The sequence below is a fragment of the Thermaerobacillus caldiproteolyticus genome (assembly GCF_013761245.1).
Taxonomy (GTDB): domain Bacteria; phylum Bacillota; class Bacilli; order Bacillales; family Anoxybacillaceae; genus Thermaerobacillus; species Thermaerobacillus caldiproteolyticus.
The window spans coordinates 1-57671 of sequence record NZ_JACDUT010000015.1 but is presented as its reverse complement, the minus strand read 5'-3'; the positions used below and the strand labels follow the sequence as shown (position 1 = coordinate 57671).

At 41.6% G+C, this 57671-nt stretch carries 52 protein-coding genes, 2 pseudogenes and 1 riboswitch (1 of these 55 running past the window's edge); of the genes and pseudogenes, 33 read left to right on the top strand and 21 right to left on the bottom strand.

From position 1 onward, the window contains the following. A protein-coding gene (locus tag HNR31_RS16805) for a MerR family transcriptional regulator (protein WP_181557341.1) crosses the window boundary here: on the bottom strand, positions 1-55 show its start. 752 nt of this gene lie to the left of the window's left edge; the window shows 55 of its 807 coding nt (coding positions 1-55); the start codon lies at positions 53-55; its stop codon lies beyond the left edge, outside the window. Between the two features lie 645 nt (positions 56-700). Between HNR31_RS16805 and HNR31_RS16800 the strand changes: the two genes are divergently transcribed. The 6 genes from HNR31_RS16800 to HNR31_RS16775 all read left to right on the top strand — a co-directional run bounded on the left by HNR31_RS16800 (position 701) and on the right by HNR31_RS16775 (position 6570). Continuing rightward, a complete protein-coding gene (locus HNR31_RS16800) occupies positions 701-1177 on the top strand; it encodes a GNAT family N-acetyltransferase (RefSeq protein ID WP_181557340.1) in 477 nt (158 codons plus the stop codon). Between the two features lie 799 nt (positions 1178-1976). Beyond that, on the top strand, positions 1977-2489 hold the full coding sequence (locus tag HNR31_RS16795) for a PepSY-associated TM helix domain-containing protein (RefSeq protein WP_181557339.1): 513 nt from the start codon (positions 1977-1979) through the stop codon (positions 2487-2489). Between the two features lie 117 nt (positions 2490-2606). Then, on the top strand, positions 2607-3830 hold the full coding sequence (locus HNR31_RS16790; RefSeq protein WP_181557338.1) for a S1C family serine protease: 1224 nt from the start codon (positions 2607-2609) through the stop codon (positions 3828-3830). Between the two features lie 840 nt (positions 3831-4670). Further along, the gene (locus HNR31_RS16785; RefSeq protein WP_181557337.1) at positions 4671-5021 is read left to right on the top strand and encodes a DUF962 domain-containing protein; all 351 of its coding nucleotides are present in this window, start codon (positions 4671-4673) and stop codon (positions 5019-5021) included. Then, positions 4996-6042 carry a class I SAM-dependent methyltransferase gene (locus tag HNR31_RS16780; protein WP_181557336.1) on the top strand — a complete coding sequence of 349 codons (1047 nt, stop codon included), beginning with the start codon at positions 4996-4998 and terminating at the stop codon, positions 6040-6042. Before HNR31_RS16785 ends, HNR31_RS16780 begins: the two co-directional genes overlap by 26 nt. Before the next feature lie 123 nt (positions 6043-6165). Continuing rightward, positions 6166-6570: an RDD family protein gene (locus HNR31_RS16775; RefSeq protein ID WP_181557335.1), complete on the top strand. Its 405-nt coding sequence runs from the start codon at positions 6166-6168 to the stop codon at positions 6568-6570. A 324-nt stretch (positions 6571-6894) separates the two neighbouring features. Here HNR31_RS16775 and HNR31_RS16770 read toward each other — a convergent pair whose 3' ends face one another. After that, positions 6895-7122 carry a hypothetical protein gene (locus HNR31_RS16770; protein WP_181557334.1) on the bottom strand — a complete coding sequence of 76 codons (228 nt, stop codon included), beginning with the start codon at positions 7120-7122 and terminating at the stop codon, positions 6895-6897. A gap of 75 nt (positions 7123-7197) precedes the next feature. On the opposite strand from HNR31_RS16770, the gene HNR31_RS16765 reads away from it, so the two are divergent. The 3 genes from HNR31_RS16765 to HNR31_RS16755 all read left to right on the top strand — a co-directional run bounded on the left by HNR31_RS16765 (position 7198) and on the right by HNR31_RS16755 (position 11199). After that, positions 7198-8295 (top strand): nitric oxide synthase oxygenase, encoded by a 1098-nt coding sequence (locus tag HNR31_RS16765; RefSeq protein ID WP_181557333.1) that lies wholly within the window; start codon positions 7198-7200, stop codon positions 8293-8295. 277 nt (positions 8296-8572) lie between these two features. Beyond that, positions 8573-10699, top strand: coding sequence for a PAS domain-containing sensor histidine kinase (locus tag HNR31_RS16760; RefSeq protein WP_181557332.1), 2127 nt, complete (start codon positions 8573-8575; stop codon positions 10697-10699). A gap of 74 nt (positions 10700-10773) precedes the next feature. Next, positions 10774-11199 (top strand): DUF2935 domain-containing protein, encoded by a 426-nt coding sequence (locus tag HNR31_RS16755; protein ID WP_181557331.1) that lies wholly within the window; start codon positions 10774-10776, stop codon positions 11197-11199. Between the two features lie 32 nt (positions 11200-11231). On the opposite strand, the gene HNR31_RS16750 is transcribed toward HNR31_RS16755, so the two are convergent. Continuing rightward, positions 11232-12098, bottom strand: a complete 867-nt coding sequence (locus HNR31_RS16750) for an NAD(P)-dependent oxidoreductase (protein ID WP_181557330.1) — start codon at positions 12096-12098, stop codon at positions 11232-11234. Between the two features lie 198 nt (positions 12099-12296). Here HNR31_RS16750 and HNR31_RS16745 point away from each other — a divergent pair, with 198 nt between their 5' ends. Together HNR31_RS16745 and thiC are read left to right on the top strand one after the other, a co-directional pair. Then, positions 12297-13550: a methyl-accepting chemotaxis protein gene (locus tag HNR31_RS16745; RefSeq protein ID WP_181557329.1), complete on the top strand. Its 1254-nt coding sequence runs from the start codon at positions 12297-12299 to the stop codon at positions 13548-13550. Between the two features lie 207 nt (positions 13551-13757). Beyond that, positions 13758-13872, top strand: a riboswitch (TPP riboswitch). 145 nt (positions 13873-14017) lie between these two features. Further along, positions 14018-15739, top strand: coding sequence for a phosphomethylpyrimidine synthase ThiC (gene thiC / locus HNR31_RS16740; protein WP_181557328.1), 1722 nt, complete (start codon positions 14018-14020; stop codon positions 15737-15739). A 252-nt stretch (positions 15740-15991) separates the two neighbouring features. Here the strand turns inward: thiC and HNR31_RS16735 are convergent, their stop codons facing one another. Further along, the gene (locus HNR31_RS16735; RefSeq protein ID WP_181557327.1) at positions 15992-17155 is read right to left on the bottom strand and encodes an MFS transporter; all 1164 of its coding nucleotides are present in this window, start codon (positions 17153-17155) and stop codon (positions 15992-15994) included. 16 nt (positions 17156-17171) lie between these two features. After that, positions 17172-17591: a MerR family transcriptional regulator gene (locus HNR31_RS16730; RefSeq protein ID WP_181557326.1), complete on the bottom strand. Its 420-nt coding sequence runs from the start codon at positions 17589-17591 to the stop codon at positions 17172-17174. Between the two features lie 145 nt (positions 17592-17736). Here HNR31_RS16730 and HNR31_RS16725 point away from each other — a divergent pair, with 145 nt between their 5' ends. Together HNR31_RS16725 and HNR31_RS16720 are read left to right on the top strand one after the other, a co-directional pair. Continuing rightward, complete coding sequence (locus HNR31_RS16725) at positions 17737-18102, top strand: YhgE/Pip family protein (RefSeq protein ID WP_309505742.1); 366 nt, start codon at positions 17737-17739, stop codon at positions 18100-18102. 60 nt (positions 18103-18162) lie between these two features. Next, positions 18163-19659, top strand: a complete 1497-nt coding sequence (locus HNR31_RS16720; RefSeq protein WP_181557324.1) for a YhgE/Pip domain-containing protein — start codon at positions 18163-18165, stop codon at positions 19657-19659. 45 nt (positions 19660-19704) lie between these two features. Here the strand turns inward: HNR31_RS16720 and HNR31_RS16715 are convergent, their stop codons facing one another. From HNR31_RS16715 to HNR31_RS16690, 6 genes are all read right to left on the bottom strand, one after another. Further along, positions 19705-20181: a (2Fe-2S)-binding protein gene (locus HNR31_RS16715; RefSeq protein ID WP_181557323.1), complete on the bottom strand. Its 477-nt coding sequence runs from the start codon at positions 20179-20181 to the stop codon at positions 19705-19707. A gap of 4 nt (positions 20182-20185) precedes the next feature. After that, positions 20186-21016 carry an FAD binding domain-containing protein gene (locus HNR31_RS16710; protein WP_181557322.1) on the bottom strand — a complete coding sequence of 277 codons (831 nt, stop codon included), beginning with the start codon at positions 21014-21016 and terminating at the stop codon, positions 20186-20188. After that, positions 21003-23327 carry a xanthine dehydrogenase family protein molybdopterin-binding subunit gene (locus HNR31_RS16705; protein ID WP_181557321.1) on the bottom strand — a complete coding sequence of 775 codons (2325 nt, stop codon included), beginning with the start codon at positions 23325-23327 and terminating at the stop codon, positions 21003-21005. The genes HNR31_RS16710 and HNR31_RS16705 overlap by 14 nt, the downstream gene beginning before the upstream one ends. Then, positions 23324-23971: an NTP transferase domain-containing protein gene (locus tag HNR31_RS16700; protein ID WP_181557320.1), complete on the bottom strand. Its 648-nt coding sequence runs from the start codon at positions 23969-23971 to the stop codon at positions 23324-23326. Before HNR31_RS16700 ends, HNR31_RS16705 begins: the two co-directional genes overlap by 4 nt. Continuing rightward, positions 23968-25008: an XdhC family protein gene (locus HNR31_RS16695; RefSeq protein WP_181557319.1), complete on the bottom strand. Its 1041-nt coding sequence runs from the start codon at positions 25006-25008 to the stop codon at positions 23968-23970. Before HNR31_RS16695 ends, HNR31_RS16700 begins: the two co-directional genes overlap by 4 nt. A gap of 519 nt (positions 25009-25527) precedes the next feature. Next, positions 25528-26547 carry an NADPH:quinone oxidoreductase family protein gene (locus tag HNR31_RS16690; RefSeq protein ID WP_220129589.1) on the bottom strand — a complete coding sequence of 340 codons (1020 nt, stop codon included), beginning with the start codon at positions 26545-26547 and terminating at the stop codon, positions 25528-25530. A gap of 106 nt (positions 26548-26653) precedes the next feature. On the opposite strand from HNR31_RS16690, the gene HNR31_RS16685 reads away from it, so the two are divergent. After that, positions 26654-27247: a TetR/AcrR family transcriptional regulator gene (locus HNR31_RS16685; protein WP_181557317.1), complete on the top strand. Its 594-nt coding sequence runs from the start codon at positions 26654-26656 to the stop codon at positions 27245-27247. A 62-nt stretch (positions 27248-27309) separates the two neighbouring features. On the opposite strand, the gene HNR31_RS16680 is transcribed toward HNR31_RS16685, so the two are convergent. After that, positions 27310-27483, bottom strand: coding sequence for a type II toxin-antitoxin system antitoxin (locus HNR31_RS16680; RefSeq protein WP_181557316.1), 174 nt, complete (start codon positions 27481-27483; stop codon positions 27310-27312). Positions 27484-27498: 15 nt separating this feature from the next. After that, positions 27499-28341 (bottom strand): SPFH domain-containing protein, encoded by an 843-nt coding sequence (locus HNR31_RS16675; protein WP_181557315.1) that lies wholly within the window; start codon positions 28339-28341, stop codon positions 27499-27501. An 852-nt stretch (positions 28342-29193) separates the two neighbouring features. Between HNR31_RS16675 and hutP the strand changes: the two genes are divergently transcribed. From hutP to hutG, 5 genes are all read left to right on the top strand, one after another. After that, positions 29194-29643, top strand: coding sequence for a hut operon transcriptional regulator HutP (gene hutP, locus HNR31_RS16670; RefSeq protein ID WP_181557314.1), 450 nt, complete (start codon positions 29194-29196; stop codon positions 29641-29643). A 106-nt stretch (positions 29644-29749) separates the two neighbouring features. Beyond that, on the top strand, positions 29750-31273 hold the full coding sequence (gene hutH, locus HNR31_RS16665) for a histidine ammonia-lyase (RefSeq protein ID WP_181557313.1): 1524 nt from the start codon (positions 29750-29752) through the stop codon (positions 31271-31273). Between the two features lie 21 nt (positions 31274-31294). Further along, positions 31295-32968: a urocanate hydratase gene (gene hutU / locus HNR31_RS16660; protein ID WP_181557355.1), complete on the top strand. Its 1674-nt coding sequence runs from the start codon at positions 31295-31297 to the stop codon at positions 32966-32968. A gap of 47 nt (positions 32969-33015) precedes the next feature. Continuing rightward, on the top strand, positions 33016-34242 hold the full coding sequence (gene hutI, locus HNR31_RS16655; RefSeq protein ID WP_220129594.1) for an imidazolonepropionase: 1227 nt from the start codon (positions 33016-33018) through the stop codon (positions 34240-34242). After that, entirely contained in the window at positions 34220-35182 is a 963-nt protein-coding gene (gene hutG / locus HNR31_RS16650) for a formimidoylglutamase (protein WP_181557311.1), read from the top strand. Before hutI ends, hutG begins: the two co-directional genes overlap by 23 nt. A 122-nt stretch (positions 35183-35304) precedes the next feature. Here the strand turns inward: hutG and HNR31_RS16645 are convergent, their stop codons facing one another. Beyond that, positions 35305-35733, bottom strand: coding sequence for a DUF4395 domain-containing protein (locus tag HNR31_RS16645; protein ID WP_181557310.1), 429 nt, complete (start codon positions 35731-35733; stop codon positions 35305-35307). Between the two features lie 263 nt (positions 35734-35996). Here HNR31_RS16645 and HNR31_RS16640 point away from each other — a divergent pair. The 4 genes and pseudogenes from HNR31_RS16640 to HNR31_RS16625 form a co-directional block, all read left to right on the top strand. After that, a pseudogene (locus tag HNR31_RS16640) lies at positions 35997-36227 on the top strand (hypothetical protein); the annotation flags it as partial. A gap of 262 nt (positions 36228-36489) precedes the next feature. After that, positions 36490-36702, top strand: coding sequence for a hypothetical protein (locus HNR31_RS19405; RefSeq protein ID WP_181557308.1), 213 nt, complete (start codon positions 36490-36492; stop codon positions 36700-36702). Positions 36703-36873: 171 nt separating this feature from the next. Further along, on the top strand, positions 36874-37581 hold the full coding sequence (locus HNR31_RS16630) for a TerC family protein (RefSeq protein ID WP_181557307.1): 708 nt from the start codon (positions 36874-36876) through the stop codon (positions 37579-37581). Between the two features lie 65 nt (positions 37582-37646). Continuing rightward, positions 37647-38579, top strand: coding sequence for a D-2-hydroxyacid dehydrogenase (locus HNR31_RS16625; protein ID WP_181557306.1), 933 nt, complete (start codon positions 37647-37649; stop codon positions 38577-38579). Positions 38580-38631: 52 nt separating this feature from the next. Here HNR31_RS16625 and HNR31_RS16620 read toward each other — a convergent pair whose 3' ends face one another. The 4 genes from HNR31_RS16620 to HNR31_RS16605 all read right to left on the bottom strand — a co-directional run bounded on the left by HNR31_RS16620 (position 38632) and on the right by HNR31_RS16605 (position 42401). After that, on the bottom strand, positions 38632-39354 hold the full coding sequence (locus HNR31_RS16620) for a LutC/YkgG family protein (protein ID WP_181557305.1): 723 nt from the start codon (positions 39352-39354) through the stop codon (positions 38632-38634). After that, positions 39351-40781 carry a LutB/LldF family L-lactate oxidation iron-sulfur protein gene (locus HNR31_RS16615; RefSeq protein WP_181557304.1) on the bottom strand — a complete coding sequence of 477 codons (1431 nt, stop codon included), beginning with the start codon at positions 40779-40781 and terminating at the stop codon, positions 39351-39353. The genes HNR31_RS16620 and HNR31_RS16615 overlap by 4 nt, the downstream gene beginning before the upstream one ends. A 16-nt stretch (positions 40782-40797) precedes the next feature. Further along, positions 40798-41514, bottom strand: a complete 717-nt coding sequence (locus tag HNR31_RS16610) for a (Fe-S)-binding protein (protein WP_181557303.1) — start codon at positions 41512-41514, stop codon at positions 40798-40800. Positions 41515-41684: 170 nt separating this feature from the next. Further along, positions 41685-42401 carry a FadR/GntR family transcriptional regulator gene (locus tag HNR31_RS16605; RefSeq protein ID WP_181557302.1) on the bottom strand — a complete coding sequence of 239 codons (717 nt, stop codon included), beginning with the start codon at positions 42399-42401 and terminating at the stop codon, positions 41685-41687. 303 nt (positions 42402-42704) lie between these two features. Here HNR31_RS16605 and HNR31_RS16600 point away from each other — a divergent pair, with 303 nt between their 5' ends. Next, entirely contained in the window at positions 42705-44387 is a 1683-nt protein-coding gene (locus HNR31_RS16600; protein WP_181557301.1) for an L-lactate permease, read from the top strand. Positions 44388-44465: 78 nt separating this feature from the next. Next, positions 44466-44706, top strand: a pseudogene (locus HNR31_RS19015) (glycolate oxidase); the annotation flags it as partial. Between the two features lie 58 nt (positions 44707-44764). Here the strand turns inward: HNR31_RS19015 and mreBH are convergent. After that, positions 44765-45772, bottom strand: a complete 1008-nt coding sequence (gene mreBH / locus HNR31_RS16595; protein WP_181557354.1) for a rod-share determining protein MreBH — start codon at positions 45770-45772, stop codon at positions 44765-44767. Positions 45773-45863: 91 nt separating this feature from the next. On the opposite strand from mreBH, the gene HNR31_RS16590 reads away from it, so the two are divergent. Beyond that, positions 45864-46595 carry a YkgJ family cysteine cluster protein gene (locus HNR31_RS16590; RefSeq protein ID WP_258561117.1) on the top strand — a complete coding sequence of 244 codons (732 nt, stop codon included), beginning with the start codon at positions 45864-45866 and terminating at the stop codon, positions 46593-46595. Positions 46596-46800: 205 nt separating this feature from the next. On the opposite strand, the gene HNR31_RS16585 is transcribed toward HNR31_RS16590, so the two are convergent. After that, a complete protein-coding gene (locus HNR31_RS16585) occupies positions 46801-47247 on the bottom strand; it encodes a C40 family peptidase (protein WP_181557300.1) in 447 nt (148 codons plus the stop codon). A 369-nt stretch (positions 47248-47616) separates the two neighbouring features. On the opposite strand from HNR31_RS16585, the gene HNR31_RS16580 reads away from it, so the two are divergent. The 7 genes from HNR31_RS16580 to HNR31_RS16550 all read left to right on the top strand — a co-directional run bounded on the left by HNR31_RS16580 (position 47617) and on the right by HNR31_RS16550 (position 56268). Further along, positions 47617-50067, top strand: a complete 2451-nt coding sequence (locus HNR31_RS16580) for a putative bifunctional diguanylate cyclase/phosphodiesterase (RefSeq protein WP_181557299.1) — start codon at positions 47617-47619, stop codon at positions 50065-50067. A gap of 11 nt (positions 50068-50078) precedes the next feature. Further along, positions 50079-50450, top strand: a complete 372-nt coding sequence (locus HNR31_RS16575) for a DnaJ family domain-containing protein (RefSeq protein WP_181557298.1) — start codon at positions 50079-50081, stop codon at positions 50448-50450. A 1078-nt stretch (positions 50451-51528) separates the two neighbouring features. After that, positions 51529-52134, top strand: a complete 606-nt coding sequence (locus tag HNR31_RS16570; RefSeq protein WP_181557297.1) for a hypothetical protein — start codon at positions 51529-51531, stop codon at positions 52132-52134. Positions 52135-52341: 207 nt separating this feature from the next. Further along, positions 52342-53052: a response regulator transcription factor gene (locus HNR31_RS16565; protein WP_181557296.1), complete on the top strand. Its 711-nt coding sequence runs from the start codon at positions 52342-52344 to the stop codon at positions 53050-53052. A 346-nt stretch (positions 53053-53398) separates the two neighbouring features. After that, entirely contained in the window at positions 53399-54745 is a 1347-nt protein-coding gene (locus HNR31_RS16560; protein ID WP_181557295.1) for a HAMP domain-containing sensor histidine kinase, read from the top strand. A gap of 5 nt (positions 54746-54750) precedes the next feature. Then, complete coding sequence (locus HNR31_RS16555; RefSeq protein WP_181557294.1) at positions 54751-55368, top strand: NAD(P)-binding protein; 618 nt, start codon at positions 54751-54753, stop codon at positions 55366-55368. A 105-nt stretch (positions 55369-55473) separates the two neighbouring features. Further along, positions 55474-56268, top strand: a complete 795-nt coding sequence (locus HNR31_RS16550; RefSeq protein ID WP_181557293.1) for a PhzF family phenazine biosynthesis protein — start codon at positions 55474-55476, stop codon at positions 56266-56268. A gap of 179 nt (positions 56269-56447) precedes the next feature. Here the strand turns inward: HNR31_RS16550 and HNR31_RS16545 are convergent, their stop codons facing one another. Then, positions 56448-56789: a hypothetical protein gene (locus tag HNR31_RS16545; RefSeq protein WP_309505741.1), complete on the bottom strand. Its 342-nt coding sequence runs from the start codon at positions 56787-56789 to the stop codon at positions 56448-56450. Positions 56790-57671 lie beyond the last annotated feature (882 nt).

The window sequence follows — 57671 nt, the reverse complement described above, 5'->3', positions numbered from 1 at the left end:
CTGAAACAGAAGCCTTTCGAGCAAACTCGGTAATACGGTAAAAATTTCGATCCAAGCTGTTCCCTCCTTTCTATCTAAAGGATAAAGGGTGACGTAATGTCATGGTCAAATAGTTTTTATAAAAGTTCTTTCCTATTCAATCAACCTACCAGATAGTGTGACAAGAAACTAATACCTTTAACCATGTAAATACACTTTCTGCTATAAAATCTGAATGCTGTTTTTTATTATTTTTGTTATATTTCGCGAAAAAGCCAGAAATATTATTACATAGTCAGGGCAGGGGGAATTTTTGTGTTGTTAAAAACCCTGACAAGATTATTGTCAGAATATTGAAACATAATATACTCTAAAAATAGTTGCATGCACAAAAGTCCTCCATTCATAGCGTTAAAGGTGGCAAGGGTGGGAATTGATTTGAGTTCCATGTGGCATGAAGAGCTTGACTATCCTGATATGACTCTCATCTTCAGAAATGGACATCACGTCTTTGGGTACGTTTGAAAGCTTGAAGGCTGTTCTATCGCCCATCCATGGTGATTCGTAATTTGCAGAGCTTTTCTCACATTCATCCGCTCCTCGTCTTTTTGTTAGGCGCAGTATAGACAGAAGGCTTGCATCTTTACACATGTTGAGAAATCAAATTGGGCTTATATTAGAATGAAAAACTTTAAAGGAGAGTTTTAGGAGAGGAAGTTAGATGAATTTTGTCATTCGGCTGTCAAATCCGGAGGATGCTTACTTAGTTCATCAAGTTATGATATCAGCTTTTGAGGAATATAGAAACATTGATGTTCCTTCAAGTGCACTTAATGAAACGGTATACTCGATACAAGAGGCAATCAAAAACGGCTCCGAAAAAGCCTTACTTTGTTTTGTTGATGGTCTTGCACTCGGTTCTGTCAGATTTAAAACTGACGAAAATACGCTTTATTTTTCTCGTCTATCTGTTTGCCCCCAGGCAAGAGGGAAAGGGATCGCGAAAACGATGCTAAAATGGCTTGAGAACTACGCACAAAAGCATGGAAAATCAGAAGTGTGGTGCAGAGTTCGCATGTCCCTTCCGCAAAATATACAGTTGTATCAATCAGTTGGATACACGGTTTATAAAGAAGAAGAAGTGATAAATCTTAACGGTTTTCCAGTAAAAACAGTAATTATGAAAAAAGAAGTTTAAAAGAAAGGAAATTCCGCCATAAGTGTTCCGTATGGAACCGATGCTCTATGGCTCTTACATCAAATTGGTACAACATCGAACCATTATTCGTATTTTCAAACTAAATCAAAGCCTAGAATAAGCTTGTCCTTCACGATCATAAAGGACAATTAGAATTACAATGAAACCTCCTCCTGTCACAGTGATGACAGGAGGAGGTTTTTAAAAGCGCTAGTTTACTTCTGAGAATTTGATGTACGTTATTTTTGCAATAGCTTCTTGAAAAAGGGAATGTCACCGCCTGGATTATAGCCACAAGCATTTGATCTAATGTTAACTCATGCAAGCCTATCTTTTAATCGCTCCGCATTTAGAACAAGGTACACCAACGGAAAGATTAATCGATAGAGAGAAATCTGTCAACGAAATTATTCTCTGTATTGACAATAAACAAATTGGAGGAATTAAAGAAAAGAAGCGAAACGCTCGAAATGAGCCTCAGACTTACCGTTTCTAGGTCTATGATAAAGTACAAAAAGAAATTGCCGAAGTTCACGACATCGATGCCTGTCCTCATTGAAACTGGAGATGAAGCATCGGTTTTTTTCGGCCTATAGGCAAGACAACGTGTTCATGATTTCGAAAATCATATGGAATATTGTATAACCAAGAAACGTTTGAATATGTCAAAAGTCGATCGACAAGTACGGAGTTGAGCCAATACCTGTGATATAAGCCTTTTACGCTTTTTTTATTTTTCACCATATTTTCACTTTTTTTCTTTATAATCCTACCTGAGATCGGACAAGGAGGAACGAATATGAAAAAGATGAGACAAGCGCATTTATGGATTGGATTAATTACATCTATTTTGTTGTTGATACAAGCTGTTACCGGGTTACTGTTGACAGAGCCATGGCTGATCGGACAGCAGTCGAGGGAGAGGTCGGCGTTTATGCAAAATATGGAGCAAGGTCAACTTCCAGCAAGCAGTACTCAACAAGGGCACTCTTCGCCAAGCACCACTCAAGAAGGTTCAGCTTCAGCAGGTACTATGGCACAACAAAACGGTTCATCAGGCATTGGTTTAGAGCAAGGAAGACTCGGACCGAGAGAAGGATTTCATGGAGAAGAGGGAAGTAATTCATTAGCCGGCATCATCCGTGGGCTCCATGAAGGACGGTTAGGAACAATAGATATTACATGGGCGATTGATATTGCTGCTATTAGTATGATTTTCTTAACGCTATCGGGTATTTATTTATCTGTAAAGCTGTTGCTGGCACAAAGAAGAAGTCGAAAGAAACGGACTTTGAATGTAGCGGAAGGGTAATAACAAATTTATTTATGGAAAAAAAGTGTAAGAAAAGTCATCTTGCGCTTTTTATTTTTCACCGTTCTTGTTTAGAATGAGGGACAAATAAAACGAATGAGAAAGGGGATCTGTGAGATGGACATACAGCCATATGAAATGAATCATCAACCGAAAAAGCGGAGCTTTTTCCCATCGTTGTTTGCATCTGTTACAGGAGCTGTGTTAGGAAGTATTGCTACTCTTTATTTAGCTCCTATTCTAGGGATTCATGGAATCACTCCATCTACTCAAAGTGTTGAAAATAAGAAAACAGCAGTTGTCGAACAAAGTGCCACTTCTAACAACACGTTGCCGCTTCAACCAACTTCAAGCAGCTCAAACAGCATGATCAATGCGATTGAAAACGTAACGGAAGCGGTCGTGGGAGTGGTAAATATTCAGCAACAAACGAATTTTTATTCAAATTATTCTCAAGATCAAGAAGCAGGCACAGGTTCAGGGGTTATTTTTAAAAAATCCGGAAATGATGCTTATATTGTGACGAATAACCATGTCATTGAAGGGGCCAATAAGGTGGAAGTATCTCTTGCGAATGGGGAAAGAGTGACAGCAGATATCGTCGGTACTGATCCATTAACCGACTTAGCTGTATTAAAAATCAATGGTCAGCATGTAAAAAAGGTAGCAAGTTTTGGGGATTCATCGAAACTTCGGATTGGGGAGCAAGTAGCGGCGATTGGGAATCCACTAGGACTAGATTTATCAAGAACTGTGACGGAAGGAATTGTTAGCGGAAAGCGAACAATTTCTGTTTCCACTTCAGCGGGAGAATGGGACTTAAACGTGATCCAAACCGATGCCGCAATTAACCCGGGAAACAGCGGCGGAGCGCTCATTAATAGCGCTGGGCAAGTTGTCGGCATTAATAGTCTCAAAATTTCGGAAGAAGGTGTGGAAGGATTAGGATTTGCGATTCCAAGTCAAGACGTCAAGCCGATTGTTGAAGAGTTATTACAATACGGAAAAGTGAAGCGGCCATATCTTGGAGTAGGATTGCAAGATGTAAGCGATTTTCCGTCAACGATTCGACTCGAGCAGTTGAACTTGCCAAAAGATGTAACGGAAGGGGTCGTTATTACGGCTGTGGAGCCTTCTTCTCCTGCGGCAGAAGCCGGACTTCAAGCAAAAGATGTGATTATAGCGGTTGATGGTACAAAAATAGATAGCGTTAGTACATTGAGAAAGTACCTATATACGCAAACCAAAGTCGGAGAGCAAGTCAACATAGAACTTTTGCGTGATGGGAAAAAAATCAATGTGTCTCTTAAGCTAAGCGAACGAGGGGAGAGCCAGCAGTAGTTATGGACAGACGTCCTAGCTAAAAAACGTGCCTGTCATCGTTACAATGACAGGCACTAAAGGTAACTCTCTCTCATGAAAGGAACGCTATAGTCAAGATTACACGGGACCCCTCTTTCTTTGCTTTTTCATTTCGAAAGAAGGATAAAATCCCGAAAGAGATTGGGTTAAGAAGAGAATACTGTTACATATAAGCGGTTAAATGCGGCATCAGATCAAATCATTGCATTCGGAATCATGTCTATTTTTCTATTGGATATCGGTAATATTTTTTGACTCTGCTAACTTAGGAATCTGTTTGATGAAGATTGTGGTGCAATGCTGATATACTGTAGTTTTCTTATAATTCTCTGCCTGCCTTTTGGATCGATAAAACTCTAAGCCAAGCAGAGAATAAGGGAGTGTGGCTGTAAATTCATTAGTTATAAGTTATAATCAACAAGGAAAAAAGGGCTAGTTTCTTTAAATAGATATTTACACGTAACAAGCAATCGTAATTTTTGAATACCCCTATATTATTGGAAAGCAAGTATTGCTTCCGGGGAGGCTTAGGCATGGGTATTGTGGTGAACCATGCCCCTGACGAAAAGGACCGAGAGAAAATAACAAAATAGCATATAAATTTGGCAAACAGCGGCATAGCTTTTAGCACCGAATAGAAAGCCGCTGTTTTATTTTTCATTTCTGTTTTGAAATTAAGTAAAAACAGGCAGGAACACAATGATGTCTGTACTGTTAAAGAGAAAAGCAAAATATAATGGAAGGGGAAAGGAATTTAGATATGAATGATGGAACGATAAATGAAAGCGTTTTATTTTTTGGGGGTGGAGGGAGAGAGCGATGGAATTTAAAGATTACGAGGAGTTTTGGCCGTTTTATTTGTTGCAGCACAGTAAAAGAGCGACAAGAGTATGGCATTTCATAGGTACAAGCTTTGTGTTTGTCTTTGTTTTGCTTACAATTGTAACACTTCATGTCTGGTGGCTGCTTGCGGCTCCGTTCGCCGCCTACTCATTTGCTTGGTTTAGCCACTTTTTTATCGAAAGAAACAAACCTGCCACGTTTGGTCATCCGCTTTGGTCACTCCGCGCTGATTTTCGCATGTATCGGCTGATGCTGTTTGGGCAATTGCAAAAAGAATTGGAGATGGTAAGGGGGCAATATTATGGAAATTCTTCAGTCGAACACTGACCACTATTTTTATTCCGAGGACGATTTTGGAAGGACAGAATTAACTCCCAGTTACCGCGTTGATTTGCGTAATCCAATGAACGAGCATCTAGACAAGTTTATTAACGCCAACCTTGTGTCTGATTGGTCGCAGCTGACGTGGAAGGAAGTCGGAAAGCCATATGAGGTGAAAACAGTGGCGAAAGAAAAACGCGAATGGGAAAACGAAAACGGGCCAATGTCTGTGAAAAAGTCGTGGGAATTTTTTAACCGTTCGTTCCATGAATGGTTTGTAAAAGATGTGCCAAAAGAGATATCTAAAGCAAAACAGAAGGCATGGCGCTATTTATCTCGCTTTCAAATGAGCGAAGTGAAAAAGGCATTGGGAGAAACGTTGCGCCTTTCGCTATGGAATTATGCGCACCGGATCGAAGACGGAATTTGGGATCCGAGAGGAAAGCGGGCGCTTTTTGAAGGACTTGATGTGAATCGGCCCCGCATACTTTTTTTAGGAGCAGCAGAAGGATACGAAGCGATGCAGCTATATGCGATGTATCCCGGTGGAGAAGTGGTTCTTGTTGATTATGATGAATTTTGCCGTACCGACCGCTTTGGGACATTTCCGGAAAGCTATCCGTTTTTAGGGACGAATCCAGCGACAGGTCAGCCGAAAGTATGGTATAAGGATCAGATGAACATCCATTATATTGTTGACGATATTCGTAACTTACCATTTGGTAAAGAATTTGATATTGTCATTAGCGTCGGGTTGCTGGAGCATTTTCCTGATGAGCATAAACCCGAAGTGTTAGATTGGCACAGAAGGTTTCTAAAACCGGGCGGATATGTGATTATGACGACTCCTCGTTATCAATTAAAATCACTGCTTTTCTATAAAATTATGGCTGATGTCATGAACCATACGTACCGTGAGCTCATGGATATTCGGCAAATGGGATTGTATGTCTATGAAGGCGGCTTTGAAATTTTACGGCACGGTTTTATTAAAGTGCACAACGGAATCGTCGCCCGACCAAGATAAGTGGTTGTCAATATCGGAAGAAGCCGGTATGATAGGATTAAATGATCTTCCATGAATCAGGAATATTGGTAATGAATACATTGGTAGAAAGAGTTCAATGACTTCAGAGGGAGGCTATACATCATGGTGACAAAACCGGCTGGATTTTGGAAAAGGTTTCTTGCGTCTATTTTAGATGGCATCATTATTGGTATTCCTTTAGCATTGATTAGTTATTGGATTACAGGGGATTGGGAAGGAGACGCTTTTACATCCATTGTAAATGTCTTATATTTTTGGATTGTTCCTGTTGTCTGGTCCGGGTATACAGTTGGAAAGAAAATGATCGGTATTCGTATTGTGAAAGTGAATGGGGAGAAGCTAGGATTTGGCGCGATGTTTTTGCGTTCGATTGTTGCATCCATTATTTACGGAATTACTTTCGGTCTTGCCCTTATTGTAAGTGCGATTATGGTAGCGGCTCGTGAAGACAAACGTGCTATTCACGATTTCATCGCAGGGACATATGTGACCACAGAGCAGCCATAATCACAAACATCCATCGTTTTGTCTAGACAGATGTCGAGCAAGCGATGGATGTTTTTTATTTCTACAAAACTTATTCTAAATAAATTCTGGATAAGGATGGCTTAAAAACTCGTGATGTGAGATGTCCCATCCGTATGCACCCGCACACTGAAAAAGGATGACATCACCAACACGGAGATGGGAACAATGTATCCCGGGCTAAAACGTTGTTTGGAGTACACAGCTCGCCAGCGAATGTGACACATTCTTCTTGAATCGCAGAACGTTCAAATGGGTAGTCCCATGATCAATCGATATAATGGAACAAGGGTGATTCATTTTCCACTAGGCAGGCAAGCGTAAATGGTGAGTCCCGCCGCGGAGAATCACAAAATACCTTCCATGATTTTTCTCGATATCTAACACTTCGGTAGCATAATAGCCATCATGAGACACAATGTATCGCCCTAGTTCAAAGATGAAGGCCACGGAGAAAATCGATGTAGGAGCATAATGAAATAATAGATCTAAAGTCGATACGCCCATCAGCGTGTCGCTTTTTATTTTGTTCAAACACAGTGATTTTTCCGTAGTCAGCTCTATGGTAAGATAAAAAAGTACAAAAATACAGTGGGAATTGAGGGAGTCATGTTGAGAAATCAAGAATGGTTGTGGAACGAAGCGGAGCGATTTATTCATTTGTGCTATCAAGAGTTAGGTAAAAACGAAGCAGAAGTGGAATCGCGCTTGCAGGAAATTCAACAAGAAATCCGTCGTACCGGCACGTATACCCATACATATGAGGAACTCCAACATGGAGCGAGAATGGCATGGCGCAACAGCAACCGTTGCATTGGCCGCTTGTTTTGGCAAACGTTGCACGTATTTGACGCCAGACATTTAGAGAAAGAGGAAGATGTCGTCCAAAGTTTATTTCATCATATCGAGTTTGCCACGAACGGAGGGAAAATACGTCCAGCAATTACGGTGTTTAAACCAGCTGAAAAAGGCATGGAAAATGTGCGGATTTGGAATCATCAGCTGCTTCGTTACGCTGGTTATGAAACGGAAACCGGCGTTATTGGCGATTCTTCCTCGATTTCTTTTACAAAAGCATGTGAACGAATGGGATGGAAAGGAGAAAGAACCCATTTTGACATTCTGCCTTTGGTCATTCAAGTGAAGGGAAAGGAACCGAAATGGTTTCACATCCCGAAGGATATAATTTTAGAAGTTCCGATCGAACATCCTGAATTCCCTTGGTTTAAAGATTTACAGTTAAAGTGGTATGCCGTTCCCATTATTTCGGATATGAGTCTGGAAATCGGTGGCATTCGCTATACGGCAGCTCCATTTAACGGATGGTATATGGAAACAGAAATTGGTGCCCGAAATTTTGCTGATGATTACCGATACAATATGCTTCCGAAAATCGCTTCTTGCATGGGACTAGACATGAGCATGAACTCGACGCTCTGGAAAGATAAAGCGTTAATCGAGTTAAACATCGCTGTTTTATATTCTTATAAAAAAGCGGGCGTCAGCATTGTCGATCACCACACGGCAGCGCAGCAGTTTAAGTTATTCGAGCAAAAAGAACAACAAGATGGCCGCCATGTAACAGGAGACTGGACATGGTTGATACCGCCTGTCTCCCCGGCGACCACCCATATTTTCCATAAAAATTATGACAATACGACCGTGACGCCAAATTATTTTTACCAAAGTCGACCTTATGAACCGTGATATTCTCATGTTATAAATGTCTGTCACCGCTTGAGTTTGAAAAAATTTGCGAAGTAACAGTGGATTGAAAGAGTTGAATTGTGAAGTCGAAGTTAGGTATACTTTTGGATATAAAAGATTGTCATCTGAAAGATGTGATGGAAGTGATTTCGAAGTTAGGCATATTTTTAGATATAAGGTAGGGTGCCCCTTTCTCTTAGATTTTTTGTTAAATCAGAGAATGCCCTACCTTTTTTCTTTTCGTGTTCTATTTATGAATGAGTTAAGGAGTAGCAATATGAAATGGTTTAAATCACAGATTTTTTGGAAAATCTATATCATTAATCTAGCCATTATCTGTACACTTTTAGGCTTAATGTTTATTGTATCACGTATCATATTACCGGAAATTTCAAAGGAACAATATCGGCAAGTTACTGATAAAACGGTTTTGCGCATGAAAGATCAGATTTCTCTTATTGCCAAAGACCTTCAAAGTCTTGAGAATTACGTTCAGTCGAATGAAAATTTTAAGTCGAATGATTTTAATCAACTTTCTAGGGGGTTAGCGAATATCATTGATATTTCCCCTTATATTGATAGTGGTACGGTTCTGGATACAAATGGATATGTACGAGCTTTTTATCCGAATGACTTGAAACATTTGAAAAATTATAACCTAAGCAAACGGGAATATTTTCAGCAAGCACTCAAAACACAAAAAATTTATTTAAGCAATGTAGTTTCCGCGGATACAGGCCGATATTTGCTCGTTGTTTCAATTCCGGTCGTAAACGATCATAAAGAAGTCGAGCGAATAGTCAATTTATCGTTACGTATTGAAAATAATGAAATTTTTCAATCTATATTTCAAAGTTTTAAGATCGGGGAAAATGGGTATACGTTTATTGTTGATAGAAACGGAAAAATTATTTCTCATCCATCAAAAGAACGAATCGGGAAAGATGTAAGTCAAAATCCTATTGTAAAGAAGCTGTTAAAAAAGCAATCGGGGTATCAAGAAGTTACGAATACAAACGGGATTACTATGCTTGCTTCATTTGAGTATATCCCGATTTTAGATTGGGGAGTAGTAGCGCAAATACCGGCTGATGAAATTTATGAACCATATTTTGCATTTCAAAAATCATTATGGACGATTTCGCTTGTTGCCTTTATTGTTTTATCTATTCTTACTGCTTTATATGCACGGCAAATTATTCATCCAATCCGCAGATTATATCTTGCTGTAGATCAAGTGGCGAAAGGAGATTATAATCAACGGATAGAGAAAATTGACAATACAGAAATCGGAAAACTATCCAGTCGCTTCAATGAAATGATTCAGTATATTCGCCAGTCGAAAACGAATTTGCAGCTTAAAGAAGAACAACTGAAAGAACAGAAGGAATTTCTTCGTAAAATTATCGATATGAACCCAAGTTATATATATGCCATCGATAAGGAAGGGAATTTCACCCTTGTAAACGAATCGTTCGCTAAGCTTTTAGGAACAGAAACACAGCATCTTCTTGGCAAAAAGATCGATGATTTTCAGTTTAATATAGAATCTAATCCAGTTAGTGTGTGGGAAGAAATAGAGAAAATGAAGGAACGAATCGTTCTTGAAGAAGAGTTCAAAGATCAGGAAGGAAAGACTAGATGGGTAGAAACAGTGAGACTACCTATTTTCTCTCCAAATGAGGGAACCGATCAAATCTTATTTGTTTCTACTGATATCACAGAGCGCAAACAAGCGGAAGAATTATTGCGGAAATCAGAAAAGCTTGCGGTTGTGGGGGAGCTGGCTGCAGGAGTGGCCCATGAGATTCGAAATCCATTGACCTCTATCAATGGTTTTATGCATCTGCTAAAAGAAGAATGTGAAACACATAAACATTATTTTGAAATTATGGAATCGGAGTTGGAGAGAATTAACTTTATTGTTAACGAATTTTTGATGCTAGGGAAACCACAGGTGATGAATTTTCAGCGGAAGGATGTTTCTGTTCTTTTGAAAGATGTGATGACCTTGCTTGACGCACAGGCGATTTTAAATAATGTTAAAATGATTTCGGAATTTGAACCGAATCTTCCGCTACTTTATTGTGATGAAAATCAATTAAAACAGGTATTCATTAATATTATTAAAAATGCCATTGAGGCGATGACAAACGGTGGAGAGATTAAAGTTCAGGCGAAGGTGCAAGATAGTTGTCTTGTCATTCGCTTTATAGATCAAGGGTGCGGGATACCTAAAGACAGAATATCAAAGTTAGGAGAACCTTTTTACAGTACGAAGGAAAAGGGAACAGGTTTAGGATTAATGGTAAGTTATAAGATTATCGAAGCACATAACGGAAGTATTAAAATCGAAAGTGAAGTTGGTCAAGGAACTACTGTGGATATTATTTTTCCAATTTGAAAGTTATGGGAAATCATATCTTTTCCATCCTCCCCATATATTGAAATGAGAAGCGCAAGCGGGGAGATGGGATTATGCAGTTTTATTATGGTCAGCAAATGCCGCTTCGGATCTTGGATGAAGCTGAATTTTGGAAACATCAAGAAGAAGAACATACCGTTGTAATCCGCGAGCTTGTAGCAGGATTAGAAGAGCCGTATGTGGAAACACTTAAGAAATGGGAAGAAGTTCTTTCTGCGACACATCAACAAGTTGTGCGCTATATTGAATCGGTCACTCGTGCCGGATATTATTTGCCTGATCAGCTCTGTAATCAAGTGTTGCAATTAGTGTCTTATTGTTTGCAGCAAAGCTTAGAATTTATCAAACTATGCCAACAGTTAAAAAACGAGAGTGCTGCTGTGAGTAAAAATCCGACCGCGAAAGTTGTGCTTAATCACATTATTCGTGAATCGGAATATTTTGTCGGTATTGCTCAAGTGTTGCTATATAGTAAGTAAAAGTAAATGCCTATCCTTGTTACGATAGGCATTTACTGATGTTTATGCGATAAGAATTGATAAATGGCGGAGAAATCTTTCTGATGGAATCCGTACTGTTTTGCCAAACCGTAAAGTTCTTTTGCAGCATTGACAAGTGGCAAAGAAACGTTATTTTCATAGGCAGCTTGTGAGATTAGTTGCAAGTCTTTTTGCATATGTTCAAGCGGAAACTCTGTGGCGAAATCGTTGCGAATAATTTTTTCTTTTTTCCCTTGTAGAAATGGCGCGGCACTCGGATTGTTTAAAAGTGTATTCACGACCGTTTCCTTATTGAGATCGAGCGCTTCACCGAGCGTGACAGCTTCAGCAAAAGCAGCCATAGACTCAGCAAGCAAGAGGTTGACGACGAGTTTCATTGCTGTTCCAGTTCCATTTGCTCCAAGATGGTAAATGGCTTTTCCCATCGCATTCAAAAGCGGTCTCACTTCTTCTACATCTTCTTGTTTTCCTCCGACAAAAAAGATGAGCTCTCCTTTTTCAGCGGGAATTTTTGAGCCTGAGACAGGAGCATCAAGAAAGCGGATGCCTCGTTGTTCTGCTTCTTTTGCCATTGCTCTCGTAAAAGAAGGGGGGACGGTGCTGCAGTCGATCCAAATCGCTCCTTTTGAAAGGGGATGAAGAAATCCATCTTCCCCGAGTGCGATAACCTCTACAGCGTTCGGGTGAGTCAACATGGTGAATACTATTTTTGCCTGATGCGCGACATCTTTTGGTGAGCCGGCCCATGTAGCGCCTTTTTCTAGTAGGCGTGTTGCTTTTTCTTTCGTCCGATTATAAACAATCAGTTCATAGCCTTTATCTAATAAGTTTTCTGCCATCCTGCTTCCCATAATACCTAAACCGATAAACCCGATCATCTATATCCCTTCTTTCGTTTTCGTTTATTATAGTTGTAAAACAAAAGATCTCTTATTGTCAAATATTGTTCTTGGCTGTTGTTTTTTATATTTATTGGTTCTCTATGTATTTATGATAAAAAACGTCGTTCCCATCTAAAAAAAGGAAATGTTATAATTATATATAAATTTTCAATTCATTGAAAGGTGAGGGGAAATATGTCAGTACATAGCTATGTCATTCGTACACTGTTTGTTGTCATTCCGAGTACTGCTCTTGTTGGTTTAGGAATATGTATGGCAAACGGAATAGCCGGTTCAGCGTTTTGGTGGACGATGGTCGGCACAATACTGCTTGGCGCTATCATTGGTATTTTATCAGCTATCTTAAACTATCGGCGCTTTATTGCTCCAATTTCGGTGATTAATCACTACTTGGAAAAGATGACAGAGGGGGATTTATCAACGCGTGTTCCTGTTGACGAGGTGAGAGAATTAAAGCCGATTGCCGTTTGCATGAATGAGATGGTAGAAACATGGCAAGCGGTCATCTCCAACATCAAGCGTCATTCCGATGACATGTCGTTATTTTCTGACCAGTTGACTCATATTGCCGAGCAGACAACAAAAGCGACAGAGCAAATTGCATCAACGATGGAAACGATTGCTTTAAGCTCTGAACAACAAGTCAAAACGGCACAGGAAACATCGATTTCAATGAACGGTATTTCAGGAACACTTACCCAAGTGTCAGCCAATACGCAGCATGTATCGATGAATGCAAATAAAACGTTTGCGAAAGCCAAAGCAGGGAGACAATCCATTGAGCAAATGGAAGAGCAAATGCAGTTTATTTATGAGCATGTTCAATCACTTGGACAAGTTGTCAAAGGGCTTGGAGAACGTTCCAATGAAATCGGTCAAATTACGCAAGTGATTACAGGAATCGCTTCACAAACAAATTTGCTCGCATTGAATGCGGCCATTGAAGCAGCGAGAGCAGGAGAACAAGGAAAAGGATTTGCGGTAGTAGCCGATGAAGTGAGAAAACTAGCAGAGCAATCGGCTCAGTCAGCTCAACAAATCTCACAACTCATTAGTGATATTCAAGAAGAGACAGAAAAGGCCATCGATTCTATGGAGACGGTCGTTAACGAGGTTTCACAAGGGATTCATGCCGTTCAAACGGCAGGTCTTTCTTTTGAACAAATTCGGGAATCTATTAACGGTGTTAATGAACAAATTGAACAAGTGTCTGCAGCCATTCAGCAAATGACGGAGAGCGCTCAGCATGTTGCTGCTTCAATTCAGAGTATTACCGCAATTGTCGAACAGTCGTCCACAGGCTCAGCCAACATTTCCGCTGCTACAGAGGAGCAAATGGCGTCAATGGAGGAAATTGCCTCATCCGCCTCCTCTTTAAGCAAGATGGCAGAAGAAATGCAGTCTCTATTGCAGCAATTTAAAGTATAAGCGCTATTATTGATTTTAAGTGCTTTCAAATTCAAATAAAGCATGGTAACTTCCTACAGGGCAGGACTTTCCCTGAATGCGTCTCATCGTATCGGATGTGAGCTCAAAGTTGTTCAGGAGAATGAAACGAACAGAACCAAAGTATAAAAAGCATTTACACCCATAAAAATATGTGTTAATATTTAGAAAAATGAATATGATTCATTGCTTATCTACTAGGGGAGTCCAATAGCTTGGACTGAGAGAAGAACGCGCTTAAGTTCTTTGACCCTTTGAACCTGATCTGGGTTATGCCAGCGTAGGGAAGTAGATAGTGGGAGTATTGTTGTATACTTGCGCTATTTGTCATTCCGTCGGGTTCTCTTGTTGGAGAGAACCCGATTTTTATTTCTTCGTCTTCTCCCTCCTATCGTCCACACGTTTTGGTGTAACTTCAGGTCAAAAAACGAAAGAGGAGGAGAAGTTACATGCCAAACATTTTATCCCTCATGCAGTTTCCTGCAAGTAAAAAGGTGTATGTCGAAGGTTCTCGGCCGGATATTCGTGTTCCGATGAGAGAAATTGCATTAAGTTCTACGAAAACAGAGGAAGGAACGTTTGAAAACCAACCTGTCCGAGTATATGACACAAGCGGACCTTACACCGATCCCCATTTTCAGCCTGACATTCATAAAGGATTACCAGAATTGCGTAAACGTTGGATTTTGGAACGAGGAGATGTGGAAGAATACGAGGGGCGTCAAGTAAAACCGGAAGATAACGGACTTCGCAGTGGAAACCAATCAGACATCGTTCTTCCATTTCATCGAAGACCACTTCGTGCGAAAAAAGGACGAACGGTCACGCAAATGCATTATGCCAAACAAGGAATCATTACTCCAGAGATGGAGTTTATTGCAATTCGTGAAAATATGGACCCTGAACTCATTCGCCAGGAAGTCGCAGCAGGAAGAGCGATTCTCCCTTCTAATATTAATCATCCTGAAAGTGAGCCGATGATTATTGGACGTCAATTTCATGTGAAAATTAATGCAAACATCGGCAACTCCGCTGTAACATCATCCATTGAAGAGGAAGTCGAGAAAATGCTTTGGGCGATTCGCTGGGGAGCCGATACGATTATGGATTTGTCAACAGGAAAGCATATTCATGCGACAAGAGAGTTTATTATCCGCAACTCACCGGTTCCGGTTGGGACAGTTCCGATTTATCAAGCGCTTGAAAAAGTGAACGGCATTGTGGAGGAACTAACGTGGGAAATATACCGTGATACGTTAATCGAACAAGCTGAACAAGGAGTGGACTATTTTACGATCCATGCCGGGGTATTGCTTCGTTACATCCCAATGACGGTCAATCGTACAACAGGGATTGTATCTCGCGGTGGTTCGATTATGGCACAGTGGTGTTTAGCCCACCATCAAGAAAACTTTTTGTACACACATTTTGAAGAAATTTGCGAAATTTTAAAAGCATACGATATTGCTATTTCTCTTGGAGACGGATTACGACCTGGTTCGATTGCTGATGCGAATGACGAAGCGCAATTTGCCGAGCTGGAGACGCTTGGAGAATTGACGGAGATTGCGTGGAAGCATGATGTGCAAGTAATGATCGAAGGTCCGGGCCACGTGCCGATGCATAAAATTAAAGAAAATGTTGAGAAACAAATCGAAATTTGCAAAGGTGCTCCTTTTTACACATTGGGACCGCTCACAACAGATGTTGCTCCGGGATACGATCATATTACTTCCGCAATCGGTGCAGCGATGATTGGCTGGTACGGAACGGCAATGCTTTGTTATGTGACGCCGAAAGAACATTTAGGATTGCCGAATAAAGAAGATGTGCGCCAAGGGGTTATTGCCTATAAAATTGCAGCACATGCGGCTGATTTGGCGAAAGGTCATCCGGGAGCACAAATGCGCGATGATGCATTATCGAAAGCGCGCTTTGAGTTTCGATGGAACGACCAATTTAACCTTTCTCTCGATCCGGAACGGGCACGGGAATATCATGATGAAACATTGCCAGCTGAAGGAGCGAAAGTGGCTCACTTCTGTTCGATGTGCGGACCGAAGTTTTGCTCGATGAAAATTTCTCACGATTTGCAAAAAGTGGTCAAAGAAGAAGGAATGAAACAAAAAGCGAAGGAGTTTGTGGAAAATGGGGCAACCCTTTACCAATAATGAAGATGTAGCGGCGTTAAAGCAGGAAATCCTTCAGCTAAAAGAACGGATCACTCAATTAGAACAACAAATTTCCGACATTCAACAAAAGTGCCGACACGTTTTTTTCGAAACGCCCGTCATGCGAAAGTGTGTTAGGTGTCATTATGTAGAAAGCCTATATTATTAGAAAAACGGGGGTGACCCACAAGATGGGCCAGCCCCGTTTAGTTTACTTTACTTATATAGTGTTTGTTTAAGGAAAGAAAGCCATTAGCTTGTTTGTGAGAGAGGATGTTGTTGTTGTTTTTTTCCAAACAACAGAAATAAAAAGGCGATTAGTGCTAGTACCATCGCTACGATGAATGGCGCTTTGCTGGAAAAAGCGTGTCCGATCACCCCTGATAAGACTGGAGCAATCGCTGCTCCCATCCAGCGTACGAAATTGTATGTTCCGGAAGTAATGCCGCGTTCATATGGCGATACTTCCATAACATAACTTGTGAATAACGCATTATTTAATCCAGACGCTAATCCCGATAAGATAATGCAAATGACTAATACCCACATGTTATTTGCGACAAATAAAAGAAGCAAAAAGATGGCAAATATAAAGAGGCTATATGGCAAAAGTTGTTTTGGTGTATACGTTTTTTCTAAGCGATGTGATAAAATTGCAGAGCCGTAAGCAAGGCAAAGCCCCCAACCAAAAAAGACGAGACCGATTTGAATGGCCGATAGCTGCATAATTAATGGCGAATATGCTAACACGACAAAAAAGCCATAATAGTACAACATGGCGCCAATAGCCCCTTTAATAAATGGAGGGAATGATAAAAGTCGGCCCATTTCTTTGATGCTAGCAGTTTTTCTTGTTACTTTTTTGCTTGGATCATAGACGAAGAATGACACGAGTAAAAGCGCTGCAAAAATTAATATGCTTGTCGCAAGAAACGGATATCTCCATGAATGCTGGCCGAGAATGCCGCCAACAAGAGGCCCGCCCGCCATACCGAGACCAATGGCTGCTTCATAAAGACCGACCGCTGTTTGCACTTGGGGAGTAAGCGCAATTAATAACGTCATTGCTGTTGCGAAAAACATTGAATTTCCAAGCCCCCATCCGGCTCGGAAGACAGAAAGTTGCGGAATGCTGTTGGATAAACCGCATAATAATGAAAAAACGGTGACGATGGCTAGTCCTGTTACCATCATCTTTTTATCTCCAAGACGGCTCACGAACATTCCGGATGGAATCATCATAATTGCCATTGTAAAAATATAAGCGGTAAATAGCATTTCGACTTGCCAGTGGGTCGCACCGATGCTTTCAGCGATCATCGGTAAAATTGGATCGACAATCCCGATTCCCATAAACGCTAAAAATGCCGCAAATACCGTTATCCAGCGGGCGCGCGTTTGTTTCCCTTCGTCCATATTTTCTTCCTCTCCTTTATTGCTCTTCTAAAATGGCTTGAATTTTTTCGTGAAGCTGTTTAAGTTCTTTCTTCCACTCAAGCATTTTTTTCATTTTTTGTTCGAGCATGTCGATTTGCTCACGAACTCCTGCTGCGATTTCTTTTAGCTCTTGTTGTTTTTGCTCTTTATCGGTTGCGTTTCGATAATCGCGGTGGTGGGCTTCAATTGTTTCTTTTAATGTTAAAAATTGTTGTAGTTCCTGCAAGGAAAATCCTAATACTTCTCTAGCAGCAATCACCTTTTTTAAGCGTTCAATATCCTCTTCCGTATATAGCCTTGTGCCTTTTTCACTTCGTTCAGGCGGCTTAATGAGCCCAATTTCTTCATAATAGCGAATCGTCCGTTTCGTGAGGCCGGTTTCTTTCGCGACATCATCAATTTTAAATTGCTTCATCATTTTTCCTCTCACTTTATTTTATTAAAGAGCTTTTATAAATATAACATTAACGTTAATGTTACATTTTGTCAATGATACGTTGCATGTAACGATATGGAAGCGGATATTCTAACTGGGGAACAATTGATTTAATGGAAGGAAGATCGCGTTAGCATCATGGCTTATTGATGAATGGAAAAGCATTGTTCAACGTCCCAAACGACTTATTGTGTTGATTGGGATTTTATTTATCCCGATTTTATACAGCGGAACATATCTTTGGGCATTTTGGGATCCGTACGGCCATTTGGAACGATTGCCTGTGGCGGTTGTCAATGAGGACCGTCCTGCTACATATAAAGGAACAACGTATGCCATTGGAGATGAGTTAGTCGACGAATTAAAAAAGATCAAAGTTTTGAGTGGCATTTTGTTGACCGAAAGCAAGCAGAAAAAGGATTGCAAAATAATGAATTTTATTTTGAGGTACTCATTCCGAGCAACTTTTCCAAGCGTGCGACAATGTTAATGGCACAGAAGCCGACACCGTTAGAGTTGTATTACAAATCGAATGAAGGGTTTAACTATCTTGCTTCGCTCAATCGGACAAACGAGTGTCGAGAAAATTCGCCAACAATTAGCGTCGACATTAACAGAAAAATATACGGCGGCTATTTTTGCACAAATAAACGAATTAGGAAAAGAATTGGCTCAAGCAAGCGAAGGTTCTGAGAAAATTAGTGATGGATTGGCGAACATATCTTCTGGAACAGGGGAACTTATCGCAGGAATGAAGGAACAACAAGGGAGGATTGCACGATTTTCAAGCGGTGCTGCTGAGTTGGAAAGCGGGGCAGCAAAGCTATCTCAAGGGGCGATCCAGCTTCATAACGGAATGACGGCTGTCAATGAAGGGATACAAACTCTCAAAGAAAGAACTGTGCAGCTCTCTGCTCGTTCGAGTGAGTTCGTAAGCGGTATGAATCAGCTATCATTCGGCGCAGCTCGACTGCATGAAATGATGCAAGCTTATGGGCAGCAGCATCCGGAATTGCAACAAGACTCTGCGTTTATGCAAATGACAGAGATCAGCGATCAAATGAATAGAGGTATGCAAAAAGTCACCTCGGCTGCTGAAACGCTTAGGGACGGAATGAAACAGATCAGTGATAGCACGCAACAGTTGGCGGAAGGAACGAAGACGGTACATGCGAAACTTGGTGAGCTGGCTGCTGGGGAAAAAACGCTCCATGATTCGATGAGCGCGCTTGCAGATGGGGCTCGTAGTGTGACGAATGGGTGGGATAATGTGACAAATCATCTTGTAGCGTTAAAAAAAGGAGAAGATGAATTATTATCAGGGAGCTATGAGCTAACTAAAAAGTTGGCAGATGGGGCGAAACGAGTGCAGCATATTCACGCTGGACAGCCGATGTATCAGATGATGGCCAATCCTGTTCGCTTGAAGGAGCAGCCGGTCCATGCTGTACCGAACTATGGGACGGGAATGGCGCCTTATTTTCTCTCGATTAGCTTATATGTCGGAGCATTATTGCTTACGACGGTATATTCGCTTCGCGAAACGGAGCATGCTCCGCCTCATGCGCTTGCATGGTTTTTATCAAAATTTGTGATTTTAGTGCTTATTTCTTTGGGACAAAGCGTGATAATGGTTGTCTTGTTGACTCATATTGTTGGATTACAACCGCTTTATACTTGGCAGATGTACTTGTTTTCGCTTTTTGCTAGTTTAGCCTATATGGCGATTGTTCAGTGTCTTGTGACTGTAGCTGATAATGTGGGGCGCTTTATCGGGATTGTGTTGCTTGTTTTGCAATTAACAGCAAGCTCTGGCACGTATCCGGTAGAACTCGTGCCGCAGCTTTTACAAGACGTTCGTTCCTTGTTGCCGATGACATATACAGTAGAGGGATTTCGTGTCATTATTTCCACAGGAGATTTTGCTCTTTTACGAAACGACATCATTATTTTAGGTGGATTTATGATTATGGCGATCGTGTTCACGTATGGGTGGATGTGGCTGCAACAAAAGAGGAATGTTTCATCGTTGCCTGCGTTATCATGAAAACGTCTCCCGCTTACGAGCGGTCGTGCTCATAAGCGAAAGACGCTAATCATTTCGATGCTTTTTTAGTAAAACGGATTTGACAGCTTGCTCGATTTCCCGGTAACTCGTACAACGGCAAATATTTGATTCGAGCCATTCTTGAATGACGTCGTCGCTGGCATCAGGATATTTTTCGGTTAAGGCGTGGGCGTTCATAATAAACCCGGGGGTGCAATAGCCGCATTGAAACGCAAAATGCTCGACAAATGCTTGCTGAATCGGTGAATGTTTTAGCCCTTCAATGGTCGTAATTGTTTTTCCGACGGTTTCAATCGCGAGCATCATGCACGATTTAATTGGGCCGCCATCTATCAACACGGTACAAGCTCCGCAATCTCCGTTTAAGCAGCCGGGTTTGGCTCCTGTGAGACGAAGTTTGTTGCGGAGAACAAATAACAATGTGTCGGCTGGTCGCGCGATGACAGAGTGTGCTTCTCCATTTACCGTTAGAAGCATTTCGCATTGTTGTGTTGTTGCCATTCGTTTATTCTCCCTCCAGTTCAGTGATGATGTCAAAGAGCGTATGTTTTAGCACAAAGAGGCGATATTGTGCTGACCCTTCAATATCGTCTAAAATTGGACGGGGAAGGTGTTGAAGGGCTTCGTCAATTCGTGTATTGACCGGAAGTTGCTGATTTAAGCGCTCTTCGACCGCTTGGGAGCGGAACGGAAATGGGCAGACGCCGCTGAATGCCACCCGGAGTTGCCCATCTTTTTTTAATGCTGCCACCGTCACAAGCGGATACCCGACTTCTCCTTGTTTTCGCCTTTTTATGTGGGCATATGGAAGAGATAAGTATGTCTGTTCCGTTTTCACTTGAATGAGAAATTCGCCCGGTTGTAATTGCATGTGCTGTTGAAATACTTGATGGATCGAACGTTGTTGCACCCCGTCCTTTCCGGCAATGACGACTTCGCTGTCAGCGAGCAATAAAGGCAATACTGCCTCTCGATAAAAAATTTGTCCGCAAATATTTCCACCTAATGTAATTTGGTTGCGTGCCGTACGGTCAGCGACTTCGCTTGCGGTTTTCGTTAATAGAGGAAAGGGGTTGGCTTCTTCGATGGTCGTTAACGATACACCGGCACCAAGAACAAGCTGCTGTTGTTGAATGTCGAGAACTTGACATTCGGGGATTTGTTTGATGTCAATGACCGCATCAGTAAAGACGAGATGGAGTCGTGAGAGCGTAATGATTTCCGTTCCTCCCGCATAATACATCGGTTTTTTTCCCTGTTGTTGTAGTGTCTGAAACAATTGAATGGCTTCGTGAATCGATGACGGCTGGTGATACGTAAAATCAAATGGAACCATGATGTTCCCCCTTCTTTTTTCGCCAAATCAGTTCAGGAACAAGAGGGAGTTCATTCAGGGGCACTTCGGCAGCGACTGATAAGGCGTTCGCTAATGCAGACGGCATTCCAATGAGTCCGTGCTCACCGGCGCCGCGGGCTCCATACGGAGCATCAATTTGCGGTGTCTCGACAAACTCGACAATATACTCTGGATGCTCTCCGAAGCGAAGCAGTCGATATGTTCGTAGCTGCGGGTTCAACACTCTTTCATATCGGTCAAAGAGGAACGTTTCGCGGCTTGCCCAGCTAAGCCCCATGCTCATTGCCCCCATCACTTGCCCGATGGCTGCTTTTTCATTGAGCACTTTTCCAATATCAATGACGGAAACAGCTCTGATGATTTTATACGTGTAATCTCGTTTATCGAATTCGATTTCGACGGCTTGCGCTCCGACCGTCCATTCCGGTCCTGGTTTTCCTGCGCCAGTTTCTTTATCTAAATACGTTAAATGTCTTAAAATGTAATTGCCTCGTCCGATGATTTGCCCGCCGATGGCGTTTCCGTTCGGATATTTGTAACCGTAGGCGATGTCTTTTATATTGACATAAATGGCTGGGTCGTCCCGTAAAAAAACTTTTCCGTAGCCGACTTCTAAGTCTTCAACGGACGCGCGCAATACGATAGATGCAATTTCTTTTAGCTGACGAATCGCATCGTCTGCCGCTTTCAGTACGGCTCTTCCTGCCATAAATGTGCCGCGGCTCGCTACCGTTTTCCAATGTTCAGGGGTTGTTTGCGTATCGACTTCCATCTTCACATGAATGTCTTTTATATCCATTTTCATCTTTTCGGCAAGTATTTGTGCAAGAATCGTTTTTGTCCCAGTGCCAATCTCGACAACACCGGAGATAAGGTTAATGCTCCCATTTGGGTTAAATGTTAAAATAGCTCCGGAACTAGCGTCTGTATCAACAGTTGACGTTTTCCATATGCAACTAACTCCTTTGGCACGAACGGTCCGTGCATCGATTTCGATACGCTGCCAATCGTCCCAATGAATCAATTCGCGCAATCGTTCGATGCATTTTGGTAAATTGCCAACGTTGCTGTTGTTTAAAAGAACTTGTGTCGGTGTCGTGTGGCCGGGGCAGATGGCATTTTTCATCCGCAATTCTAGACGGTCCATTTGTAACTTTTCTGCTAATAAATCCATCGTTCGTTCGATCGCAAATGAGAGCTCTCCATGACCGAATCCTCGGAATGGGCATGCATACGGATGATTGGTATATACACACAATGAATCGCACCAGACGTTTTCAATATGATAAGGGCCTGTGCAATCAACAGCACCAGCGCGGCTGACATCAATCGCTTTATCAGAATAAGCGCCTCCATCAAATAAATAAAGAATTTCCGCTGCTTTTAAGTAACCGTCATTCGTACAGCCAAGTTTGACGGTAGCTTCCAAACCAATATGAACTGGCGAAGTAATAATGTCATCTTCTCTTGTATTCCAGACGCTCACTTTTCTCCCACCGACGGCTTTTGATGCTAAGTATGCTAGAAGTTCTAATTGAACAGGAGTTTTCCCGCCATAAGCGCCGCCGACGAGCGGAGTGTGGACAATCACTTTTCCGACATCTTCGCCAAAGTATGAGCTAATCAGCTTTTTTATCATAAAAGGTGATTGGGAAGAAGCATAAATGATAATGTATCCATCTGGGAGAATTTCAGCGGTAGCGCATCTTGTTTCCATCGCTGCATGGTCTGATGGGGAAAAGGAAAAGCTTGCCTCCACGACGACATCGCTTTCTGCCCAGCCTTTTTCCATATTGCCTTTGCGAATTTTCGTGCGGTGAGCAATATTTGTGTTGGGTTCAGGATAAATCCCGCGTCCTTTTTGATAACTTCCTAGTTGCTCATGGATTAGAGGTGCTCCTTCTTTTAACGCTTCACGAGGTGAGCCGACAACAGGAAGAGGTTCATAAGTAATTCGGACAAGATTTGCAGCTTTTTCCGCTTGAACAAGCGTATCCGCCACAACAACGGCAACAACCTCACCATGATAACGCACTTTTTCAAAGGCAATTGGGGGACGGTCAAGCAAGTCTTCTCCGGTAAGCGGCAGCCCTTCTCCTGTTACAATCGCCCGTACCCCTGGAACAGAGAGCGCTTTTTCGATGTCGATCGCCTGAATGTTCGCATGGGCATAAGGGCTTGTAACAAGTCTAGCGTGCAAGGTTCCTGGGGTAACATAGTCATTTGTATACTTCGCTGCGCCTGTTACTTTATCCCACGCTTCTTTGCGAATGACGCTTTTTCCAATCATATTGAGCTGGTACCTCGCTTTCTTTTCAACTCAGTGGTGGCCAAAAAGTAGTCTTGTTTTGTATCAATATCCAAAAAATAAAGGGGGTCTTCGTATTCAAGCCTCATTCCTTTTTCTTTCCACTGTTTACGAATGAGTTTTCGTGCTCCTTCATCTTCCTTTAGTTGCAGCAAAAGTGGAAATGTTTCAGCAGAAAATAAAGTGGGCGGCATCGGAATTCCGTTATGTGTGACGGTGATATAAGGAAGAGGACAAGATTCATAGTAAAAAATTAATTGGTTAATCATGTGTTCCGTTATGAACGGCTGATCAGCCAGCAGTATGATTACCGCTTCCGCGCGTAGTTGGTATGCTTGCTTTAAGCCGCACTTTAAAGAGTAAGATTGCCCGTAAGATGATCGCGGGCATGCAACGGAGCTCCACTTTTCAAGCAAAGGATGTGCAAATAATTCGGGAGCAATCCAATCCAGAGTGTCACCTTCTCGTGTAACGATTACGACGTGATAAAGATTGGAGTGCAGAGCCTTTTTTAATGCCATGCTCCCAAGCCTCTCTTCTTTCAACGGAAGCATAAGTTTATTTGTTCCCATTCGCGAGCTTTTTCCAGCAGCAAGATAAATACCGATAATTCGCCGTTTCGTCATAACAAGGCTGTCCTTTCCTTTGAACCGTTTCGTAGCGTATGAATGATCTCGGCTAACACACTAATTGCGATTTCTTCAGGTCCACGAGCGCTGATTGCCAATCCGATTGGTGAATGAAGGAACGGGGGAATTACTTGATTACCCAGTAAGCGTTCCGTACGTCTTCTTGGACCTAAAATTCCTAAATAATATAATTTTTTATTGATTAGTAATGAAAGAATTTCTTGGTCCCGCCGAAAATGGTGCGTCATAATAACAACAAAATCGTAAGGAGTCAGAGAGAGTTTCGGGACGATCTCTTCTGGAAAACCGATCATCAATTGGTCGGCGTCAGGGAAATGCTCCCTATTACATAAAGCAGGACGCCAATCCGTTACGATGATGAGAAACCCTAGTTGATGAGCAAAGGAGACGAGCGGTTTTGTGTCTGGATTAGCTCCGAAAATAATAAGCCGCGGTTTTGGCCAGTAATGGTGAATGTAAAAGGGCATGTCTGAAATGGTTTGAATCCCGCTTATTGCTTTAAAAGGGATCGATGAATGTAATAAATCTCTTAGCTTCTGCGGTATTTCTTCTTTCCAGCCGCCAAATGTCGAGCCGCTCTCTGTTAAAAATAAAAGATTTTTTTCATCAGACTGAGCGGTTAATTTTCTCGCGAGCAGCACGCGCTCTCTTCGATCTAAGCGGTCCTTTAATGTAAGCAAATATTCTCGAAACTTTTCGTTAATCGGTTCCAAGAGGACGTGGATGATTCCGTTACATCCTGTTCCTTGTCCCCATGAAAGGTCATCTTCATGTTTCATATCGAAAACAAACGTTTTCGCACATCCTTCCCGCAATACTTCCTGCGCTTTAATTGCCAAATCTTCCTCAAGACATCCGCCGCTTAGCAATCCAATTTGCGTTCCATCATCCTGAAACAACATGCAAGCCCCTTCTTTGCGATAGGCGGAGCCCTCAACGTGAATGATGGTGGCCAAAACGCTTTTCGTATTTGATTCGCTAATAACCTTGAGGACACGGTAAATATCATCCATTTTTTTCCCTCCTGCTTCGCTATTTCATTGTATTAAGCGGTTTGCGTGTATATGTACTGCGATTGATTTTTTTCTGTTCGTTTGTGAACTTTTATGGATTTATGCATGGCAAAATTCAAATGACAACGCTGGTGTCATGAGCTTCGGATGGTTTTCAAGACGGCAACACGTCTATAGTTAAAAAGAAGGAAAGTTGGTGCTGAACAGCCGCTTTGTGGCGGTAGAAGATGTGAAGCATTTTGTCAAAGTATTCGTAGTTTGTTTCAGAGGTGAAAGATTTTTTGTTCACGGAAAAAATGAAGGGGAAAAAGAAGTGGGAAAAATCGAATGAAAGATTTCCTTTTGTTGAAAGGGGAGACGATTGGTTATCGGAAAGGGGGGACAAAATTGCAGAGTAATTAGTAAAACATAATATCAATGCGCTATTGCGTTTAGGACGTTAAATAGCTTCTATTTCTAAATGAAAAGAGGGGGGCACGGATAATCAGCCCCCTGATTTTATAAATTTTTCCACTGTATTTATGATAGCTTTACAACCGTTCTGCCGCGTAGTTTGCCTTTTAGAATATTCGATAATGCATTAGGAAGTTGTTCAAGAGTGATTTCTTGTGCAATAGATTCTAGTAATTTATCAGGTTTTAAATCAGTGGCCATGCGTTCCCAAATTTGTTTTCGTAATTCCATTGGGCAATAGACTGAATCGATGCCAAGTAAGTTGACTCCGCGAAGGATAAATGGGAAGACGGTTGTTGGAACGTCTGTGCCCCCTGTTAGCCCGCTGACAGCTACGGAGCCGTTATATTGGATTCTACTAAGGATAGAGGCAAGGGTTCTTCCGCCAACAGGGTCAACGGCTGCTGCCCAATATTGCTTATCTAACGGACGGATCTGTTCTAGACAAACTTCTTCACGAGAGATGATTTCTTTTGCACCGAGCTCGCGTAAATATTCATGTTCTGTTTCTTTGCCTGTGCTTGCGACAACATGATAGTTTCGCTTTGCTAACATGGAAACAGCGATACTTCCGACCCCGCCAGTAGCTCCTGTAACGAGTACTTTTCCTTTTTCAGGAGATAAGCCGTTTTCTTCTAAGCGGTGGATAGACAATGCCGCTGTAAACCCTGCCGTTCCTAAAGCCATTGCTTCTTTGAGTGTCAGCCCTTTTGGAAGAGGGACAATCCAATCTCCGGGAATACGGGCATATTCGCTGTAGCCTCCGTAATGCGACACGCCGATTTCATAGCTCGTTGCAATGACTTCGTCTCCTTCTTTAAAGCGCGGGTCATTAGAAGAAGTGACAATGCCAGCTAGATCGATACCCGGGATAAACGGATATGATTTCACAATTTTTCCGTTCGGAATGCACGCTAGTCCATCTTTATAGTTGACACTAGAATAAACAACTTTAATGACGACATCTCCTTCTGGAAGATCATTCATGGAGACGGTTTGGACATTCACTGTAAAATCTGTCTCCGTTTTGTTCACCACTAACGCTTTGAATTGGTTCACTTGACATCCCCCTCTTCGATTTTTCATATTCTTGCCTATAACGATAACAAAATTATTCTGACCGGTCAAAATATTTTTGTCGTCACAAATTCATGTATAATAGCGTTATGATTGAAGTTCGAGGGGTGTCTTTATGAAGAAAAAAGCAGAAGAAAGGCGAGAACAAATTTTAAGGGCTGCTTTTCAGGCGGTTTCAGATAAAGGATACGAAACGGTTACATTACAGGATATTGCTGATTATGCAGGTGTAAGCAAAGGGGTTACGAATTATTATTTTGAAAATAAGGAAGATGTGTTTTTAAGCTTGTTAGAATGGGTGACGGATCGCATTTATCAGCATGAGTATAAGGAGGTTAGTCAGCAAACAGCAGCGGTAGAAAAATTACAGGCATACATCCATTCGGTTTTTATCGATCCGGAAAAGAATAAGAAGTTTTACAAAGTGTATCTTGACTTTATGGCTCAAGCTAGCCGAAATCCACAATATCGACAAATTAATCTCAAGTTTTATGAAAACTGTTGGAAAATAGGACGCGACATTGTTGCGCTTGGACAAAAAGAAGGAACATTTTCATCGGACATTGATGTGGATACAGCTGCAAAAATGATTCGATCAATCATCGATGGTTGTCTCATTCAGTGGTTAATGCGTGACGAGGACCAGCTTCATGAGTTTTATAAGAATACTTGCTATGATATGATTTTGAAATTTTTGCTACCTCGCTAACACTTCATATCCTCACACATAAAAACCCCCGCTCTTTACAACAGAGCAGGGGCCTTAACTTCTTATTCATCTGTTTTCTTTTTGTCTTTCTTCAAGCGTCCTTCACGCCGCGCGGCATCACGCAACAAAAATTCGATATGAGCGTTTACGCTGCGAAACTCTTCTTGTGCCCAACGTTCAATGATTTCGTATAGTTCAGGGTCAATTCGTAATGGGAAGCTTTTCTTTTTTGCCATATCACTCCACAACCATTAATATAAACTTCCGGTATTAATGACCGGTTGGGTAGCGCGTTCAGAAACGATCGCGACCAATAAGTTATTGACCATATTCGCTTTTCTTTCATCATCTAACTCCAAGATTCCTTCCTTGTCAAGCTGCTCAATCGCCATTTGTGCCATGAAAACGGCTCCTTCCACAATTTTTTTCCGTGCCGCCAAAATCGCTGCCGCTTGTTGTCGCTGTAGCATGGCACCTGCGATTTCAGGGGAATACGCAAGATGGCTGAGACGAGCTTCCACCACTTCCACACCGGCAACAGTCAGCCGTTCTTGTAATTCTTTCGCTAATACTTCAGAAATCACATCGGCATTTCCTCTTAATGTAATCTCATGATTTTCAAATGTATCATAAGGATATTTCGTAGCGACATGACGAATGGCTGTTTCACTTTGAATTTCGACAAACTTTTCATAATTTTCTACATCGAAAATGGCTTTTGCCGAGTCGATGACCTTGAATACGATGACCGCAGCGATTTCGATCGGATTTCCTTCGACATCATTGACTTTTAGCGTGCTGCTGTTAAAGTTGCGAACACGGAGAGAAACGGTTTGGCGAATTGTTAATGGAATTGTAAGAAATAATCCGCTATCACGAATGCTGCCTAAATAACGGCCAAAAAATGTTACGACTTTTGCTTGATTAGGCTGAACGATCGAGATGCCACTTGCTAATATCATGGCCAATACAATAGAGAAAGCAGCGATACCGATTGCTTCATGGAGAATGCTCAGTATTGCCCCTCCTAATAAAGCTGCAATGAAGATAATCCCAACAAAACCGTTGATATACCACGCTTTTGTTTCTTTCATAGTAACCCCCACCTTAACATCAATTTTATATCATTATGATATCATTATTTCAAAAATATGTAAATAGTAAATGAGCATTCAAAGCAAAATTTTTATGAGAGGTAGAAGTAATTGCTTTTGTTGCAGGTATTATATTAAAAAAGCCGAGAGACTTATCTCTCGGTTATAAAACGATTGCTTTGCGATTTTTGCAGGAATGATTGGTACCCATAAATAATAACGGCATACGAAAGAAAGGAAAGAAAAACATGGATAGGTTTAAAGTTGACTAATTTATATACTTTGAGTCGTTGAAAGAGAGCTGTTAAAGGATAGGCGAATGTGTAATCCATCATTGCATTGGTTATAAGGTATAAACAAAACTTACCGTACGTAAAATGAAAAATCCATATGGTTCCTACGAAAAAAGGACCAAAAATAAAGCTTAAATCATTCGTAATTTTTCGTTTCATGCTTCCTTGCACTGTCCACCATTTATATGGAATCGACAACATGCTCATCAATACTACCAATAATGACGTAAAGAAGGACACGGGAAGAAATCTCTTTAAAGAGTTTTTTGGTAAAAAGAAAACGGTAGACCAAGACAAAATGATAAGACTTGCTCGGATGAAAGTCGGTAACATTCTCAATTTCTCCTTCCTTCTCTTATACCATTATGTTGTCAAGAAAAAGCAGTATTATTCTTGCGTATGCAAACAACATAGCTAATTGCTGCTTTAGTTTATTACCAAATCACCATATTAATTTTCTAAAATATGGCAAAAAATGTTGACAATAAAAAAGTCAAACCATACAATAACAATAAGCTAATAGTTTATTTTGAAAATTACAAAAATAGGTGCGGATGTCATGCTTAAGCAAGCAAAAGGAAGAATTGGACGAAATGCGGTATTGCTCGCTATGTTGGAAGAAGAGGAAGAAGCAGAAATCACTACCCATTTAGATGCGCTAGAATGGCGCTACTGCAAAGGAAAAGTTGGCTCGATGGAACTGCAAAAGATTGTTTCTTCCATTGAAACAGCCGCAAAACGAAACAATGTGGTGAACAGTGAGCTATATCGGGAAATGCATGCATTATATCACGCGATCATTGAAGCGGTGCAAGGCGTAACGAGAGGACAAGTGGAGTTAGGAGATTTAATGAGAACGGTCGGTCTTCGTTTCGCCGTTGTGAGAGGAAAACCGTATGAAAACGATGAAGAAGGGGAATGGATCGCTGTTGCCTTGTACGGTACGATTGGCGCGCCGATTCGTGGATTAGAGCATGAGACGATTGGATTAGGAATTAACCATATGTAAAGCCTATAGTTTTTAGTTCAGTAGGAGGCTGTGTATCGCAAACAAAACATGTTGCGGATACAGCCTCCTTCTTTATTTCTCTAATGCGAGAGAGGATGTGCAGATCATGGTCGTGTTAACAGGTCATACATTAACGTTGGAAGAAGTGAAACAGGTATTGTACCGAGACGAACTTGTTATTGCCTCGAAAGAAAGTATGGAGGTGGTTGAAAGAAGCAGAGGAGCAGTCGAAGAAATCGTTGAGAATCAAAAAATTGTTTATGGCATCAACACAGGATTTGGAAAGTTTAGCGATGTGTTAATTCATGCGGACGATGTAGAAGAATTGCAATGGAATTTAATTCATTCGCACGCGTGCGGTGTGGGGGAGCCGTTTCCAGAAGTGGTATCTCGTGCGATGCTGCTTCTGCGCGCGAATGCGCTTTTAAAAGGATATTCGGGCGTTCGTCCAGTCGTCATTGAACGGTTATTAGATTTGCTGAATGCGAAAATTCATCCGGTCATTCCGCAGCAAGGATCACTTGGAGCAAGCGGTGATCTCGCTCCGCTTTCCCACTTGACTCTTGTGCTTTTGGGGGAAGGGGAAGTGTTTTACCGCGGACGTCGGCTACCGGCGATCGAAGCTCTAGCCAAAGAGGGAATCGCTCCGCTTACGTTAAAGGCGAAAGAAGGATTGGCGCTGATCAATGGAACACAAGCGATGACAGCGATGGGTATTGTCGGTTATTTGGAAGCAGAACAGTTAGCATATGAAAGCGAAGCGATTGCTGCACTAACGTTCGAAGGATTACGCGGAATTATTGACGCGTTTGATGAGCGTGTTCATTTGGCACGTGGCTATAACCAGCAAATCGAAGTGGCGGCAAGAATCCGCGATTATCTAGCAGACAGCCAACTGACGACAAGACAAGGAGAATTGCGCGTACAAGATGCCTACTCTCTTCGCTGTATTCCGCAAGTACATGGAGCGTCATGGCAAGCACTTGACTATGTGAAAGAGAAGTTGGAAATCGAAATGAATGCGGCAACGGACAATCCGCTTATTTTTGAAAACGAGGCGAAAGTGATTTCTGGAGGCAATTTTCACGGACAGCCAATTGCGCTGGCGATGGATTTTATGAAAATTGCCATTAGTGAACTAGCGAACATTTCCGAGCGTAGGATTGAACGGCTTGTGAATCCTCAACTGAACGATTTGCCGCCGTTTTTGAGCCCGGCTCCTGGACTGCAGTCGGGGGCAATGATCATGCAGTATGCAGCCGCTTCACTTGTGTCGGAAAATAAAACGCTCGCTCATCCAGCAAGCGTCGACTCCATTCCGTCTTCAGCGAATCAAGAAGACCATGTGAGCATGGGAACGATCGCGTCCCGTCACGCTTACGCGATTTTGCAAAATACAAGACGGGTGCTCGCGATTGAACTCATTTGTGCGATGCAAGCCGTGGAGTATCGCGGCGTTGAGAAGATGGGGACAAAAACGCGAATGTTTTATGAAGCCGCACGAAAGGTTGTACCATCCATCACAAAAGATCGCGTCTTTTCCAACGACATTGAAGCTGCGGCGCGATGGTTGAAAACGCTTGATTGGCCCGCGTTTGTGAAAAAAATGACAACTACTAATCAGCACTAACAAAAAGGAGGAAAAATGATGATGAGCCAAACAACTTCACGCAATATTAAAGCAAAAAAGGGGCTCGAATTAGAATGTAAAGGCTGGGAGCAGGAAGCTGTTCTCCGCATGCTGTATAACAATTTAGATCCAGAAGTAGCGGAAAAACCGGAAGATCTCATTGTATATGGAGGAATAGGAAAAGCAGCGAGAAATTGGGAAGCGTTTGATGCAATTGTAAAAGCCCTAAGAGAACTTGAAAAAGATGAAACTCTTCTGATTCAATCAGGGAAACCGGTCGGCGTGTTTAAAACCCATGAGCGCGCCCCACGAGTGCTTCTTTCTAACTCTGTCCTTGTACCTAAATGGGCGTCTTGGGAGCATTTCCATGAGTTAGATAAAAAGGGATTAATCATGTACGGCCAGATGACCGCGGGTAGTTGGATTTACATCGGTACACAAGGCATTTTACAAGGAACGTATGAAACGTTTGCGACTGTGGCGGAACAACATTTTGGTGGAACATTGAAAGGAACATTAACGCTCACGGCTGGATTAGGCGGGATGGGCGGTGCGCAACCGCTTGCGGTTACTATGAATGAAGGGGTAGTCATTGCTGTTGAAGTCGATCCAAGCCGCATTCAAAAGCGGTTAAATACGAAATATTGCGATTGCATGACCGATTCGTTAGATGAAGCACTTCTTTGGGCATATGAAGCAAAAGAAAAAGGAAAACCTCTGTCCATCGGACTTGTCGGCAATGCCGCAGAGGTTCATCATGAGTTATTAAAACGTGGAGTGAAAATCGATATTGTTACCGACCAAACATCGGCTCACGATCCACTCAATGGCTATATTCCAGCAGGAATGTCGCTGGAAGAAGCGGCAGATTTACGAAGAAAGGATCCAAATGAATATATGCGTCGTGCGAAACAAAGCATGGCAAAACATGTGGAAGCGATGCTTGAGTTTCAAAAGCGCGGTGCGATTGTGTTCGACTATGGCAATAATATTCGCCAAGTCGCAAAAGATGAAGGCGTCGAAAATGCATTCGCGTTTCCTGGATTCGTTCCCGCGTATATCCGCCCGCTTTTCTGTGAAGGAAAAGGACCGTTCCGTTGGGCAGCGTTATCGGGAGATCCTGAGGATATTTACCGGACAGACGAATTGATTAAGGAGCTGTTTCCGGAAAACAAAGCGCTCATTCGCTGGATTGAGATGGCACAAAAGAAAGTAGCGTTCCAAGGGCTTCCTGCGCGAATTTGTTGGCTCGGTTACGGTGAGCGCGTAAAAATGGGGCTTGCGATGAATGAACTAGTGCGCAAAGGAGAGCTCAAAGCGCCGATCGTCATCGGTCGCGATCATTTAGATTGCGGTTCAGTTGCCTCGCCAAACCGCGAAACGGAAGCGATGAAAGATGGAAGTGACGCTGTTGGGGATTGGGCTGTATTGAATGCTCTTATTAATACAGCGGCTGGAGGTTCCTGGATTTCGTTTCATCATGGTGGCGGCGTAGGGATGGGCTATTCGTTACATGCAGGTATGGTTATTGTGGCTGATGGTACCGATTTAGCGAAAGAACGCTTAGAGCGGGTGTTAACGACAGACCCTGGCATGGGAATTATTCGCCACGCAGATGCTGGCTATGAGCGCGCCATTGAGGTAGCGAAAGAAATGAATATTACAGTCCCGATGTTAAGGGGGAAAAGTTCGTGACCAGACATTTCGATACGCTTATTGTCAATATCGGTCAGCTTCTAACGATGGAAGGAGATGGCCCAGCCAAAGGGGAACAAATGAAAGCTCTCCTTCTTCTAGAACATGCGGCAGTAGGCATCAACGATGGAAAAATCGCGTTTATCGGCAAAAGCGAAGAAGCAAAAAGTTTTCATGCCAATATCGTAATCGATGCGAATGGAAAGCTTGTCACACCAGGACTTGTTGATCCGCATACCCACCTTGTTTTTGCTGGTTCCAGAGAGCATGAATTAACATTAAAACAGCAAGGTGTCCCCTATTTAGAGATTTTAAAAAGAGGCGGCGGTATTTTATCAACGGTGCAAGCGACAAGAAAAGCAAGCGAGGAAGAGCTTTTCACAAAAGCGAAGTTTCATCTTGATCGAATGTTGTCGTACGGAGTTACAACGGTCGAGGCAAAAAGCGGATATGGCTTGGATGAGGATACCGAACTAAAGCAGCTGCGGGTAGTAAAGCGTCTGCAAAACGGACATCCGGTTGATCTTATTTCGACATTTCTTGGCGCGCATGCGATTCCGCCGGAGTATAAAAACAATCCGGACGATTTTCTTGAAAAGATGTTGCGGTTGCTTGATACGATTCAAAAAGAAAAGTTAGCCGAGTTCGTCGATATTTTTTGTGAAACAGGTGTGTTTACGGTAGAGCAGTCCCGCTCTTTTTTACAAGCGGCCAAATCGAAAGGATTTGATGTGAAGATTCATGCCGATGAAATTGAACCGCTTGGCGGAACGGAATTGGCAGTTGAATTAGGAGCGGTCAGCAGTGATCATCTTGTTGGTGCATCAGATGACGGCATCGCGCGACTTGCCGGTTCGGATACGATTGCCGTGCTGCTTCCGGGCACTTCATTTTATTTAGGAAAAGAAAAGTATGCTAGAGCGCGGGAAATGATTGAAGCAGGTGCTGCTGTGGCGCTGTCAACTGATTTTAATCCGGGCAGTTCGCCTACAGAAAACTTACAGTTTATTATGTCGCTTGCAGCATTGAAGTTAAAGATGATACCGGAGGAAATTTGGCATGCAGTGACTGTCAATGCTGCTTATGCGATCAATCGCGGAGAAGAAGCTGGACGAATCGTCATCGGCAGAAAAGCAGATATTGTGATTTGGGATGTGCCGAATTATGCTTACATTCCGTATCATTATGGCGTGAACCATGTCAACACTGTATTAAAAGCGGGGAAAGTGGTAGTAGAAAGGGGCCGAAGCGATGCAACCATTTCGGTTTCTTAAAGAATCAGGAAAAGCGGTGTTTCAAGACCGCTATGTAAAAAAAGCGAGTGAAATGTTGCATACATGGGACGGAAACCAAGCAGGGAGAATCGGTATTATCGGTGCCCCTCTGTCAAAATCGTCTATCAGTCACTCAGGGGCAGCTTTTGCTCCCGGCGCGATTCGTAAAATGCTCTCTTCCTACAGCACTTATTCCATTGAAGAAGATATTGATTTGTCAGATTCGGTGATTACCGACTATGGTGATATTGTGATGCATCCAACGGATATTGTTGAGTCGCAGAAGCGCATCGCTGAAACAATTGAACAACTTGTTGCCGTTCATCCAGATGTGTTATTCATCATCCTTGGCGGTGATCACTCCATCAGCTTTCCTGCTGTGAGTGGATTTCAGAAACACTGGAGGAAGGTCGGCGTCATTCAATTTGACGCCCACCATGATTTGCGCAATTTGGATGACGGGGGGCCGACGAATGGAACTCCGTTTCGAAGTTTAATCGAATCCGGTACGATCAAAGGGAGCCATCTTATTCAAATCGGCATTCGCGATTTTGCGAATAGTAAAACTTATACGGAATATGGAAAAAGACACGGTGTTTCTATCTATACGATGAAAGATGTTCGAAATCGAGATATAAAAGAGATTATTGAGGAAAGCGTTCAACAGCTTGAAAGAGAAGTGGATGCCATTTATATTTCGGTTGATATGGACGTTCTTGATCAAGCGTATGCACCAGGTTGTCCAGCGATTGGTCCAGGAGGAATGGACAGTGCTTCCCTATTAGATGCGGTAGCCTTATTGGGGGAATACGAGATTGTGAAAGCGATGGATATTGTCGAAATTGACCCGACAATCGATTTTCGCGATGTGACAAGCCGCACAGCCGCATGGGTAATCATGCAGTTTTTAAAGGGAAAGAAAAAAGCGGGATGGGTTTAATAAAGATATGTAGAGAGGGGCTGACTCATAAGTGTCTGACCCACAGTATTTAACGAACTAAACGCGTATTAAGTTATGGGGTCTGCCACTTTATTAGGTCAGTCCCTATTTTTTGTATGCTATCAATGATCCGAAGCTTTTTTATAGCGGTATTGTTGCCATTGATAGCGAATAAAACATCCGATACAAAACCCGAGGATGGCGACAAATGCCGCTAACGCTACCATCGCTGTGAAGATATATGCGACGACCATCCAATGAGCTAAGTAACTAATCAATCCAACCGAAAGACATACAACAGCGATAATTTGATTGAATTGCTGCTGCTCGGCATCTTCTGGGACATACTCAGAAGGATGCTTCTTTAAAAAGAATTTTGCCAAGTGCATAATGGGATTAAATCCAAAGAACAGTCCAAGCAATCCGGCACCTAACGGCAAAGCAAGCAACCATTCTTGTCCCGACAGCCATGTTGCAATAACACTTATTACAATAAACCATTGATTGGCTCTTACAAGTGGACGAGGAATAGAGCGATTGGTTTGTTTCATTTTTATTCCTACCTTTCTTATAGGATTACATAAATTCTACTACTGTTTTATGATTTTGTGAAGACGGATGAATGTCTTTGAAAAAAGGAGAAAGAAAGCACCTACTAGTGTAGTGCAGCTAAAGAAGAAGGGGAGTTTTTTCTGGGGGAACCTTGGTTGTCTGAACACGTTGTTTCGCAACAGGTAGCGCGTCAGTTAATTAACGAGCAGTTTTCCAGAGTTTGAAGTTATTCATTTGAAGGAGTTAAGGGAAAGGATCTGATAATACGGTTTTTGTCGTGAATGACCCCTATGTGCTTCGTTTTTCTCACCGTGCTATTGCTGTTGATTTGCTCAAAACGGAAAATCGTGTTCTTCCACAATTAGTGCCGTACCTACCAGCTGAAATTCCCGAGCCTATCTTCATCGGAAAGCCAAGCCATGTATATTCTTGGCTGTTTGCGGGATACCCAGACATCGGGAATATGAACGAATCAAACACGATTAAAATCTAATAGAGCCACTAGCGGAATTTTTACGAGTATTTCAAAATGCGAAGGAGCTTTTGTTGTCTTATAACTTATTGTATCGTCGCTTAGATATAGCAAAAAGAAAACAACAACTTGAAGCGCATATTGAACAGATAAAATTATGGGGCTATGGAATGATTATTCCGTTTTAGACAGATACGTATCTTCTCTACGTCATACGTATCTTCTCTACGTCATATTAACTATAAAAAATAGGAAAGTATTCGTTTAGGGTCGCAATTTACTAGTGAATGACGAGGGAATTTTATCCGAAGTTATAGATTGGGGCAATGTTCATATTGGTCATCCTGCTGTTGATTTGGTTATCGTTTATAGCTTTTTGCCCCAGAAAATCGAGCGTTGTTTTTTTATGGTTATGCTGATGATGAAACAACAAAGCTCGCCCAGTTTCGAGCGGTCTATAGTTCTATTGTATTGCTTTTATACAGTCATGATTTAGGGGATACCCAAATGATAGAGACAGCGAAAGAAAGTTTGAAGTTTGCACTAATGGAAGATAGAATTGGATAAATCTCTAGGTTGCTGATGTATATCATTATAAGTTAAGATAAATATGATTTTATAAGACAGAAATAAAAATATCAGCAATTGGCGGAGAAGGAGAGTAAGAATGAATCTTTATACGCTAGGTTTGGCGATTTCCTTAGATGCATTGATAGCATTATTAAAGATTATAGCCATTGATATTGTTTTGTCCGGAGATAATGCAATTGTCATTGCTATGGCGACAAGGAGATTGCCAAATCACCAGCAAAATAAAGCGATTTTTTGGGGAACAGGCGGCGCGGTTCTGTTACGAATTTTATTTGCGGCGATTATTGTATTTCTACTAAATATTCCGTTTGTGCATTTGCTTGGCGGGCTTTTATTGCTTTGGATTGCGTACAAAGTCCTCGTCGAACACGAAGAAGAGGCGAATATTCAATCATCTGATCGTCTTTTGAAAGCGATTGGGACGATTATTTTGGCTGATGCTGTTATGAGTTTGGATAATGTCGTCGCTGTAGCCGGAGCGTCGGAAGGTCACATCGGCATGATTGCTTTTGGTGTGGCTGTCAGCATTCCGATTATGGTTTTTGGTTCAAAAGCGATTATGAAAGTGATGGAAAGATACGCATGGATCACTTATGTTGGTTCTGGAATTCTTGCGTGGACAGGTGGAAAAATGATGATGGAAGATGAAGGATTTACAAAATTTCTCCATATTCCACACGGCCCTTTGACGTATGCAATTAGTGCCGGATTAACGATTTTCGTTTTAGCGGCTGGATATATCACGAATAAAAAGGCGGAAAGTAAGGAAGAAACAATGGCATGATGAGGGATTTCTCCATTTTGGGACATCCCTTTTTTCTTTGAAAATAGTAGAGAGGAGGCGGGAATGTGCAACTTGAAAACATTTTAGTGACTGGGCGGTTGTATCAAGACATGGCACGGATGTTACAAGGAAAACAGATGAACAAGAATTTTCTCTTTGTCGAAGAAGATGAGGTTTGCCGCGATGATTTTTTTTGGGCAGATGTATATGTCGGATTTCGGCCAACTGCTTATTTTGAATTTGGCAATATCCGATGGGTGCATTCATTAGGAGCGGGTGTCGATTCCTTTTTATTTAACCGGGAGTGGAAAGAAGATGTTCTTTTGACTCGGACGATAGGCTCATTTGGTCGGCAAATTAGTGAATATTGTCTAAGTTATATATTGCGCGATTTGCAATGTCATGATGTTTACGGCTGGTATCAGTCACAGCAGCAATGGAAACCGCTTGCACCAAAGCCCTTACAGGAACAACGCATAGTGATATATGGCACAGGAATGATTGGGCAAGAATTAGCAAAGCATTTGCGCTTTTTTGGTGCACAATCGATTGGTATTTCGTTAAGCGGTCGAGCGAAGCCGCATTTTACAGATGTTGTTCCTGTTGGACGAGCGAAAGAAGTACTTCCAAAAGCAGATTGGGTGATCAGTACGCTTCCGCTCACACAGCAAACATATCGGCTGTTTAGTGAGGAGATTTTCTCCTATGTCAAAAATGCAGGTTTTATCAATGTCGGAAGAGGGGACACTGTCGATGAAGTCGCGTTATTGAATGCATTAGAGAGCCGTCATCTTCGTCTCGCCATTTTAGATGTATTCACTAAAGAGCCTTTGCCGTTGGAATCACCGTTGTGGCAGCACCCGAATGTCATTATCACGCCACATATATCCGCTTTGACGTCTCCAGAGGAAGCAGTGAGATGTTTTTTGGAGACTTTACAAAATATCGAAATGAACAAACCGCTTCATAACCGAGTTGATATTAGGAAAGGATATTAATTCATTGGCGAGTAGGTTTCGTTCACGAAGCCTAACTCGCCTGTTTCGAATTTCATCGGTCGGTGACTATAATATACGTTACCTTGACAGGCCCATGAACACCGACGACTAGGTTCATTTCAATATCAGCGGAGTTGCTGGGGCCTGTGATAAAGTTAATGCAAGAAGGGATGATGGTTCCTTTTTCTATTTGTTGATGAATATGGGCTGCTGCTTGTGTCATGCGCGGTACAATGGTGCTTTTTGCGATAATGGCGATATACGTTTTTGGTAAAAAGCTAACGGTACGTCCTTTTCCGTTGCCGCTGAGTACAACAACGGTGCCGGATTCAGCGAGGGTCATATCACTAAAAGTGATACCGACGTTCGCTTTTTCTGCGAATTCAATATTTTTCCTGCCGATGGAAGCGTTCCACACATGGACATCGACGTTTTCGTTTGGCCATTCTTTTTGCAGCAGATGAGTTAATCCATATTCGTGAAAGCGTGGATCATCCCATGTAACGACAGGGCCTCCGCCATGATGGAAGACAACGTTCTTTAATGTGGATGACAACGCATCTATCGTTGTTTCAATGTAGTCTGTATGAATGCGTGAGCACTGTGACTTCAGAGCTTCCAGCAGATCGTCTTGGCTACGGCCTTGAAACACTGTCCATTGCGGCTGATGTTTCCAACGAGGACGCGCGACATGGGAAAGCGGCTGCTGCCGTCCTAGACGGTTGGCAATTGTTTGTAAAAATTTCTCACGACCATGAATAGCACCTTTGCTCATGATTCTGGTTCTCCTTTCTTGCGGTTATGAAACCAGTCACGGAATCGTTCTTTATCCGGTGCTGGAAATTCACGAATTTCTGTCCATGCTTTTAACGGACCAGGCCCTTTGGTAATGCGATTGTCGGCCGTAAACGGATTGAGTGCGCTTGGAGCTACTTTTGAGCCGAGTTTGTAAAGAAATGATGAAGCTGCTCCTAAACCGAATGCTTTCATAGCTAATTTTTCCGAGATCGGTGCTTTTCCTTCGCGCTCGACAATGACTTGCCGATGTTTCAGCAACAATTCATGAAGCGGGATTTTCACTGGGCATGCTTCTGTACAAGCCGCACACAGCGTCGAGGCATATGGCAATTCTTTATAATCTTCGTATCCACCAAGGAGCGGAGAAAGGACCGCACCGATCGGACCGGAATAAATCGAACCATACGAGTGTCCTCCGATATGCCGATACACAGGGCAAACGTTGACGCAGGCAGCGCAGCGAATGCATTGCAATATTGGTTGAAACTCGGTACCGAGAATGTTCGAGCGGCCGTTGTCGACAATGACTAAATGAAATTCTTCCGGACCGTCTACGTCGCCTTCGTCGCGTGGACCGGTCAGAACGGTAATATAGCTCGTTAACTTTTGCCCTACGGCGCTTCGTGTTAATAAACTAACGAGAACTTCCATTTCCTCAAATGTTGGAACGATGCGCTCCATACCCATGACGGTAATTTGTGTTTTTGGGAGAGCGGTCACTAAATCAGCATTCCCTTCATTGGTGACGAGCGTAATTGATCCGGATTCCGCAATCGCAAAATTGCAGCCGGTAATGCCGACATCGGCAGTTAAATATTCGTGACGCAGCATTTCACGAGCATGAAGCGTCAGTTCTTCGGGCTTTTCTGTTTTCTTGTAATCTAGTTTTTTTCGAAACACATCGCGAATCTGTTCTTTATTTTTATGGAGTGCCGGTGCGACAATATGGGATGGCGGATCATGGTCGTCCACTTGTAAAATGTATTCGCCAAGGTCGGTTTCAATCACTTCACAGCCTGCCGCTTCTAGAACGGGATTTAAATGAATTTCTTCCGTAACCATGGATTTCGACTTGACAATTTTTTTTGCGTTCTTTTTTACAACGACATCGCGAATATATTGATTCGCTTCTTCTGCGGTTTGAGCGAAAAAAACATGCCCACCGCGTCTGGATACGTTTTCACTTAGTTGCATTAAATAATAATCAAGATGTTGTAATGTATGCTGGCGAATTTCTTCCCCTAGCGCTCGCCACTCTTCCCAATTTCCGAGTTCCGCTGCGGCTTCCAATCGTCTTGTGTGCAGCCGTTCTTGCGCTCCGGCGACGGCACCGCGCATAAAGGAGTTGTGAATGCCTGCTTCTACTCGCTCATGAAAGTTCGCTGTTCCGATTTTCATTGACATATTTTTTCGCCTCCGTTTAATGGCTGTTGAGTACTTCGGCAATATGCATTACTTTGATTGGTTTTCCTCGCCGTTCGATGCGGCCGCCAATGTTCATTAAACAGCCGCAATCCGCTCCAATTAAATAATCTACTTCTACTTCCTGGATGTGTTCGATTTTTTCATCGACCATTTGTTCAGAAATCGGTCCCATCTTCACGGAGAACGTACCGCCGAACCCACAACAGTTATGTGCATTAGGTAACGGCACAATTTCTAAGCCTTCGACATTTTTTAGTAGTTTGATAGGAGCTTCTTTTACGCCGAGCAAGCGAGTCATATGACAAGATGTATGGTAAGTGGCGCGCCCTTGTAATTTTGCCCCGACATGCTCTACTTTTAACACATCCACAATAAATTGCGTTAATTCGTATGTTTTCGCTGCTAGCGCTTTCGCTTTTGTCTCCCATTCAGGCTCCCCACGAAAAATATGCGGGTATTCTTTAAACATCGTGGCGCAAGAACCGGAAGGAGTGACGACATATTCCGCATGCTCAAATGTACGAATCATATGTTTCATCGCTTCTTTTGCTTCTTTCACATACCCGCTGTTGTAAGCAGGTTGCCCGCAACATGTTTGCGCTTCCGGAAATTCAATGTCACAGCCCAATCGTTCAAGCAACTCCACCGTTGCTTTTCCGACATTCGTATGAAATAAATCAACTAGACAGGTGGCAAATAGAGTGACTTTCATGTTTTTCTCCCTCCCCATACTGCTTGATATTGACCAATAATGAGAGTTATTGAATGTGATTTTTAGTCAACAGGTCATCAGATGACTTTGTTCATAATTATACACTTATTTTGGAAAATGGGAAGAATGATTTTTTAAACAGGAAAGCGCCCTATCGGTTGATCGGGCGCTTATGATGAGTATATGTATGGTTCAAGCACTCTTTCTACATTCGCTAAATGTTCCAACATTCGCTGTCGGGCGGCTTCTGCTTTTTTTTCTTGAATCGCTTCAAAAATTTTTCTATGTTCTTCAAGAAGCTTTTCGCTTGTTGTTTGTTTCGAAAAAAGCCAAATTCTTCTCGTTTCTCGCATTGTTTCTATCATCATTTCCGATACGTTATTCATCAGACTTACTAAAATAGGGTTTTGCGAAGCAACAGCAATGGCCATATGAAAAGCAAGATCCGCCTTTTCACCAAGTTCTTCGTTTCCAATTCCTTCTCGCATTTCACGAAGGGCTTGCTCCATTGCTTGCAAATCAGCATCGGTTCTCTTCATGGCGGCTAAGGCAGCAGCCCCCGCTTCTAGTAATTTGCGAACCTCAAGTAAATGAACGATGTCTTCTTTTTTCATTAATACAGCGATGGAAAGAGGAAAGGAAAGCATCATGGGATCAAACTCACGAACGTATGTGCCTTCTCCTTGTTTTAGCTCAATTAATCCCATCGCTTTTAAGGCTGTTAGGGCTTCGCGAATCGCCGCCCTCCCCACCTGAAACTTCTCTGCTAGTTGTTGAACGGAATCCAGTTTATCTCCAGGCTTTAACACACCGGTTTTAATCATGTGAAAAATCGCTTCTGCTACTTCTTCGTAAATTTTTTTCGGTTTGATTTGTTTGTATTCCAACGTGTTCACCTCAGCAAGAAAATTTAATTTTTATTATACACGGAACAAAATGACAATAAAAATGTTTCATCCTTAAACGAGAAAGGAGAGGGGAAAATTCAAAAAATTTAATTTTTTCTATTGTTTTTTTGGCGAATCGGTCATATAATTTGTTCAGTAATACTACTTTATTATCCGGTCATCTGATGACTAGGTGACTAAGCTTTGCATATTGGTGTCGGGGAGTGATAAACGTTTGAGTGAGTAGGGGGATCGTTGTTGTGTGAAATTTTACACTGTTGAACGAAAGGAGAGGGGTTTCATATGCAGTGGAAACAAGATTTTACACCTATTTCTGATCATTTTTGGTTATCGGCGTTGGTCGCGCTTATTCCAATTTTATATTTCTTTTGGGCGTTAGCAATAAAACGAATGAAAGGGCATGTAGCGGGATTAACGACGTTGCTCATTGCTTTATTGATTTCCGTAACCGCTTACAAAATGCCGATAACCATGGCTGTTATGTCTGCCACACAAGGGGCGGTTTACGGATTATTACCGATTGGTTGGATTATTATTACTTCCGTATTTTTGTATAAATTGACTGTGAAAACAGGACAATTTGATGTGATTCGCAACTCCGTGCTGTCTATTACAGAAGACCGCCGCTTGCAAGCTTTATTGATAGCGTTTTCGTTCGGAGCGTTCCTTGAAGGTGCGGCAGGATTTGGAGCGCCGGTCGCGATTTCTGCGGCGTTGCTCGTTGGCTTAGGATTTAATCCGTTATATGCGGCAGGGATTTGTTTGCTCGCTAATACGGCACCAGTGGCCTTTGGAGCCATTGGGATTCCGATTACTGCTGTAGAAGGTCCAACCGGCATTCCCGCAATGGAAATTTCGAAAATGGTTGGTCGTCAATTACCGTTTTTATCTGTCATGATTCCTTTTTATTTAATTGTCATTATGGCTGGATTAAAAAGAACAATCGAAGTGCTTCCGGCGATTCTTGTATCAGGTATTTCCTTTGCGTTGACACAATTTGTGAGCTCCAACTTTTTAGGACCGGAATTGCCTGATATTTTATCGGCGTTAGTGTCATTGTTGGCATTGACGATTTTCCTGAAATTTTGGAAACCAAAACAGATTTTTCGTTTTCCATCAGAAGCATATTCTGAAGTAGCGGTTACGGCACAAGCTCAACTTGTTACACATACAGGAGGAGCAGTGTTGAAAGCGTGGTCTCCATTTTTAGTGCTAACTGCTTTTATATCCCTATGGGGAGTTCCAGAAGTAAAATTGGCGTTAACCGGCCATTATGAAGGAACAAATAGTCTATTAAAAGCAATCAATGTACTCGGCCATCGACTCACGTTTATGCCTGAAGTACCAGGGCTCAATAACAAGATTATTAGCACAAGTGGTCAACCGATTCCAGCTATATATAAATTGGAAGTATTAGGGGCAGCTGGTACAGCAATTTTTTTAGCAGCTGTTATAACGAAATTTATTGTTCATATCTCTTGGAAACAATGGGCAGCCACATTTGGAGAGACATTAATGGAATTAAAATTGCCGATTTTAACGATTGTTTCTGTCGTTGGATTCGCTTATGTAACCAATGCTTCAGGAATGAGCACAACACTTGGCATGGCGCTGGCGAAAACGGGACCGTTATTTCCGTTTTTCTCACCATTTCTCGGGTGGTTAGGTGTATTTATCACAGGTTCAGATACTTCATCCAATTTATTATTTGGTAATTTACAAAAGGTAACAGCCACTTCTGTAGGAATGGACCCAGTTCTTGCGATTGCGGCGAACTCATCAGGTGGTGTGACGGCCAAAATGATTTCCCCGCAATCTATTGCCGTTGCTTGTGCTGCTGTTGGTTTAACCGGAAAAGAATCGGATTTATTTCGCTTCACGGTGAAGCATAGTATTTTCCTTATTATTTTGATTGGAATTCTTACATTCTTACAATCTAACGTGTTATCGTGGATGATTCCATAGCTGTTAGGGAGGGGACGGCGTCCGAAGAACATCATGTCTGTTCGATGGGCTCGGTCCCTTTTGCTAACGGAAGGAAATTGTGGCTCAGCAGGGATTTACAATATGTAGAGCTGTACATGTCGCTGCCGATTATTGATTATAAAATGCAAAAAGTAAAAGAAACAAAAGCGACAACCATTGTTACAGCAACCCCGGCTTCCTTTTACAAATGAAATTAGGAATTGAACAGAAAGGGGTGTCTACTTGCATGTGCGCGGTGCATATAGTCGATTTTCTTATCGAAAGCGGTAGAGGCCACTTAGCATCAGAAAGAAGCTGAGCTTTTCCAAAAGCCCTCTTAAAAATCGCAGGGAGCCGCATCAGACGGTCTCCCTGTTTTATAGCGCTGCTTTCATCAGTTTTTGCATGATGCTTAATGAACGCCCTGTACCGATAGCGACAGATTCGAGCGGATTTGGAGCCAAATGGACAGGGACGAACACTTCTTGGCTTAGCCAATCTTGCATGCCGTTGAGAAGAGCGCCGCCACCGCTGAGAATGATACCGTGCTCGATGATGTCACCGCTTAGTTCAGCAGGGCAATCTTCTAGCACGGAGCGAACAGCGCTAAGAATTTGCTGAAGGGATTCAGAAATCGCTTCTTGTACTTCGATCGAACTCAATGGAATGGCTTTGAGAAAACCTGTCACTAAATCGCGGCCATGGATGACCATCGTTCTTTCTTCGTGTTTGATAGGGGTATAACCGATTTCAATTTTGACGCGTTCCGCTGTACGCTCACCGATCAATAAGTTATATTTTTGCCGTACATATTGAATGATGTCTTCATCTAATTGATTGCCACCAATACGAAGAGAATGGCACGCAACAACCCCACCAAGGGAAATGATCGCGGCCTCTGTTTTACCGGCTCCGATATTGACAATCACATTGGCTACCGGCTCATCGACAGGCAGATCAGCTCCGATGGCTGCTGCTACTGGTTCCTCGATTAAATATACGTTTTTGGCGCCACAGCTTTTAATGGCTTCATGTATTGAGCGGCGTTCTACGGAAGTTGAATGATACGGGGTGCTGACGACAACATTTGGTTTTTTTAGCGAAAATCCGAGTCTCTTGCTTGCCAATTTCATCATTTGTTTTAGCATATCAGCTGTTTTGTTAAAGTCAGCAATGACCCCGTTTTTTAATGGATAAACGGTTTCGACATTTCCGGGCGTTTTTCCGATCATCATTTTTGCTTCAGAACCGATCGCTAATACTTCGTTTGTTTCTGTATGAACGGCTAACACAGCTGGTTCGTTAAGAATAATTCCTTTATTTTTACTATATATTAAAACGTTCATTGTTCCTAAATCGATTCCAATTTCAGGATGAACGAACATCATTTTCACCTACCTTCATTTTATCTCTACTTATAATAATTCTGATTCCTATTTGGATTTATGGGGGTATAATAGAAAGGGGTGAAGCAATTTGGAACGACATTTGACATATATCGACATCGTCAATATTTGTAAGAAAATTAATGAAAAGTACCTTCCAACTGATGAACCATTTATCGAAAAAGTAGATGAGCTGTTTGCACAATATGATGAAGAGCCGCCATTATTATTTCTTTTACGGGCGTTTCAGGAACTGTTGCAGCTTGTCGATGAGCAAATTCATGACATTGAGCAAAAGGTCAACATTCGTCCAACATGTGCAAAAGGGTGTGCGCATTGTTGTTATTTTCCTATTATTATCACAAAGCTAGAAGCGAGACTCATTCAAACATATATCGATAGGCTCCCAGCGAAAGAGCGCGAAGAGATTCAAGCTCATTTGCGTACGTACTTTCAGCAACAGAAAGAAGCGTTAGATGTGGTCTATGCTATCGATTTTATGGAAGATGCTCGTTTCAAAGAAAAATACATTGCCAAACAAGTACCATGCCCGTTTCTCGATGTGCGGACGAATACATGTCGAATATATGAAGTACGTCCGATTCCTTGTCGAACGTACTTAAATTATGCGAGTCCAGCTGTTTGCGCAAAATCTCATATGCCTGATGAACCGTTTAGTTATGAGTTTTTCTATCATTATTACATGCAATCTCTTCAAGAAATCGTAGAAGAATGGAGTGACGAGGAAGAAGCATTTCCATTCCGTTACCCGGATGATTTATTTCATCTCGATTATTTACCGCGTTTATTACAAGAAGAATAAGCAAAAATTTTTATTTTTTGATGTATAAATTTGTTCATAACGGGAAATAAATAGTACCGGAAAGTTTTCCAAGTATTCCCCCGACCCCTATGAATATATACGAAAGCCCTCCGAAAATAGGAGGTGCTTTTTTTTGCGTATATATAAAAAACTCTCTACACATTAAGCAGCGTTACTTAACATGAGAGAGCTGATCAATCGGTAATTATATTCGTTTTGCCCCGATAAATTTTGATTTCCAGTAAGGATTATTTAAGCTATCAATTTTAACTCCGTTTGATGTAGCATGAATGATTTGATTTTTACCAATATAAATGGCTACATGGGAAGCCCCTTTTTTGTATGTACTAAAAAATACTAAGTCGCCTGGTAACAGTTTCGACTTATGTACGCTTTTTCCTTTTTTGTACATTTGTGCCGAAGAACGTGGCAGAATTTTTCCTACTTTTTTATGCGTGTAATAGACGAAACCTGAGCAATCGAATCCTTTCGGGGTTGTACCGCCGAATTTATAGCGAGTACCGATTAACTTTTTCGCTTCTGCAATGACTTGTTGTGGATTAAAAGCAGCTTCTGCTTTGAAAGTGTTCACAAAGGTAGAACTGAGAATTAGTAGAGCTGATAGAAAAGTAATCGTGATAGCCTTTTTCATCCTCGTAAACCCCCAACGTCCAATGTTCCGATTTTCGCTAGGTTTAGTATAGCAAAAATGTTGTCGAAATTTTATTACAGTTGAATTAAATAATATTACAGAAAAGTTACAAACATATGACCTAGTGCTAAAATTAGGTACTTTTTCATATTTTGAAGTTTGTTTTGTTGATATAAAAATCAATGAAATAGTCGTAATAGAGCAAAAATATACCTTGTTTAGAGAGCGTTTTCATAGTGCTTTTGTATCAAAAGGATAACTATGTCGTAAAATGTCGAAGGAATAGGAATGGGGAGGGACAGAAGGAGGTGCGCAATACCTCTATAATGGTCATAAGGAAGTTGAATTTACAACTTTATGGTGATAATGATGGGATCAAAAGGAATAGAGTATGCCGCATTTGTGCTAACGGTTATAGCGGTCATTGTTGTTGTACAGTGGCAAATCAATCGCTTGTCGAAAAGAAAACTGACATTGTCGATTTTTCAGGTAGCGCGTCGATGGACCATTGTGTTTTATATTGTCACTGCTCTTTTCCTCGCTTTTGGAGTTTGGTATGTAAGTTGGTTTGAGGCGAATGAGTATAAAGAATATAAAAGGTTTTCCGAGCATTTTACAAAAGTATTTTCAACAGAATTGTTCGAACTACATCACGAATCGTTGAACGATGAAACAAAAGAAACAAATCCAACATATATCCATATTTTAAAAGCGATGCTTCGTTGGCAACATGATCATCCCGAAATCCATAATTGGTATACATTAAAAAAGAATAAAGATGGGGAAAACTATTTTGTTGTTGCACCAGAAATGGATTATAACCATAACGGGATCATTGACGGAAAGAAGGAGCAACGAGTTCCAATTGGAACGGTGTATCGCAAGCGAATTCCTGAGTTGGAGGAAGCGTTTCAAGGGAAATTCAGCATGCAAAAGGAACCGACTTCTAATAACTGGGGAGAAAATATTAGTGCCTTTTCACCGATATTCGACAAAAGTGGGAAGGTTAACGCGGTAATCGGTATAGACTATGATGCAAAAGGGTATTTGAAAAAGCTACAACAGGAGCGAGAAAAGGGGATTGCTATTTTATTTCTTATGTTTCTTGTATACTATGCTGTCTATGTGTTAGTTATTTATATACAAATTGAGAAAAGATTATTTCAGAAACATAAGAAAGAGTTGGAGATTAGCCAAGCACGGTTTAAGAGATTGTCGGAAGTAACCATGGAAGGGATTGTCATTCACTCACAGGGAAAAGTAGTAGAAGTAAACGAGTCAGCGTGTCGTTTGTTCGGATATACGGAAAGTGAGTTCGTTCATTTGCCGATTGAAGATCTTATCGTTCCTGAGTCGTTAAAGAAATTAAAAAATAATGGTTGTCGGGAAGGAACGTATGAAATTGATTTGAGGAGAAAAGATGGAACAAGGTTTCCTGCTGAAATTTTGCAGCGCGATTATGAATATGATTCAAAGCGTGTCAGTGTCACAGCGATACGCGATATTACGGAGAGAAAGCAAAATGAAGAGAAAATGCATTATATTACGTTCCATGATGATTTAACCGGATTGCCGAATAAAGAGTCACTGTATCAAATTATTACGGAACACATGAAGGAAGGTTCCCAACAAGCGGTCATGTTTATTGAGATGAATGGAATTAAAATGATTAATGACCTTTATGGGTATTCGGTTGGGGATCAAGTTTTACTTGGAGCAGCTTCGCAAATTCAAAAAATTATGAATGACCATATGGTATTGGGCCGATGGGGAGGAAATGAATTTATTTTAATTTTCCCGCATATTCATCGGAAAGAAGAGGTAAAAGAATTCGCAGCACAGATGATTGAGACGTTAGAAGAGCCAATTGTCGTGAATGATCAAGAATTTTTTATCACTGCTCGGATCGGAATTAGTTTATATCCGCATGATGGAACCGATGCAAAAACGCTCATTAAAAAAGCTGATATAGCTAGATATGAGTTGGGAAAAAAGGCAACGAGCCAATATCTTTTCTTTAAAGAACAAATGAATCAGACGATTCAAGAGAAGATGACGATTGAACAAGAGCTGCGTCGTGCGCTGGAAGACGGAGAATTTGAGCTCTATTATCAACCACAAATTCGGCTGGATACAGGAACAGTCACAGGAATGGAGGCATTGATCCGTTGGAACCATCCAGAGAAAGGATTGATTGCCCCAGATACATTTATTCCTGTTGCTGAACAAACAGGATTTATCATACCGATTAATGAATGGGTCATCCGTACTGCTTGTCAACAGACGAAGCTGCTGTTAGACGAATATCCGTTTTTATCAGTATCTGTAAATTTATCGCCGTATGAATTCGAAAGTAGGCGTTTTGTTCATAAGCTAGTAAAAATTTTAGAAGAAACAGGATTACCACCTTACTGTCTGGATTTGGAAATTACTGAACGAATGGCTATGGACACGGAGAAAGCCATTGCCATTTTGCATCGGTTAAAATCTGTGGGTGTGATGATAAGTATGGATGATTTTGGAACTGGATATAGCTCATTAAGTTATTTAAAACACCTTCCGATTGATCGTTTGAAAATTGACCGCTCGTTTGTTCGAAATATTCAAGAAGAAGAAGCGATTTTGCCTGCTATTATTTCGCTTGGGCATAATATTGGTATGAAGGTGCTTGCGGAAGGAGTAGAAACTGGGCAGGAAGTGGCATATTTGAAAGAAAAGCGCTGTGATGAAGCGCAAGGATATTATTACGCGAAGCCGTTACCTTTTCATGAGTTTGTAGAGTTTCTTCGCCAATATAGTCAAACGAAGCCCCGTGTGTAGGAGGTGAAAGCGTGGATATCATTTGGAAAATTGCCGAAGAAAAAATTCGTGAGGCGATGAAAAACGGGGAGTTCGATGATCTGCCTGGGTTTGGAAAGCCGCTCGAGATCGATGATTTATCCCATATTCCCGAAGAGTTGCGAATCGGCTATCTCATGTTAAAAAACGCCGGCTATGTTTCTGAGGAAGTTGATTTAAAAAAAGAGCTGATGACGCTTGAAGATTTGCTTCGCTGCTGTGAAGATGAAAAAGAAAAGGAGAATCTGAGGAGAAAGATCAATGAGAAATTACTGCGCTGGAATGCGTTGATGAAAAAACGAAATAAAACGAATTCGGTGGCGCTAAGAGACTATCAACAGAGAATTGATGATAAATTCAGATAATCGTATGTAACATAGCAGATTCGTGTAGTTTGAAAAGCTTGCTGTTGGAAAGCGGTAAGCTTTTTTTATTTTATGAAAGGAACGCGAAAAAATGGGAAAAATATTGTTGAAGCTCACAATGCTATTCCTTCGTCAATCGGGGCAAAAGAAAGCTATGAAATTCAAAAGGGATTTTCTGATGAAGAAAATGATGGTACCAAGCGGCTGTTGCATGTGACAAGCATCCAAAAACTATGAAAAAGCGGGAAGAATGTTTACGTTGCGCAATCGTTAAAGCAGAACAGTGTAATATATGTTCCTGAGAGAATATATGTTCCTGAGAGGGGGATGAGGACATACGGATTGATTAAATGGTGCTACAGTTTCTTAAAAGGGAAGGAGTCAAAAAGCTGCTTCCAGCTTATACAGAAGACAGGCAGTACAAAATCGGGATCGAAGCGGAAAGGCAATTCTGAAACATGGATGAATATCTTGTCCCCAAGCATCTTTCCGCTTGACATTCTCGGCAATTTGCAAAAGCAAGGCGGTACATAGGATGCATATCGAAGGAGCGGCGTTCGTATTCCAAATGACGAGCAGGTAATCACATTTATCGGCGAACATGCTGCATATATGAAGCATCGCCGCAACATGGTGACTTCCATCCGAGCAATTTGACCGTTTGTAACGGACAATATATCGATGCGATTGATTTTGGAAGATACGATAGAGGCGCTCCCTTATTTTCATTTTTTATAAAATTTCCTTGTTTAGCCGCAATGTAAGCATCACGTTTTTATCAGGAAAATTCAGAAACAATTCAACTCCGAACTTAACTCGCTGGATATGCAGCTGTGAGCGTGTTTTCAATGGTTGTTTGGACGTTATATGCCGATCCGAAAGCGCTTGATTTGATGTTCAAAAGATGTAATGCAACTTTGGAAGACCATGGGCATTTTCAAAAAACCGTACCATCGTGGTATATCGATTGTAAAATGTTTTTCACAATTTCCCACATTTTTTTGACAATGTTTCCGTACTTTCTTTCTACAATAATCACGCAAGCAAAATGCTTTGCGTAAAAGGGGTGTGTGTATCAATGGAGAAGAAAAAATGGATTCCAGCAGTATTAGCTGCGATTTTAACGATTCCGACAGCGGCATTTGCAGCGGATACGGAGGTGAAGACTGAGAAACCAAGCATTGTCACAGAAGTATCGTCGTTAATCGGGCATGCATTTGGCGGGCATATGTTCAAACATGGGGCTATGGACGAGCAAAAGTGGCTAGAGATTGTAAAACAATACACGCCCGACCAAGTAGATGAGTGGCAAAAAGCAATCAACGAACGGAAAGCGTTATGGAAACAGTTGAACACAGAACAAGTAAAAAAAGGGATCAAAGCAAAGCGCGAGAAAATGAAGAAAGAACGTGAAGCTGCCTTTGACAAGCTTATTGACCAATTAGTAAATAAAGAAATCACCAAGGAACAATTCAAACAGCAACTCAAAGAACTGAAAACCGCTAACAAATGGCTCCCGCAAGCATCGATGAAAGAGACGCGCGAGCTTCGTAAGCAGCTTCATAAAGCGATAAAAGAAAAAGATCGAGATGCGATTGCTACTCTCTTACCGAAATGGCTCAAACATATACAAGCAGAAAATCAACGCTTGGCACAACTAATTAAAGATGCAACACAAAAATAATGAAAAATGAATTATAATAGTAAAAAAGGTCGTGTTTTAAAACACGGCCTTTTTTCAGAGATAAAAAAGAAAAGAGTCTAGCCTCAGCGGGCAAACTTATTGTGCCCAATCAGCGTCCTTGAGAGACAAGCACCTCTACAGCCGAAGAACATTTGGCTTCGAGAGCCAATTGCGGCGCTTCAGCTTTTCTTATAGAAGGTGATTTCGATGTACCGAATTTATTTAGTCGAAGATGAAGCTAATTTAAATGAACTCCTTACCTCATATTTAAAAAAGGAAGGGTGGCATGTTACTTCATTTCTTACAGGGACGGAAGCGTACGAGGCGGTAAAGGGAGCTGAGCCGCCACATGTATGGATTTTAGACATTATGTTACCAGATATCGATGGATTTGAATTGTTGCGTGAGATTAAAGCGGTGAATCCGGATTTACCGGTTATTTTCATTTCCGCACGCGATGCAGATTTAGACCGCATTCTTGGACTTGAGCTTGGCAGCGACGACTACCTAGCCAAGCCGTTTTTACCCCGGGAACTTGTCATTCGAACGAAAAAATTGCTAGCTCGTGTGTATGAAAAAGTACCGAGTTTTTCTCAGATGGAAACGGAGGTCATTCAGCTTCCTCCTTATTTAATTGATGTACAAAGAAGAATGATCAAGGAAGGAGAAACAGTGATCGAATTAACAGCGAAAGAGTTTGATTTACTGCTTGTGTTTGCTCGTCATCCTGCACGTGCATTTTCCCGCGAACAGCTTCTTCGGAAAGTATGGGGAGATGATTATTTTGGAAGCGATCGCGCTGTCGATGATTTAGTGCGCCGAGTGCGAAAAAAACTGCCGAAATTGCGTATTGAAACGATTTACGGTTTTGGATATAGGATGATAGGGGCGTCAACTTCCCCGATTAACAACGCTTGAAGCGGAGGTTTGCGAGTATCCGGCAGCACCAGAGTGGTGTTCCCGTTCACTTAACTGGGAATGCCTACTGTGCCTCCGCCTATGTGGTTCTGTATTTTTATGTTCTGCGCACAGTAGACGTGTATGTTCCATATTTTACGGTGGCAATGACTTCCTGCAACTAACCTCATACATGGAGTTGCCGAAGAGCAATAGAGTGCCTTATGAGTAACGCTTTTCTCCCAACATCATTATTCTCATGAAAGGAGGAAAATGCAAAGGAGAGTGTTGGCTTCAACAATGCCCACTTATCGTTGGGGTCAAGCCCTCCACGATATGGAAGCAGAGGGTCTCCTGTGCGAATTTGATGAAAAATAAACCGCTAGCGATTCAAATATGGACCGTATTTGCAGGGATTACATTGCTGTTTTCTTTGCTTATTGCCTTATTTATTTTCGTTACATTGCGCAGCTTTTTTATGGAAGAGACATATCGCATTATTGAAAATGCGCAAATGAACCAATTTACAGATGATATGCTCGAGCAAACTCCCATCGAACAAGACCGAAGTCGCCAGTCAATCCGTAGTGTTAATCATTTAGTGTTTTTACCCGATGTTGGAGTAATTGATGATAGTACTTTGCCGCCGCGGTTTGTGAAAAAGCTATATAAGGAAGCGATGCAACAACAGGAAACATCCAAACGGTATACAAAAGAAATTCAAGGAGAAAGAATTTATTACGTTATTCGCAAAGGTACCATTCTTGGCAAGGAAGTTGCACTCGTCTCGTATATGTGGGATTCCTATTTAAACGATTTAGTACGCACATTGTTTGGGCGGCTTGTTTTTGTCATCGTCATTGCTTTGCTTGTGATTTCGTTTCCTGCTGCGTGGCTGGCAAAATATTTAACGCGACCGCTCCGGCAAATGGACGAGCATGTCAAACGAATTGCGGAAAAAGATTGGCACGAGCCGCTCATTCAAGACCGTCATGATGAAATTGGGGGTCTCGCCCGCTCGATTGAAAAAATGAGAATGAAGCTTATTCAGCAAGATGAGGCGCAAAAATCGATGTTGCAGCATATTTCTCATGAGCTCAAAACGCCTGTAATGGTCATTCGAAGTTACGCTGAATCAATTGAGGATGGCGTATTTCCAAAAGGCAGCCTCGAAGGTTCTGTCAGCGTCATTAAAGAAGAAGCGGTTCGGCTGGAAAAGCGGATTAAAGATTTACTGTATTTAACGAAGCTCGATTATTATGCTACGCAAAAGCCAAAATATGAAGCGTTTTCTGTTGCGTCTTTACTCGAGGAAGTCATTGAACGAATGAAGCCACATCGCCCGGATTTACGCATAACGACTCAGCTGCAAAATATAACGGTAGTAGGAGACCGAGAACAATGGAAAATTGCATTTGAAAATCTGGTAGACAATCAAATGCGTTATGCGCGCACACACATTCAAGTGAGAATGGAGACAACAGCCAACAATGTAGTCGTACAATTTTGGAATGACGGCCCTCCAATTGAAGAACACTTACGTACCCATTTGTTCCAAACATTTCAAACAGGAAAAAAAGGGAAGTTTGGCTTGGGCTTGGCGATTGTCAAACGAATTGCCGAGCTTCATAACGGAAACGTAAGGGCAGTCAATGAAGAAAAAGGTGTATCCTTTTATGTGCAACTGCCTATTAAACAAGTAAGGGGAGATTAGGGATTATGACATATCCCATCATGTTGGATCTAACGAATAAACAAGTCGTTGTCATCGGTGGTGGAAAAGTTGCGGAACGGAAAATACGCGGATTAATAGAAGCCAAGGCAAACGTAGTTGTCGTTGCTCCGGAGATTACAGCATTGATTCAACAACTTGTCGATGAAGGAGCACTTGTTTGGAGGAAAAAATGTTTTTCTCGTGAAGATATTAAAGAGGCATTTTTAATTATTGCGGCAACGAATGAGCGTGGCGTAAACGAATCGGTTGCCCAAGCAGCCAGGCCGCATCAGCTTATCAATGTCGTTGACAATCCGACGCAATCCAATTTCTACGTGCCATCCACTGTGCGGCGCGGCAAATTGACGATCGCTGTTTCAACAGGAGGAGCGAGCCCGATTTTAGCAGCAAAAATTCGCCGCGAAATTGCAGAAAAGTACGACGAAAACTATGAAAATTACATTGACTTTCTTTATGAGTGCCGGCAATACATTTTGCGTAATGTCAGTGATTCTAAGAAAAAGCAACAGCTGCTTCAAGTGATTACTGATGAGTCATTTCGGAAAACTGAAAATTGGGAAGAAGAGTTTCAGAAGTTGTTTAAACGAATAATGTCAGAATAAGAGTAGCAATCGCTTTCATAGGAGAGTGGAGATTCCAATATTTGTATAAGGTTTGGTGGGATAGAAAATTTTTATCGTCATCATGACAAAAAGGGGAATGAGATTATGCCAATATCGATTTATGTTGTCGACGCTTTTACAAATCAAGTTTTTAAAGGAAATCCAGCGGCAGTTTGTGTTCTTTCTTCTCCAAAAGATGAAGTCTGGATGCAAAATGTTGCTGCCGAAATGAATTTGTCTGAGACCGCTTTTCTTCACCCACAGCAAGATGGATATTCGTTAAGATGGTTCACACCGAGTACAGAGGTGGATTTATGCGGACATGCTACATTGGCTAGTGCACATATTTTGTGGGAGCTTGGTTATGCAAATTCAGAACAACCAATTACATTTTATACGAAAAGCGGGCTACTTACAGCTAGTAAAGATGGCGAATGGATTGAATTAAATTTTCCCGCTGAGCCGCCTGAACAAGTAGCTGCCTATCCGAATGAATTGATGGAAGGCTTAGGAATTCAACCGCTATTTGTTGGCCGAAACCGTTTTGACTATTTAATTGAAATAGAATCAGAACGAGTATTGCGAGAATTGAAACCTAATTTTTCATTATTACAGCAAATTGACACGAGAGGAATTATTGTAACAAGCAAATCAACAACAAATGAGTTTGATTTTATTTCAAGATGTTTTTTCCCGGCTGTGGGAGTTGATGAAGATCCAGTTACAGGTTCTGCGCATTGCTGTCTTGGTCCATACTGGGAAAATAAGTTAGACAAAAATGAATTTATTGCGTACCAGGCATCAAAAAGGGGAGGAGTTTTGAAAGTGAAATTACATAACAATAGGGTTGTTTTATCCGGACAGGCAGTTACCGTATTAGAATGTGAATTGGTAGGCTGATAATTGTTTTTAGGTATAAAATAAGAAAGCAGACCCACCGCGATGAAGTGAGATCTGCTTTTTTGTTTTTTCAAATGGCTTTGTTAAACATTTATGTTGATATTTCATCAAAAGAAAAAGGACCAAAAAATTGGTTCTTTACGACAAAATAAGTGAGTTCTTAACGTTCAAATCAACCTTTATTTAATCACTGTTTCAGCAGGGGCAAATGCCTCCCATTGATTATATTTTGTTGTTATCTTGGTTATAAACCAGTTAGTTCTATATGGTTCTGGATTCTTTTCCACAGTAATAACCTTTTGTCCGCTGCCAAGTCTTGCATATGAAGTTACTAAATTATACGCAATTGTAAATTGTAATTTTGTATCGCTAATCTTTTTTACCTTTACAACCCGAAAGTTATCAACCCACGGACTTGATTGCCCAGTCCCCCAATTCGCTTCTTCAAATTGCTTCCGTGTACGTTCTTGAAGTGAAGACGAAAGCACTGCAAATTGAACAGCGCCACTTCGATTTTTCACACCTAATATCCACAATTCTACAGATTGTTTGGGTGTTTCCGTTCGCAAACCCGATATAAATGAATTTATTTGGCTTTCTAATTGCTTAGCATCCGTTTCAGCAAATGTAGGATAGGTTTGTGAATAAAATAATTATCGGAAATAAAAAGGTAAGAAACAATAAACGCATAAAATCACCTCTGAAGATATTTTCCCCTTCGAGATTATTAAATTATTCTGTCCAGTTAGTTAACAACAACATTTTTTAATAGATCATAAAAACGCCACCCCCGATCGGAGTGACGCCCTGCTTCAACAAAATATCCATAGCATGTCCGAAGCAAAATAATCTATCATCTTTCTGTCATTTTTCTTTCAATTTTCTGTTGTTCAGCTTTGAATTGAATCAAATCCGATGATGGCGCACACGTCATTAAAGTATTTATCGCATTCAAAACGTCAATGAATTCACCAAGGAAATTAAAGTAATATTATACAGATGGTGTTAATATAGAGTTGGGTTTTTAGTAAAGGGGGGGAACTTGTGACAATAAATTCATATCTTATACGATTATCTTTTCTAATAGTCTTAATATTTGGCGGAACTTTTACTTTTCACTATATCAGAACAGGAGAACTGTTGTTGGACCAATTAATAGGGGTTAGTGTAGGAGTCATCCTCCTATTCTTTTCGCTTATTTGGAGAATGAGAAAACAACCTGCGTCTTCCCAAAATAAAAGGAACAGTTAATTGAATTGTACTAAAGAGTGAGAATGAGCGTAGTAAGTAAAAAGACCACCCCTATACTGATATGATCCCCTTATAGTAGACAGAAAAAAGAAAGCCAATTAATCTGTCTACTATGGAGGGGATTTTTCTATGGGGAAAATACGAAAAACCTA

Bases quoted from the DNA above. Each gene is read 5' to 3' on its own strand.
- HNR31_RS16550 (WP_181557293.1), top strand. From the start codon at position 55,474: ATGCCAATATCGATTTATGTTGTCGACGCTTTTACAAATCAAGTTTTT.
- HNR31_RS16705 (WP_181557321.1), bottom strand. From the start codon at position 23,327: ATGATTGGAAAAAGCGTCATTCGCAAAGAAGCGTGGGATAAAGTAACA.
- HNR31_RS16680 (WP_181557316.1), bottom strand. From the start codon at position 27,483: ATGGCAAAAAAGAAAAGCTTCCCATTACGAATTGACCCTGAACTATAC.
- HNR31_RS16795 (WP_181557339.1), top strand. From the start codon at position 1,977: ATGAAAAAGATGAGACAAGCGCATTTATGGATTGGATTAATTACATCT.
- HNR31_RS16790 (WP_181557338.1), top strand. From the start codon at position 2,607: ATGGACATACAGCCATATGAAATGAATCATCAACCGAAAAAGCGGAGC.
- hutH (WP_181557313.1), top strand. From the start codon at position 29,750: ATGGTCGTGTTAACAGGTCATACATTAACGTTGGAAGAAGTGAAACAG.
- HNR31_RS16690 (WP_220129589.1), bottom strand. From the start codon at position 26,547: ATGAAAAATCGAAGAGGGGGATGTCAAGTGAACCAATTCAAAGCGTTA.
- HNR31_RS16685 (WP_181557317.1), top strand. From the start codon at position 26,654: ATGAAGAAAAAAGCAGAAGAAAGGCGAGAACAAATTTTAAGGGCTGCT.
- hutU (WP_181557355.1), top strand. From the start codon at position 31,295: ATGAGCCAAACAACTTCACGCAATATTAAAGCAAAAAAGGGGCTCGAA.
- HNR31_RS16585 (WP_181557300.1), bottom strand. From the start codon at position 47,247: ATGAAAAAGGCTATCACGATTACTTTTCTATCAGCTCTACTAATTCTC.
- HNR31_RS16555 (WP_181557294.1), top strand. From the start codon at position 54,751: ATGACATATCCCATCATGTTGGATCTAACGAATAAACAAGTCGTTGTC.
- HNR31_RS16745 (WP_181557329.1), top strand. From the start codon at position 12,297: ATGTCAGTACATAGCTATGTCATTCGTACACTGTTTGTTGTCATTCCG.
- HNR31_RS16765 (WP_181557333.1), top strand. From the start codon at position 7,198: ATGTTGAGAAATCAAGAATGGTTGTGGAACGAAGCGGAGCGATTTATT.
- HNR31_RS16610 (WP_181557303.1), bottom strand. From the start codon at position 41,514: ATGAAAGTCACTCTATTTGCCACCTGTCTAGTTGATTTATTTCATACG.
- HNR31_RS16630 (WP_181557307.1), top strand. From the start codon at position 36,874: ATGAATCTTTATACGCTAGGTTTGGCGATTTCCTTAGATGCATTGATA.
- hutP (WP_181557314.1), top strand. From the start codon at position 29,194: ATGCTTAAGCAAGCAAAAGGAAGAATTGGACGAAATGCGGTATTGCTC.
- HNR31_RS16760 (WP_181557332.1), top strand. From the start codon at position 8,573: ATGAAATGGTTTAAATCACAGATTTTTTGGAAAATCTATATCATTAAT.
- HNR31_RS16780 (WP_181557336.1), top strand. From the start codon at position 4,996: ATGGAAATTCTTCAGTCGAACACTGACCACTATTTTTATTCCGAGGAC.
- hutI (WP_220129594.1), top strand. From the start codon at position 33,016: ATGGAAGGAGATGGCCCAGCCAAAGGGGAACAAATGAAAGCTCTCCTT.
- hutG (WP_181557311.1), top strand. From the start codon at position 34,220: ATGCAACCATTTCGGTTTCTTAAAGAATCAGGAAAAGCGGTGTTTCAA.
- HNR31_RS16710 (WP_181557322.1), bottom strand. From the start codon at position 21,016: ATGGTTCCATTTGATTTTACGTATCACCAGCCGTCATCGATTCACGAA.
- HNR31_RS16675 (WP_181557315.1), bottom strand. From the start codon at position 28,341: ATGAAAGAAACAAAAGCGTGGTATATCAACGGTTTTGTTGGGATTATC.
- mreBH (WP_181557354.1), bottom strand. From the start codon at position 45,772: ATGTTCGTTCATCCTGAAATTGGAATCGATTTAGGAACAATGAACGTT.
- HNR31_RS16565 (WP_181557296.1), top strand. From the start codon at position 52,342: ATGTACCGAATTTATTTAGTCGAAGATGAAGCTAATTTAAATGAACTC.
- HNR31_RS16755 (WP_181557331.1), top strand. From the start codon at position 10,774: ATGCAGTTTTATTATGGTCAGCAAATGCCGCTTCGGATCTTGGATGAA.
- HNR31_RS16570 (WP_181557297.1), top strand. From the start codon at position 51,529: ATGGAGAAGAAAAAATGGATTCCAGCAGTATTAGCTGCGATTTTAACG.
- HNR31_RS16700 (WP_181557320.1), bottom strand. From the start codon at position 23,971: ATGACGAAACGGCGAATTATCGGTATTTATCTTGCTGCTGGAAAAAGC.
- HNR31_RS16645 (WP_181557310.1), bottom strand. From the start codon at position 35,733: ATGAAACAAACCAATCGCTCTATTCCTCGTCCACTTGTAAGAGCCAAT.
- HNR31_RS16620 (WP_181557305.1), bottom strand. From the start codon at position 39,354: ATGAGCAAAGGTGCTATTCATGGTCGTGAGAAATTTTTACAAACAATT.
- HNR31_RS16750 (WP_181557330.1), bottom strand. From the start codon at position 12,098: ATGATCGGGTTTATCGGTTTAGGTATTATGGGAAGCAGGATGGCAGAA.
- HNR31_RS16785 (WP_181557337.1), top strand. From the start codon at position 4,671: ATGGAATTTAAAGATTACGAGGAGTTTTGGCCGTTTTATTTGTTGCAG.
- HNR31_RS16775 (WP_181557335.1), top strand. From the start codon at position 6,166: ATGGTGACAAAACCGGCTGGATTTTGGAAAAGGTTTCTTGCGTCTATT.
- HNR31_RS16560 (WP_181557295.1), top strand. From the start codon at position 53,399: ATGAAAAATAAACCGCTAGCGATTCAAATATGGACCGTATTTGCAGGG.
- HNR31_RS16695 (WP_181557319.1), bottom strand. From the start codon at position 25,008: ATGGATGATATTTACCGTGTCCTCAAGGTTATTAGCGAATCAAATACG.
- HNR31_RS16735 (WP_181557327.1), bottom strand. From the start codon at position 17,155: ATGGACGAAGGGAAACAAACGCGCGCCCGCTGGATAACGGTATTTGCG.
- HNR31_RS16580 (WP_181557299.1), top strand. From the start codon at position 47,617: ATGGGATCAAAAGGAATAGAGTATGCCGCATTTGTGCTAACGGTTATA.
- HNR31_RS16800 (WP_181557340.1), top strand. From the start codon at position 701: ATGAATTTTGTCATTCGGCTGTCAAATCCGGAGGATGCTTACTTAGTT.
- HNR31_RS16715 (WP_181557323.1), bottom strand. From the start codon at position 20,181: ATGGCAACAACACAACAATGCGAAATGCTTCTAACGGTAAATGGAGAA.
- HNR31_RS16600 (WP_181557301.1), top strand. From the start codon at position 42,705: ATGCAGTGGAAACAAGATTTTACACCTATTTCTGATCATTTTTGGTTA.
- thiC (WP_181557328.1), top strand. From the start codon at position 14,018: ATGCCAAACATTTTATCCCTCATGCAGTTTCCTGCAAGTAAAAAGGTG.
- HNR31_RS16615 (WP_181557304.1), bottom strand. From the start codon at position 40,781: ATGTCAATGAAAATCGGAACAGCGAACTTTCATGAGCGAGTAGAAGCA.
- HNR31_RS16730 (WP_181557326.1), bottom strand. From the start codon at position 17,591: ATGAAGCAATTTAAAATTGATGATGTCGCGAAAGAAACCGGCCTCACG.